General features: G+C 70.1%; 39 protein-coding genes and 1 riboswitch (2 of these 40 only partly in view). Of the genes, 19 read left to right on the forward strand and 20 right to left on the reverse strand.

Annotated features, from left to right (window positions below; all coding sequences use genetic code 11):
* From OZ403_RS04950 to thrA, 5 genes are all read right to left on the reverse strand, one after another.
* Positions 1–495, reverse strand: the 5' portion of a protein-coding gene (locus OZ403_RS04950; protein WP_268783602.1) for a methionine ABC transporter permease. 177 nt of this gene lie to the left of the window's left edge; only the first 495 of its 672 coding nucleotides appear in the window; it begins with the start codon at positions 493–495; its stop codon lies beyond the left edge, outside the window.
* A complete protein-coding gene (locus tag OZ403_RS04955; protein WP_268783603.1) occupies positions 488–1,480 on the reverse strand; it encodes a methionine ABC transporter ATP-binding protein in 993 nt (330 codons plus the stop codon). The genes OZ403_RS04950 and OZ403_RS04955 overlap by 8 nt, the downstream gene beginning before the upstream one ends.
* A gap of 340 nt (positions 1,481–1,820) precedes the next feature.
* Positions 1,821–2,951: a trans-sulfuration enzyme family protein gene (locus OZ403_RS04960; RefSeq protein ID WP_268783604.1), complete on the reverse strand. Its 1,131-nt coding sequence runs from the start codon at positions 2,949–2,951 to the stop codon at positions 1,821–1,823.
* Positions 2,890–3,990 carry a PLP-dependent transferase gene (locus OZ403_RS04965; RefSeq protein ID WP_140797331.1) on the reverse strand — a complete coding sequence of 367 codons (1,101 nt, stop codon included), beginning with the start codon at positions 3,988–3,990 and terminating at the stop codon, positions 2,890–2,892. Before OZ403_RS04965 ends, OZ403_RS04960 begins: the two co-directional genes overlap by 62 nt.
* A 25-nt stretch (positions 3,991–4,015) precedes the next feature.
* Positions 4,016–6,511, reverse strand: coding sequence for a bifunctional aspartate kinase/homoserine dehydrogenase I (gene thrA, locus OZ403_RS04970; protein ID WP_268783605.1), 2,496 nt, complete (start codon positions 6,509–6,511; stop codon positions 4,016–4,018).
* Positions 6,512–6,810: 299 nt separating this feature from the next.
* Positions 6,811–6,933: riboswitch (SAM-I-IV-variant riboswitch) on the reverse strand.
* 181 nt (positions 6,934–7,114) lie between these two features.
* Here thrA and OZ403_RS04975 point away from each other — a divergent pair.
* The 4 genes from OZ403_RS04975 to OZ403_RS04990 all read left to right on the forward strand — a co-directional run bounded on the left by OZ403_RS04975 (position 7,115) and on the right by OZ403_RS04990 (position 10,926).
* The gene (locus OZ403_RS04975) at positions 7,115–7,711 is read left to right on the forward strand and encodes an RNA polymerase sigma factor (RefSeq protein ID WP_140787773.1); all 597 of its coding nucleotides are present in this window, start codon (positions 7,115–7,117) and stop codon (positions 7,709–7,711) included.
* Positions 7,712–7,878: 167 nt separating this feature from the next.
* Entirely contained in the window at positions 7,879–8,802 is a 924-nt protein-coding gene (locus OZ403_RS04980) for a GIY-YIG nuclease family protein (RefSeq protein WP_174259986.1), read from the forward strand.
* Between the two features lie 144 nt (positions 8,803–8,946).
* A complete protein-coding gene (locus OZ403_RS04985; RefSeq protein WP_237078054.1) occupies positions 8,947–9,774 on the forward strand; it encodes an MbnP family copper-binding protein in 828 nt (275 codons plus the stop codon).
* A 12-nt stretch (positions 9,775–9,786) separates the two neighbouring features.
* The gene (locus tag OZ403_RS04990; protein WP_268783606.1) at positions 9,787–10,926 is read left to right on the forward strand and encodes an MbnH family di-heme enzyme; all 1,140 of its coding nucleotides are present in this window, start codon (positions 9,787–9,789) and stop codon (positions 10,924–10,926) included.
* 12 nt (positions 10,927–10,938) lie between these two features.
* Here OZ403_RS04990 and OZ403_RS04995 read toward each other — a convergent pair whose 3' ends face one another.
* The 3 genes from OZ403_RS04995 to OZ403_RS05005 all read right to left on the reverse strand — a co-directional run bounded on the left by OZ403_RS04995 (position 10,939) and on the right by OZ403_RS05005 (position 14,600).
* Positions 10,939–11,889, reverse strand: a complete 951-nt coding sequence (locus tag OZ403_RS04995) for a cytochrome-c peroxidase (protein WP_268783607.1) — start codon at positions 11,887–11,889, stop codon at positions 10,939–10,941.
* A 122-nt stretch (positions 11,890–12,011) separates the two neighbouring features.
* Complete coding sequence (locus tag OZ403_RS05000; protein ID WP_268783608.1) at positions 12,012–13,103, reverse strand: MbnP family protein; 1,092 nt, start codon at positions 13,101–13,103, stop codon at positions 12,012–12,014.
* A 99-nt stretch (positions 13,104–13,202) separates the two neighbouring features.
* Positions 13,203–14,600, reverse strand: a complete 1,398-nt coding sequence (locus OZ403_RS05005) for a chloride channel protein (protein WP_268783609.1) — start codon at positions 14,598–14,600, stop codon at positions 13,203–13,205.
* A 132-nt stretch (positions 14,601–14,732) separates the two neighbouring features.
* Here OZ403_RS05005 and OZ403_RS05010 point away from each other — a divergent pair, with 132 nt between their 5' ends.
* The 4 genes from OZ403_RS05010 to OZ403_RS05025 all read left to right on the forward strand — a co-directional run bounded on the left by OZ403_RS05010 (position 14,733) and on the right by OZ403_RS05025 (position 19,977).
* A complete protein-coding gene (locus tag OZ403_RS05010) occupies positions 14,733–17,210 on the forward strand; it encodes a heavy metal translocating P-type ATPase (RefSeq protein ID WP_268783610.1) in 2,478 nt (825 codons plus the stop codon).
* 140 nt (positions 17,211–17,350) lie between these two features.
* Positions 17,351–17,764 carry a four-helix bundle copper-binding protein gene (locus OZ403_RS05015; RefSeq protein WP_140787784.1) on the forward strand — a complete coding sequence of 138 codons (414 nt, stop codon included), beginning with the start codon at positions 17,351–17,353 and terminating at the stop codon, positions 17,762–17,764.
* An 88-nt stretch (positions 17,765–17,852) separates the two neighbouring features.
* On the forward strand, positions 17,853–18,944 hold the full coding sequence (locus tag OZ403_RS05020; protein ID WP_140787786.1) for an aromatic ring-hydroxylating oxygenase subunit alpha: 1,092 nt from the start codon (positions 17,853–17,855) through the stop codon (positions 18,942–18,944).
* A 151-nt stretch (positions 18,945–19,095) separates the two neighbouring features.
* The gene (locus OZ403_RS05025) at positions 19,096–19,977 is read left to right on the forward strand and encodes a hypothetical protein (RefSeq protein WP_140787787.1); all 882 of its coding nucleotides are present in this window, start codon (positions 19,096–19,098) and stop codon (positions 19,975–19,977) included.
* A gap of 60 nt (positions 19,978–20,037) precedes the next feature.
* On the opposite strand, the gene OZ403_RS05030 is transcribed toward OZ403_RS05025, so the two are convergent.
* The 10 genes from OZ403_RS05030 to OZ403_RS05075 form a co-directional block, all read right to left on the reverse strand.
* Positions 20,038–23,187 carry an efflux RND transporter permease subunit gene (locus OZ403_RS05030; RefSeq protein ID WP_268783611.1) on the reverse strand — a complete coding sequence of 1,050 codons (3,150 nt, stop codon included), beginning with the start codon at positions 23,185–23,187 and terminating at the stop codon, positions 20,038–20,040.
* Positions 23,177–24,376 carry an efflux RND transporter periplasmic adaptor subunit gene (locus OZ403_RS05035; RefSeq protein WP_268783612.1) on the reverse strand — a complete coding sequence of 400 codons (1,200 nt, stop codon included), beginning with the start codon at positions 24,374–24,376 and terminating at the stop codon, positions 23,177–23,179. The genes OZ403_RS05030 and OZ403_RS05035 overlap by 11 nt, the downstream gene beginning before the upstream one ends.
* Positions 24,373–25,635: a TolC family protein gene (locus tag OZ403_RS05040; protein ID WP_140787793.1), complete on the reverse strand. Its 1,263-nt coding sequence runs from the start codon at positions 25,633–25,635 to the stop codon at positions 24,373–24,375. The genes OZ403_RS05035 and OZ403_RS05040 overlap by 4 nt, the downstream gene beginning before the upstream one ends.
* Positions 25,636–25,744: 109 nt before the next feature.
* Positions 25,745–26,059, reverse strand: a complete 315-nt coding sequence (locus OZ403_RS05045; RefSeq protein WP_140787795.1) for a hypothetical protein — start codon at positions 26,057–26,059, stop codon at positions 25,745–25,747.
* 89 nt (positions 26,060–26,148) lie between these two features.
* Entirely contained in the window at positions 26,149–26,994 is an 846-nt protein-coding gene (locus OZ403_RS05050; protein WP_140787797.1) for a peptidoglycan recognition protein family protein, read from the reverse strand.
* A gap of 120 nt (positions 26,995–27,114) precedes the next feature.
* On the reverse strand, positions 27,115–30,315 hold the full coding sequence (locus OZ403_RS05055; protein WP_140797343.1) for an efflux RND transporter permease subunit: 3,201 nt from the start codon (positions 30,313–30,315) through the stop codon (positions 27,115–27,117).
* Entirely contained in the window at positions 30,302–32,035 is a 1,734-nt protein-coding gene (locus tag OZ403_RS05060) for an efflux RND transporter periplasmic adaptor subunit (RefSeq protein WP_268783613.1), read from the reverse strand. The genes OZ403_RS05055 and OZ403_RS05060 overlap by 14 nt, the downstream gene beginning before the upstream one ends.
* Positions 32,032–33,402: a TolC family protein gene (locus tag OZ403_RS05065; protein ID WP_140797344.1), complete on the reverse strand. Its 1,371-nt coding sequence runs from the start codon at positions 33,400–33,402 to the stop codon at positions 32,032–32,034. Before OZ403_RS05065 ends, OZ403_RS05060 begins: the two co-directional genes overlap by 4 nt.
* Positions 33,403–33,529: 127 nt before the next feature.
* Positions 33,530–33,937, reverse strand: a complete 408-nt coding sequence (locus OZ403_RS05070; RefSeq protein WP_268783614.1) for a hypothetical protein — start codon at positions 33,935–33,937, stop codon at positions 33,530–33,532.
* A gap of 78 nt (positions 33,938–34,015) precedes the next feature.
* Positions 34,016–34,981, reverse strand: coding sequence for a PLP-dependent cysteine synthase family protein (locus tag OZ403_RS05075; protein ID WP_140787805.1), 966 nt, complete (start codon positions 34,979–34,981; stop codon positions 34,016–34,018).
* Positions 34,982–35,152: 171 nt separating this feature from the next.
* On the opposite strand from OZ403_RS05075, the gene OZ403_RS05080 reads away from it, so the two are divergent.
* The 3 genes from OZ403_RS05080 (at position 35,153) to OZ403_RS05090 (ending at position 38,473) form a co-directional block, all read left to right on the forward strand.
* Entirely contained in the window at positions 35,153–36,613 is a 1,461-nt protein-coding gene (locus tag OZ403_RS05080; protein ID WP_140853135.1) for a sensor histidine kinase, read from the forward strand.
* Between the two features lie 66 nt (positions 36,614–36,679).
* A complete protein-coding gene (locus OZ403_RS05085; protein ID WP_268783615.1) occupies positions 36,680–37,279 on the forward strand; it encodes a DUF2378 family protein in 600 nt (199 codons plus the stop codon).
* A gap of 138 nt (positions 37,280–37,417) precedes the next feature.
* Entirely contained in the window at positions 37,418–38,473 is a 1,056-nt protein-coding gene (locus OZ403_RS05090) for an ABC transporter ATP-binding protein (RefSeq protein WP_140787811.1), read from the forward strand.
* Positions 38,474–38,497: 24 nt separating this feature from the next.
* Here the strand turns inward: OZ403_RS05090 and OZ403_RS05095 are convergent, their stop codons facing one another.
* Positions 38,498–39,670: an FAD-dependent monooxygenase gene (locus OZ403_RS05095; RefSeq protein ID WP_140797347.1), complete on the reverse strand. Its 1,173-nt coding sequence runs from the start codon at positions 39,668–39,670 to the stop codon at positions 38,498–38,500.
* Positions 39,671–40,071: 401 nt separating this feature from the next.
* On the opposite strand from OZ403_RS05095, the gene OZ403_RS05100 reads away from it, so the two are divergent.
* From OZ403_RS05100 to OZ403_RS05110, 3 genes are all read left to right on the forward strand, one after another.
* Positions 40,072–44,412, forward strand: a complete 4,341-nt coding sequence (locus OZ403_RS05100; protein WP_268783616.1) for a DEAD/DEAH box helicase — start codon at positions 40,072–40,074, stop codon at positions 44,410–44,412.
* 70 nt (positions 44,413–44,482) lie between these two features.
* Positions 44,483–47,047 carry a S8 family peptidase gene (locus OZ403_RS05105; RefSeq protein ID WP_268783617.1) on the forward strand — a complete coding sequence of 855 codons (2,565 nt, stop codon included), beginning with the start codon at positions 44,483–44,485 and terminating at the stop codon, positions 47,045–47,047.
* A gap of 117 nt (positions 47,048–47,164) precedes the next feature.
* Positions 47,165–47,764, forward strand: coding sequence for a biliverdin-producing heme oxygenase (locus tag OZ403_RS05110; protein WP_268783618.1), 600 nt, complete (start codon positions 47,165–47,167; stop codon positions 47,762–47,764).
* 70 nt (positions 47,765–47,834) lie between these two features.
* On the opposite strand, the gene OZ403_RS05115 is transcribed toward OZ403_RS05110, so the two are convergent.
* Positions 47,835–48,398, reverse strand: coding sequence for a DUF420 domain-containing protein (locus OZ403_RS05115; protein ID WP_140787821.1), 564 nt, complete (start codon positions 48,396–48,398; stop codon positions 47,835–47,837).
* A gap of 172 nt (positions 48,399–48,570) precedes the next feature.
* On the opposite strand from OZ403_RS05115, the gene OZ403_RS05120 reads away from it, so the two are divergent.
* The 5 genes in view from OZ403_RS05120 to OZ403_RS05140 are tightly spaced (at most 32 nt apart) and all read left to right on the forward strand, a layout consistent with a single transcriptional unit that may run on beyond the window.
* Positions 48,571–50,595 carry a DUF1585 domain-containing protein gene (locus tag OZ403_RS05120; RefSeq protein WP_140797354.1) on the forward strand — a complete coding sequence of 675 codons (2,025 nt, stop codon included), beginning with the start codon at positions 48,571–48,573 and terminating at the stop codon, positions 50,593–50,595.
* Positions 50,595–51,254 (forward strand): hypothetical protein, encoded by a 660-nt coding sequence (locus OZ403_RS05125; protein ID WP_140787825.1) that lies wholly within the window; start codon positions 50,595–50,597, stop codon positions 51,252–51,254. The genes OZ403_RS05120 and OZ403_RS05125 overlap by 1 nt, the downstream gene beginning before the upstream one ends.
* A gap of 17 nt (positions 51,255–51,271) precedes the next feature.
* Positions 51,272–52,690: a DUF1501 domain-containing protein gene (locus OZ403_RS05130; protein WP_140787827.1), complete on the forward strand. Its 1,419-nt coding sequence runs from the start codon at positions 51,272–51,274 to the stop codon at positions 52,688–52,690.
* Positions 52,691–52,704: 14 nt separating this feature from the next.
* Positions 52,705–54,234 (forward strand): hypothetical protein, encoded by a 1,530-nt coding sequence (locus tag OZ403_RS05135; RefSeq protein ID WP_268783619.1) that lies wholly within the window; start codon positions 52,705–52,707, stop codon positions 54,232–54,234.
* Positions 54,235–54,266: 32 nt separating this feature from the next.
* A protein-coding gene (locus tag OZ403_RS05140) for an FG-GAP-like repeat-containing protein (protein ID WP_268783620.1) crosses the window boundary here: on the forward strand, positions 54,267–57,671 show its 5' portion. It continues 333 nt past the right edge of the window; only the first 3,405 of its 3,738 coding nucleotides appear in the window; it begins with the start codon at positions 54,267–54,269; its stop codon lies beyond the right edge, outside the window.

A 57,671-nucleotide genomic window follows, 5' to 3' on the forward strand; every position in this document is an offset into this window, starting at 1 on the left:
GCCCGCCATGGCGCTGTAGCCCAGCAGGCTGATGATGACGAGCGCGGTGCCGCGCACCAGGGACGGCAGCGCCTCCGGGATGAGGACCTGGAAGACGATGCGGCGGTGGGTGGAGCCCATGGCGATGGCGGCCTCCACCAGCCCGGCATCCACTTCCCGGAGGCTCTGCTCGACGACGCGGCCCATGAAGGGAATGGCCGCCACCACCAGGGGAACAATGGCGGCGGTGGTGCCAATGGTGGTGCCCACCAGCAGGCGGGTGAGCGGGACGATGGCCACCATGAGGATGATGAACGGGACGGAGCGGCCCACGTTGACGAGGGTGCCCAGCACCCGGTTCAGCACCGGACGCTCCCACAGTCCACCGCGGTCCGTGACGACCAGCAGCACGCCCAAGGGCAGGCCCGCGAGGAGGACGAGCGCCGCGGCCACGGACGTCATGTAGAGCGTCTCACCGGTGGCCACGCCCAGCAGGCGCGGAAGCTGGCTATCCATGTGCGGCCTCCTCGGGCGTCAGTCCCTGCTCACGCAGGTAGGCGAGTGCCTGGCTCACGGCGTCAGCGGAACCCTGGAGGTCGACGAGGAGCCTGCCCACGCGGGTGTTGCCCACGCGCTCCATGGCGCCTTCCACCAGCAGGGCGTCCACGTCGAACTGGCGCGCCAGGGTGCCCAGGAGGGGCCGCCGGGCGTGCTCGCCCGCGAGCGTCAGCGCCACGCGGCGGCCCGAGGGCGCGTCCGTCGGTGGGGCGAAGGCTGGGAAGCACAGTTGATGCAGCCGGGTGCTGGGATGGGCGAGCAGCTCCGTCACCTTGCCCTGCTCCACGAGCCGTCCCCGCTCCAGCACCGACGCCGAGTCGCAGATGGCCTTCACCACGTCCATCTGGTGGGTGATGAGGAGCAGCGTCACGCCGAGCTTCTGGTTGATGTCACGCAGCAGCCCCAGCACCGAGCGCGTCGTCTCCGGGTCCAGCGCGGAGGTGGCCTCGTCGGACAGCAGGACGCGAGGCCGGGGCGCCAGCGCCCGCGCGATGCCCACCCGCTGCTTCTGTCCGCCGGAGAGCTGCGAGGGGTAGGCCTGCGCCTTGTCGGACAGTCCCACGAGCGACAGCAGCTCCTCCACGCGCTCGCGGATGGCCTCGCGTGGGGCGCCCGCCACTTCCAGTGGGTACGCGACATTCGCCGCCACCGTCTTCGAGCCGAAGAGGTTGAAGTGCTGGAAGATCATCCCGATGCCCTGGCGTGCCTTGCGCAGTGCCTCCGGACTGAGGGCCAGCAAGTCCTGTCCGTCGACGTAGACGGAGCCTTCGGTGGGGCGCTCCAGGAGGTTGGCGCAGCGGATGAGCGTGGATTTGCCGGCGCCGCTCTGTCCCAGCACGCCGTGGATTTCACCGGCCTCCACCCGGAGCGACACGTTCCTCAGCGCCGCGACCTCCCGCCCGCCGGCCGTGTAGACCTTGCTGACTCCGCGAAACGCAATCACGGCGTGGCGCTCCGGTTGGGCGTGGCTCGCGCGGGCCCAGGGGGCCGCTGCTCATTCGTGTCCGGGGTGCCGCGCATGGACTGCTCCTGGGGACTGCGGAGGTGGGACGGGGGCTCGCGCGAGGTGCGCGAAGGACGGCCCGTGCCTGGACGAAGCAGGCAACGGGCCGGGCCGGGAGGAACGTCGGTTCGTTTCGTGAGGGAGGCTCAGCGCGCGCGAACGGACGGACCCGTGGGGGCATGACAACACATGCCTCCGCGACAGAATCCGAACATGGCGCAACCAGCGAGCATCGGTGCAGACAGGTAATGGAGCCGACGCGGCATGTCAACCTGGCGGCCTACGCCGCCACGCGGCCTGCCTGCGTGAATGCCCGCCCGAAGTCCTCTTGCAGGTCCTCCAGGTCCTCCAATCCCACCGAGAAGCGGATGAGTCCGTCGGTGATGCCCCGGCGCTCCCGCTCGGCGGCGGGGACGGAGGCGTGGGAGTGTCGAGCCGGAACGGTGATGATGCTCTCCACCGCGCCCAGCGACACGCCCAGCAAGGGCAGCTGGAGCGATTCCACGAAGGGCGCCGCCAGCGTGTCCTGGGCCAGCCGGAACGACACCACCGCGCCCGTGCCTGGATAGAAGACCCGCCGCACCTCCGGCCGCTCGGTGAGCCACTTCGCCAGGGCTCCCGCCGTGCGCACCTGCCGCTCCAGGCGGACCTGCAGCGTCTTGATGCCCCGCTGGAGGAGGAAGCAGTCCTGGGGGCCCAGCACCGCGCCCACCGCGTTCTGGAGGAAGCCGAGCTCCTGCGCGAGCGCGGGCGTCTTCACCACCACCGCCCCGGCGACGACGTCACTGTGGCCGCCGAGGTACTTGGTGGCGGAGTGGATGACGATGTCCGCGCCCTCGGTCAGCGGACGCGAGAGGGCCGGGGACAGGAACGTGTTGTCCACGATGAGCAGCGCCCCATGCGCCTGGGCCACCCGCGCCATCGCGGGAATGTCGGTGCGCTTGAGGAAGGGGTTGCTCACGCTCTCCACCAGCAGCGCCCGCGTGTTGGGGCGGAGGGCGGCGCGCACGGCGTCCGGGTCGCTGGTGTCCACGAAGGTGGCCTGCAGGCCGAAGCGGCTGAAGACGCGTGTGAGCACCCGGTAGGTGCCGCCGTAACAGTCGTCCGTCACGACGACGTGGTCCCCCGCGCTGAAGAGCATCAGCACGCTGGACACGGCGGCCATGCCAGAGCCGAAGGCAAAGGCCGCGTGGCCTTCGTCCAGCGCCGCGAGCACGCCCTCCAGGGCCTTGCGCGTGGGGTTGCCGGAGCGCGCGTAGTCGAACTCGCCGGGCGTCTCCAGGCCCGGCTGGTCGAACATGGACACCTGGTAGATGGGGACCGCGGCGGCGCCCGTGGTGGGGTCCTGCTCATGCCCCGTGTGCAGCAAACGGGTCGCGAAGCGCGTGGGCCAGGTCGGCGATGATGTCATGGGAGTCCTCGATTCCTACGGAGAGCCGGAGCAGCCGGTCGGAGATGCCCAGCGCCTCCCGGCGCTCGGCGGGGATGTCAGCGTGGGTCTGCGTGGTGGGGTAGGTGATGAGCGTCTCCACGCCGCCGAGCGACTCGGCGAAGAGACACAGCTGCACGGACGCGAGCACCTGGGGCACCAGGGCCGCGTGGGCGACGGTGAAGGACAGCATCCCGCCCACGCCGGGATAGAAGACGCGCTCCACGCCCGGGTGGGCGCGCAGCCACGCGGCCACTTCCCGCGCGTTGGCCTGGTGCCGCTCCATGCGCAGGGCCAGCGTCTTCAGGCCGCGAATCACCAGGTACGCGTCCTGCGGACCGAGAATCGCGCCGATGCCGTTCTGGAGGTACGCGAGCCGCTCGCCCAGCGCCGCGTCCTTGACCACCAGCGCGCCCGCGACGACGTCGTTGTGTCCGGCCAGGTACTTCGTCGCGCTGTGCACGACGATGTCCGCGCCCAGCTCCAGCGGGCGCTGCAACCACGGCGTGAGGAAGGTGTTGTCGACGATGAGCAGCACCCCGGCCTTGCGGGCAATGGCCGCCAGTTCGGAGATGTCGGCGGTGCGCATCATCGGGTTGGTGGGCGTCTCCACGACGATGGCGCGGGTGTTGGGGCGCAGCGCGTCCCGCACGGCGCCAGGCCGGGAGGTGTCCACGAAGGTGCAGGGGACGTGGAGGATGCGGTCCACCAGCCGGTAGGTGCCGCCGTAGAGGTCCTCGGTGAGGAGGACGTGGTCCTCCGGGCCGAAGAGCTGGAGGGCGCAGTGCAGCGCCGCCATGCCGGAGCTGAAGGCCAGGCCCCGGCTGCCGCCCTCCAGTTGCGCCAGCGCATCCTCCAGCGCGGAGCGGGTGGGGTTGCGTGTGCGCGAGTAGTCGTAGCCGGTGGACTGCCCGAGCGCGGGGTGCTGGAAGGTGGCGGATTGGTAGATGGGGACGGCGACCGCGCCGGTGGTGGGGTCGCGGCGCACGCCGGCGTGGACGAGAGCGGTGGCGAGTTTCATGAGGTGGGCCCTTTCGGTGGCGCGCTCAGCGGCCGCGCAGCGTCTGGGAGATGCGGAGGATGTCCGCCAGCACGCCGGACGCGGTGACGGCGCCGCCCGCGCCCGCGCCCCGGACGGTGAGCGGGAAGTCGCTGTGGCGGGTGGTGGTGAAGGAGACGAAGGACTCGGAGCCGCGGAGGTCCGCCGCGGGGTGGCCCGCTTCGACGCCTACGGGGCCCACGCGGATGACGGGGCTGCCCGTGCCCGCCTTCGATGGGTCGATGCGTGCCAGGTAGCGCAGCACGGTGCCGGCGTGGCGGCAGCGGGCCACACGCTCCGCGTAGGCCGCGTCCTGCGTGGCGAGCACCTGGAAGAACGAGTCCACGCTGGCGCACTCATCCGTGGCGACGAAGGGCTCCAGCGCCACGTCCGACAGGGAGAGCGGCAGGCCCAGCTCCCGAGCGAGGATGAGCGCCTTGCGCGCGACGTCCGTGCCGCTCAGGTCCTCGCGAGGGTCCGGCTCCGTGAAGCCGCGCTCCCGGGCGGTGCGGACGGCCCGGGACAGGGGCACGCCGGCCGTCAGCTCGTTGCAGATGAAGCCCAGGCTGCCGGACAGGGACGCGGTGATGAGGCGAACGGTGTCACCGGTGCGCACCAGGTTCGCCAGCGTGTCGATGACGGGCAGGCTGGACGCCACCGTCGTCTCGTAGTGGTACGCGACGTGGTTGCGGCGCGCCGTGTCCACCAGCGCTTCGCGGGCCTCCCACGGCAGCGCCAGCGGCTTCTTGTTGGCCGCCACCACGTGGATGCCGCGCTGGAAGGCCTCCGTGTAGAGCGCCTCCAGCCCGCCCGCGGCGGTGCAGTCGACCAGGATGGGGACGGGCAGCCGCCGGAGTGCGTCCAACACGGGGACCAGGGTGCGCGCCTGGGGCGCCTCGGGCGTCACGCCTTCGAGCCTCGCCTCCACGCCGTCGAGCGCGAGCCCCGCGGCGTCGAAGAGCGCGCGCTTGCTGTCCGCCAGCCCCACGACGCGCAGCGCGATGCCGTGCCTGTCCCGGAGCAGCGCCTGCTGGGCGTGCAGCTGGGCCAGCAGTTGTCCGCCCACCGTGCCTCGGCCGAGGACGAAGAGGCTCACCTGCTGATGGGCCAGGTTGAAGGCCGCGTGCGTGGTGCGCGCGGCGATGGCGGTGTCCGCCGCGTCGACGACGCACGAAAGGGAGCGGGAGCTGGCACCCTGGGCGCTGGCGCGCACGTTGACGCCCACCGCGCCCAGCGCGCTGAAGAAGCGCCCGGCCACGTTGACGCCGTGGCCCATGGCCTCCGCCACCAGCGTCAGCAGCGTCACCGGCTGGCGGACCTCCAGCGGTTCCACTTCGCGGCGTGACAGCTCCAGCGCCAGCTCGGCGGCGAGCACGGACCGCGCGTGCTCCGCGTCGGGGCGAGGCACGACGACGGCCAGTGACTGGCCATTGGCGGACTGCGCGGTCATCCACACCGTGACGCGCGCTTCTCTCAGCGCGGCCAGCACGCGCTCCCCCAGTTGGAACTGGTCGGACAGCTTGCGCACCTCGATGCCGAGCAGCGCCAGGTCCTCGCGCGTCGCGATGCAGGCGGGACGTTGGCCGTCGCGCGAACCGATGGCGTCGATGAGCGTGCCCGGGTGCTCCGGCTCCATGGTGTTGCGGATGCGCAGGGAGATTCCGGACTCGATGAGCGGAATCATCGTGCGCGGGTGCAGCATGCGGGCGCCCACCGCCGCCAGCTCCAGGCCCTCGCCGTGGGTGAGGTGCGCCACGGGGTAGGCGTCCGTGACCAGCTCCGGGTCGGCGGTGTGCAGGCCGAGCACGTCCGTCCACACCGTGACTTCCGACGCGCCCAGGCCCTGCGCCACCAGCGCGGCGGTGTAGTCGGAGCCGTTGCGGCCCAGCGTGGTGGTGCGTCCATCCGGCGTGGCGGCGATGAATCCGGGGAGCACGGGCACCTCAACGCCCCACGTCTCCCGGGCGGCTTGGAGTCGCTCCCGCGTCCGAACCAGGTCCACCCGCGCCGCGCCGAAGCGGTCATCCGTCACCAGGAGCTGCCGCGCGTCACGGAAGGTGGCGGACGTGCCATGGGCCGTGAGCAGCTCCGCCAGCAGCGTGGCGGACACCAGCTCACCGAATGACAGCACCCGGTCTCTCGTGGGGGCGGAGCACTCTCGCGTGAGTGAGATGCCTTGGAGCAGCTGACTCAGCGGCGCGAAGAGCCCGTCGACACGCTCGGCCAGCGCGGTGGCTTGTCCGGGCGCCAGCGCCGCGGCGTTGGCCTTCGCGAGGTCGGCGATGCGCGTGGCCACCGCGAGCGCGCCTTCCAGGTCACCCTCGGTGGCGAGGCGGGCCGCGTCCAGCAGCCAGTCCGTGGTGTCGCCCATCGCGGAGACGACCACTGCCAGCGGGCCTTGCCGCGCGTGCGTGCCAATCAGTTCCACCACCTGGCGGAGCCGCGTGGGCGAGCCCACGGACGTGCCACCGAACTTCATCACCTGCAGGGACGTGCTGCTCATCGAAGAACCTCGAGGGGCCGGCGGGCCCTGCTGCGAAAGGGAAGGGCAGACGCGGCGCTCTGTGCCGGACACACGCCGGCCAGACGCGGCGCGCGAGCGCCCACGGAGGGAAGAAAGAAGGGGAGGAAGTCGGAGCCCTGGCGGACTAGTGCGTGCCGCCGGGCCAGCGCATTCGATGCGTGACGCGCGCGCGGCGAAGCACGGGCAACACGGGCGCGGCGGTCAACGGTGCGGGTGCGGAGCAGGTGGATGGAACCACGGAGGTCCTCTCTCACCGAAGCGGGAGGGAGCCCTCCGGCCTCGGACGCTTGGATTGCTCGGGGAGCCCCTGCTCCTCGAACCGCATCGTTTGGACACCTTGGAGGTCCGACTCCAGGTTGTCGGGCCACCGCGCGAGGCGGCGGCCGCTCTTGATGCTGCGGACGAAATAAGCGTGGACCCCGGTGTCTGTCAATGCCTCGTGTGGTTTCACTTCCGTCACGGCATCTTCCATTCACGTCAGGATTTGGCGGGAATGCCCGGTGCCCGGGGAGGATGCCGGCGTCAAGGCGTTGAAAACATGGGGCCGGAATGTGCAGATGACGGGTGGGAAAGGAGTGCGGCGTGACGGAGACCGGACAGCTGAGTGACGAGGTGGTGCGTGCGCTGGTGGACAACCACCGCCAGTTCCTCGCCTTCCTGGAGCGGCGCGTGGGCAGCCGCGCCATCGCGGAGGAAATCCTCCAGGCCGCGTTCGTGAGGACGCTGGAGAAGGGCGGCGCGCTGAAGGAGGGCGAGGGCGCGGTGGCGTGGTTCTACCGGCTGCTGCGCAACGCGCTGGTGGACCACTACCGGCGCCAGGCGGCGGAGGGGCGCGCGCTGGAGCGCGAGGCACAGGAGGCGGAGGGGGCCACGGTGGACACGGAGCTGAAGCAAGCCGTCTGCGCGTGCGTGGGTGAGCTGGTGCCCACGCTCAAGCCTGAGTACGCCGACATCCTGCGGCAGGTAGACTTGGAGGAGCGCGGTGTCCCGGACGTGGCGCGCGAGGCGGGCATCACCGCGAACAACGCGGGCGTGCGGCTCCACCGGGCCCGCCAGGCGCTGAAGAAGCAGTTGGAGCGAAGCTGCGGCAGCTGCGCCGCGCACGGATGCCTGGACTGCTCTTGCAAGCCGTCCCACCGGGCAGGCGGGGCCTTGGTGTCTGGCTCGACGGACGTCTGAAAGCGCTTGCACCGGGACGGTCCGCCTCGTTAACTCCCACCCAGGTGCCGAGGGGCGCCTGCCCGAAAAGACGACGTCACCCTCGCTTCTCTCCGCCGTTCGACAGTTCCAGATGAGTTCCTTCCACGGCCCACGAACGGGTGAGGGCCGACGCCAAGGGACTTTTCATGCGAACCGTCGTCTCCCTCCACGAATGCAAGGTCCGCGCGTCGCTCCTGCTCAAGGAGCTGGCCTCGACGGATGCGTCGCGCGCGGCCCGGGCAGCGGAGCGGCTGCGCGTCCTGCCCGGCTTCGCGGGACTGCCCTTGGGCGAGGTGCTCGCGCGGAAGGATTCGGTACAACGCAAGCATGCGCTGGCCGTCATCGCGCGTGAGCAGGGGCACGCCACCTGGGTCGACCTGAAGCAGGTGCGTGAGCTCGACTTCGAGCACCTGCTCGCCCACGTGGGCGGCGCCCACCTCAACCGCTGGTTCTCTTCCTATGCGGAGGCCGCTGACTCCCTGCGGGCGCAGGGCGGCTTCCTCTTTCCGTTCCGCGAGCAGTTCTTCGTCTGCGAGGCCAGCCTCGTCGAGGCGCTCGGTGTCGACCCCGCGGACGCAGACTGGTCGTGCACGGGCCGCGACTGGATGGCGCCAAGGGACGGGGCCGCGCAGGCCCGGCTCGCCCAGCGGTTCGTCCGGCATTCGCCTTCCCACGCTTCAACTTCTCCAGACACGAGGTCTCCCATGTCCGCTGACTCCCGCCGCTCCGAACTGAAGCGTTCCTACCGGGAAGCACCGCCGCCCATGGGCGTGTACGCCGTGCGCTGCCTCGCCAATGGCAAGGTGCTGGTGGGCGCGAGCGCCAACGTCCAGGGCATGCTCAATCGCATCCGCTTCGAGCTGTCCACGGGCATGGATCGCCTGCCCACGCTGCTGGAGGACTGGAAGCGCTACGGGGCGGAGCGGTTCACCTTCGAGGTGCTCGACGTGCTGAAGCCTTCCGACGAGCCCGTGGTGGCGCCGGAGGAGGAGCTGAAGGTGCTGGAGGCGCTCTGGTTGGACCGGCTCAAGCCTTACGGCGACGCGGGCTACAACGTGCAAGGCGGCTGAGGGTGGTCGCCTGCTGCCCTCCATGGGGCAAGTACTGCGGCCTGTGGCAACTTGCCACGTTCTCCACCCGTCGGGATTGCGTTACGCGGAGACTCCATTCCAAGGGAGTCCGCCATGGTGTTCGCTCATCGTCGTGCCGTCCGTATGCTTCCCTTCGCGCTGCTGGGCGTCCTGGGCTGTGGCGATGACATGGAAGTCGCCATCCCCTTCGAGGCCCGGGTGGGCAGCGAGCCCTTCGCATGTGGCCGCACCTACACCGGGGTGGGGACGACGGGGACGACGTACGAGCCCATGGACCTGCGCGTGTACCTGCACGACGTCCGGCTCGTCACGGCTGAGGGCACCGAGGTGCCGCTGAAGCTCGAGCAGGACGCGCGGTGGCAGGTTGAAGGCACGGCGCTGCTCGACTTCGCGGACAAGACGGGCCTGTGCACCAACGGCACCCAGGCGACGAACCTGCGAATCACCGGCACGGCGCCCGAGGGCAACTACACCGGCCTGCGCTTCAAGCTGGGCGTGCCGGAGACGCAGAACCACCTCGATGTGTCTACGGCGCCCTCGCCGCTGAACGACACGAGCCTCTACTGGGGCTGGCGCTCGGGCTATCTCTTCACGCGCATCGAGGGCCGGACGACGGGACTTCCCGGAGGGCACGTCATGCACCTGGGGAGCACGGACTGTGCACCGCCGCCGGAGGGCCAGACGAACGGCACCGCGGGATGTACGTTCGGCAACCGTCCGGAGGTGGCCCTGGACTCGTTCGACCTGGCGTCTGGCAAGGTGGTGCTGGATTTGGGGGCGCTCTTCTCGGGCTCGAACCTGGATGAGAACGCGGCGGTGCCCAACACCTCCGTGGGGTGCATGTCGCAGCAGACGGACCCGGACTGCGCGCCCGTGTTCAGCCGGATGGGGCTGACGCACCGGAGCCAGGAGGGGGCACCGGGGCCGCAGGCGTTCATCAAGGCGGAGTAGGAGGGGGACGTCATGGTGTGGCGCGTGGGAAGACGAGCAGGGGTGCTGGCGGTGCTGGCCTGGCTGGGCGCGGGCTGTGGCGGCACGGACGGCGAGGCGGAGAGCTACGTGTGGAAGCTGCCCATGGGGTTTCCCACGCCGCGAGTGCCCGCGGACAATCCGATGACGGAGGAGAAGGTGCAGCTGGGCCGGAGGCTCTTCTTCGACGTGCGTCTGTCACGGAACGAGACGCAGTCCTGCGCGTCCTGCCATGACCCGGCGCGAGCCTTCACCGAGCCCTTGGTGACGTCGCAGGGCAGCACGGGCGAGACGCACCGCCGCAACGCCCAGGGGCTGGCCAACGTCGCCTATGCCACGAGTCTCACCTGGGCGAATCCCTCGCTTACGACGTTGGAGGCGCAGGCGTTGGTGCCCTTGTTCGGCAAGGAGCCGGTGGAGTTGGGCTTCGGTGACAGGGAAGAGGAGTTGCTCGGCCGGCTGCGCGCGGTCCCGGAACTGGCGGCGGAGTTCCAGCGCGCGTTTCCGGAGGCCGTGGAGCCCGTGTCCGTGGCCACGCTGACGCGGGCGCTGGCGTCGTTCCAGCGCAGCCTCATCTCCGGTAACTCCGCATATGACCGCTATGTGTATGGCAATGAAGTGGAGGCCATGACGCGGCAGCAGAAGCGGGGCATGGAGTTGTTCTTCTCGGAGCGGCTGGAGTGTGACCACTGCCACACCGGCTTCAACTTCCAGGACGCCACGGTGCACGAGGCGACGTCCGAGCCCATCCTGCCCTTCCACAACACGGGCCTCTACAACGAGAACGGCCAGGGCGCGTACCCTGCCGAGGACCCGGGCCTCATCGAGCTGACGGGCCGTCCCGAGGACATGGGCCGTTTCCGCGCGCCGTCCCTGCGCAACGTGGCCGTCACCGGGCCATACATGCATGACGGCAGTCTGGCCACGCTGTCGGACGTGCTGGACCACTACGCCGCGGGAGGACACGCGCGGCTGGTGAGCGGCGGCGAGACCAGTCCGCTGCAGAGTGGCTTCGTGAGAGGCTTCACGCTGACCGAGCAGGAGAAGGAAGACGTCTTGGCGTTCCTCGAGTCGCTCACCGACACGGAGTTCCTGACGGACCCGCGCTTCTCGGACCCGTCCACCGTGCCGTGAGGACCGCTGTGCTCACGGCGGAGGCGCCAGCTCGCTCGCGGTGAGGAACGGTTCATCTGTCAGGGCGTGGAGGAAGGCGAGGATGGCGTCTTTCTCCGCGTCATCCAGCGACAGCCCGGGAGATGGACCTTCGCGCTGGAAGGCGGCGTCGAGCGTGGTGGAGGCCACCATGCCGCCGCGGTAGTGCTCCAGGACGTCTTCCAGGGTCGCGAGCCGTCCGTCGTGCATGTACGGCGCGGTGACGGGCACGTTGCGCAGGGTGGGCGTCTTGAATCGCCCCGCGTCCTCGGCGCGCTGCGTGACGCGCCCCCTGCCTCGCGACTCCGCCTCGCCTTCGCCAAAGGCCGCGTCCGAGTCCAATCCATTGTTGTGGTAGGCGTTGTCGGTGAAGAGCTCCGTGGCGTGGCACGTGGCGCAGTGCCGCTGGACGAGCGCCATCCCGTGTTGCTCTCGAGGGCTCAGTCGCGCTCCTGGCTCACCCCGGCGCCATCTGTCATAGCGGGAGTCCGCGGAGACGAGCGTCCGTTGGAACTGGGCCAGGGCGCGCAGCAGGTTGCTCAGGGTGAGGCTGTCAGGGCCGAAGGCGTTCTCGAAGCGCTGGGCGAACTCCGGCTCCGAGGACAGCCGCGCCATCATGGACGATAGCTGGCTGTTACCCATCTCGTCCGGGTGCGTGAGCGGCGCCAGGGACAGGGACTCGAGGTTCTTCGAGCCGCCGTCCCAGAAGAGTCCTTCCATCCAGGCCAGGTTGATGAGGGCGGGGACGTGTCGCACCAGGGGGCGTCCGCTGACGCCACGCCGGGTGAGGGCCGCGTCGTCCGCGAAGGCTCGTGCCTGTTCATGGCAGGTGGCGCAGGACACCTGGCCATTGGAGGACAGCCGAGGTGAGTGGAACAGCCAGCGTCCCAGGGCGATGCCCTCGGGCGTGAGAGGATTGTCCGGAGGCGAGGGAATGGACGTCATGCCCACGGGGAGATGCTGTGGGAATGGGCCCTCCGCGTCTGGCGAGGAGGGCCCTTCTCCACACGCGCCCAGCAGGAGCCAGGCCAAGGACGCCGCAGCCATGCTCCGAGGCGCGGCGGGGCTCATCGGTCGGCGTTCTCCACCGACACCAGGGAGAACATGTTGGCGAAACCGTCCGACAGCGTGGCGCTCTCGGTGCTTTGTGTGGCGCCGATGCTGGGCGTGGTACGAGGGCTGAGCGACGTGAACAGGGTCTCCACATTGGCTTGCAGGTTCACCGCCAGGTGCTTCTGGGAATTGACGGTGACAGTGGTGGGGAACGGCAACTCCACCGTGCGGTAGTTGGCGTTGGTACCGGTGTCCCAGGTGAAGTCGCCCTGCGTGCCCTGGGCCGTCACGTAGGTGCCGTGCGTCTTGGTGAAGATGTAGCTGGTGAACCACATCCAGCTTACGGATGCCATGTTCTGGAGGACGTGCAGTTCGCCCGCCTGGCGGCTCAGGTCGTCGTTGTAGGTGGGGTCCACGCCGATGCTGAACCGGATGCCCGAGTAGGTGCCCGCGGGGACCGCTCGGGCCTGGACGCGCTCGCGGCGGTTGGCGGGAAGTGTCACGGGGGTTGAGGTGCCGTCCAACTCCTGCGCGTTGATGACCTCCATGAGGTGGTAGCTGTCGGTGAGCGCCCTCGTGGTGCCGTCCTGCTTGAGCAGCGTCACATTGGAGAGCCAGTAGCGAATCTGGGAGAAGGTGACGGTGCCTCCGCCCGCGGTGGCGTACGTCTGGCCCAGGGCGAATGGCGCGGTGCCGAAGACGAAGGCCGCGTTCAGCTCCAGGCTGCCGTCCATGGCGGCCAGCTGGGTTCGCAGCGCCGCGAGTTCCGCGCGCACCTGGGTGAGCTGTTGATAGACGCCCTCCCAGTCCTGCGATGCCAGCAGTTCCCGTGCCTCTTCGAGTTGCTGGGTGATGTCGGCCAGCTCCGCCTGAGCTGCTTCCGCGTCCAACTGCTGCCGCGCGACCTGGGCTTCGAGCCGGGTGACCTCTTCCTCGAGCTCCGAGACCTGCTGCTCGAGCTGGCGGCGTTGATCCTCCGAGGCCTGGAGTTGCTCGTCGGTCGCGCCGTCATCACCACAGGCGGGCAGTGCCAGGAGTGCCATGGCGGCCAGGGCCAGCATCCGGCCCAAAGCGGGGAGTGAAGAGAGGGAAGCGTGCTTTTTCATGGCACGGCACTGTGCCGAGTGCACTGCCGGGCGGAGCTGTGGCGTTTTGTCGCGCGGCAATATGTCACCAGGGACCGTGCGTCCCTGCCGTGTCCCCGCTCAATCGCTCGCGACGGGCTCCGCCGCCACGGCCTGCACGCGGCGCTGCTCGTTGTAGACAGACAACCGCAGCGTCAGCACGTACGTGACGCAGCAGGCGAGGACGGCGGGCGGGCCATACGCGGAGCCGAACACCTCCAGCACCAGGGCAATGGCCGCCAGGGGCACGCCGACCACCGCGACCAGCGCGGAGGCAATGCCCACCACCACGAACACCGTCACGTCCGCCGGCCCCGTGCCCGTCACCGACGCGAGCATCTGCGCCGTGGCCGCGCCCGACACGCCGCCCAGCACCATGCTGGGGATGAGCATGCCCGCTGAGCCACCGGACTGCACCGTGAAGCCCGTGGTGAGCAGCTTCCCACCCACGATGAGCAGCAGGTACCACCACAGCGACAGCGGCCCCGGCGTATCCGCCAGCAGCTGGGCGATGGTGTACTCGCCCATGCCCAGCACGTGCCGGAAGTCCATGCCCGCGCCGTAGTAGAGCCCTCCGGCCACCAGGACGGTGCACAGCGCCCCCATGGCGCCGCGCAATACCGGGCTGACGCGCTCCACCACCTGGCGCGTGTGTTTCATGGTCAGGCCGAACAGCAGCGCGATGGGTGCGGACACCGCCACGGCCACCAGCGCGGTGAGTCCGTACTCCCCCAGCGTGTACGTGTGCGGGTGCGGCGGCGCCACGAAGATGGGCTTGAAGCCGAGGAGGCGGTTGTTGAGCGCGTACGCGATGATTCCCGCCAGCAGGCAGTACGCCAGCTTCCGGTAGACAATGCGGTTGCCGTAGACGACCTCGAGCGCGAAGAGCGCGGCGGCGAACGGCGCGTTGAGCAGCGTTCCCACCGCCGCGGCGATGCCCGCCAGCTGGCAGGTGCGCAGCGTGTGCTCGGAGCGGGCACGGGTGAGGCGGGCCACGCCCGCGCCCAGGGACTCGCCCACCAGCACGACCGGACCCTCCAGCCCGCCCGACGCGCCGGTGCCCAGCGTGAGCAACGTGGCCACCGCCTTGCGCAGGGCGAGCCGGATGGCGGGCCGTGAGTAGCGAGGGCGCGGGTCGTCCGCCGGGTCCTCGTAGGTGATGTGGTAGTTGAAGAGCGCGACGTTCACCCCATCCGAGGCCACGTCGCTCCAGCCGGGCCGGCGGTTGAGCAGTCCTCGCAGCAGTCCGCCCAGCAGCAGCACGCCCGCGAGCACCAGCGGCGCCCACCAGAGGCTCCGTCCCGACGCGAACGCCAGCAACGTGTCACTGGTGGCATGGACGCCATACCGCAGCGCCGAGCACACCCCCCAGATGAGCACCGTGCCCAGTACCACCCGGCCCACCGTGCGCAGCACCGTGTCCCACGAGTCGTGAAGAGCACTCTGCTCCTCGTCCAGGGGCTCTCGACGGCCAGCCATGGAGCGAGAGGGTATGTGCTTGGAGGTCAAGATGAATGTCCGTGGCCGGAGGAGAGATTACCTCTAGGGAAACACCCAGAAAGAGCCGGCCGGGTGCTTCGTTGGCCTGGGCGAAAGGAGCCTCGAAGCGCCATGCCCCAACACCATTCGCACGCGCCGCATTCCCGCACGCCCCCTCCCTCTCCGGCCGGGGAGGCGCCCGCCATCGACCCCGTTTGCGGCATGAAGGTGGACCCGAACGCCCCGAAGGGCGGTCACCTGGAGCACGCCGGGCTGACCTACGCCTTCTGCAATCCCCGGTGCCGGGAGCGATTTCGCGCGGACCCGGAGCGCTACCTCTCGCCCGCGGAGACCGCGCCGGAACCGACGCCGGCGCCGGGCACCCTGTACGTCTGCCCCATGGACCCGGAGGTCCGCCAATCGCATCCCGGCGCCTGCCCCAAGTGCGGCATGGCGCTGGAGCCCGAGACGCTTCCCGTCCAGGAGTCCCGCGTGGAGTACGTGTGCCCCATGCACCCGGAGGTGGTGAAGAACGGCCCGGGGAGCTGCCCCAAGTGCGGCATGGCGCTGGAGCCGCGCACGGTGCTGGCGGAGGAGCCGCCGGACCCGGAGCTGCAATCCATGCGGCTGCGCTTCCGCGTGGGCCTGGCGCTCACGGTGCCGCTGCTCGTGCTGGCCATGTCGGACATGATTCCCGGGCAGCCGGTGCAACACGCGGTGTCCGCGGGCGTGCTGGCCTGGGCGCAGCTCGTGCTGGCCACGCCCGTGGTGCTCTGGGTGGGCTGGCCCTTCTTCCAGCGCGGCTGGGCGTCGGTGCGAAACCGGCACCTCAACATGTTCACCCTCATCGCCCTGGGGACGGGCGCGGCGTATCTGTTCAGCGTCTTCACCACGCTGCTGCCGCAGGCCCTGCCACAGGGACTGCGCACGGGGCACGGCGGCTCCGCGCCCCTCTATTTCGAAGCCGCCGCCGTCATCGTCACCCTGGTCGCGCTGGGACAGGTGTTGGAGCTGCGCGCCCGGCACGCGACCTCCGGTGCACTGCGGGCGCTGCTGAGCCTCGCGCCGCCGGTGGCGCGGCGAATGGGAGAGGACGGTCACGAGGAGGATGTGCCGCTCGCGAGCGTCCAGTCTGGGGACACGCTGCGCGTGCGCCCCGGAGAGAAGGTGCCCGTGGACGGCGTGGTGCTCCAGGGGACCAGCGCGGTGGATGAGTCCATGGTGACGGGCGAGTCGCTGCCCGTGGAGAAGGCCCCGGGCGCGCAGGTGACGGGCGGAACGGTGAATGGCACGGGCTCACTGGTGATGCGCGCCGAGCGCGTGGGCCAGGACACGTTGCTCTCCCGCATCGTCCAGCGCGTGAGTGAAGCGCAACGCACCCGCGCGCCGATTCAGCGGCTCGCCGACAAGGTGGCGGCCGTCTTCGTGCCGGTGGTCATCGCGGTGGCGGTGGTGACGGCGGGCGTGTGGGCCATCTGGGGACCCGAGCCTCGGTTGGCGCACGCGGTGGTCAACGCGGTGGCGGTGCTCATCATCGCCTGCCCCTGTGCGCTGGGGCTGGCCACGCCCATGTCCGTCATGGTGGGCACCGGGCGCGGCGCCCAGGCGGGCGTCCTCATCCGCGACGCGGCGGCGCTGGAGCGGCTGGAGGCGGTGGACACGCTGGTGGTGGACAAGACGGGCACGCTCACCGAGGGCAAGCCGCGCCTCGTGACGGTGGTGCCCGCGCCGGGCTTCGAGGAGGCGCGGCTGCTGCGGCTGGCCGCGAGCCTGGAGCGTGGCAGTGAGCACCCGTTGGCCGCGGCCATCGTCGCGGGCGCGAAGGAGCGTGGCGTGACGCTGGCGCCCGTGGAGGACTTCCGCTCGCTCACGGGCAAGGGCGTCGTGGGCAAGGTGGAGGGCGCCGACGTGGCCCTGGGCAACGCGGCCCTGACGGAGGCGCTCCAGGTGGATGGTGGGGACCTGACCTCCCGGGCCGAGGCGCTGCGAGCAGAGGGGCAGACGGTGGTGCTGGTGGCGGTGGAGGGGAAGGCCGCGGGGTTGCTCGGTGTCGAGGACCCGGTGAAGTCCTCCACGCCGGAGGCCCTGGCGTTGCTGCGCGAGGAAGGGCTTCGGGTGGTGATGCTCACGGGCGACAGCCAGACGACGGCGGACGCGGTGGCGCGGAGGCTGGGCATCACCGAGGTCATCGCCGGGGTGTTGCCGGAGGCGAAGGGCGACGCCGTCCGGAAGCTCCAGCAGGAGGGGCGGGTGGTTGCCATGGCGGGAGACGGCGTCAACGATGCGCCCGCGCTGGCGCAGGCGGACGTGGGCATCGCCATGGGCACCGGGACGGACATCGCGATGGAGAGCGCAGCCGTCACACTGGTGAAGGGGGACCTTCGGGCCATCGCTCGGGCACGCCGCCTGAGCCAGGGCACGCTGCGCAACATCCGGCAGAACCTCTTCTTCGCCTTCATCTACAACGCCGTGGGTGTGCCGGTGGCGGCGGGCGTGCTGTACCCCGTCTTCGGTCTGCTCCTCAGTCCCATCTTCGCCAGTGCCGCGATGAGCCTCTCGTCGGTGTCCGTCATCGGCAATGCGCTCCGGCTGCGGAAGCTGAAGCTGTAGGCCCGGTTGTGTGGGAGGCCGCCTGTACCGGGCCTCCTCCCTTGGGCCGGGGGCGGGCGGCCCGCCGAGGCCCACCGGAGCGGCGCTGGGATGCCCACCCTTGAGCTCGAACGCACCGCACCCTGGGAGAGGTGGACACCATGGCCTCAGTCGAAGTGATGAACGCCGACAGCGAGATGCGCCAGTGCATCGAGGATTGCCTGGCCTGTCACCGCGTCTGCCTGGAGACACTGACGTATTGTCTGGGAAAGGGCGGCAAGCATGCGGAGGCCAGACACCTGCGCTTGCTGATGGACTGCGCGGAAATCTGCCAGACGAGCGCGAACTTCATGCTGCGGGACTCGGAGCTGCATAGCCGCACCTGCTTCGCCTGCTCGGAAGTCTGCGGGCGCTGCGCGGAGTCCTGCGCGCAAATGGGCGAGGACGTGGTGATGAAGGCCTGCGCGGACATGTGCACCCAGTGTTCGGACTCGTGCTGGAGGATGGGCGGCGGTGTCATGTCGCAGACGCCCAACCCGGAGGCCGCCCAGCGCGCCGCCGACCTTCCCGCGTGAGAGGTCCGCCCGGAAGAGACCAGACAAGCCGGAACGGCCCTGTCGCGGAGCCCTTCACTCGCCGTCGAGGCCGATTAGAGTGCGCTCCATGAGCTCTCGCGAGGAGGGGCGCACCTCCGGTACGCCCGCTGGACATATCTCCGTCGTCCATCTGCCCAACGCCTGGTTCATCCTCTGTGCTTCGAGTGAGCTGGGAGACAAGCCCCTGGCGCGCACGCTCCAGGGTTCGCCCCTGGTGCTCTTCCGAGGTGAGGGCGGCAAGCCCGCGGCCCTGGTGGACCGCTGCCCGCACCGCAACGTGCCGTTGTCGCTGGGCCGGGTGCAGGAAGGCCAGCTCCAGTGCGGCTACCACGGCTGGCGTTTCGACGGCGCGGGGCAGTGCCGCGCCATCCCTGGTTTCCTGGGCGAGCCCGGCGCGCGTGCTCGCTGTGCCACGGCGCATGCCACGCGCGAGCAGGATGGCTTCGTCTGGGTCTACTCCACGCCGGGCGTCGAGCCCACCACGGAGCCCTACCGCTTCCCGCTGCTGGAGGCGCGCGAATACACCACCGTGCGCCGCACGCTGCGGGCCCCCGGTTCGCTGCACTCCACGCTGGAGAACACGTTGGACGTGCCCCACACCGCGTACCTCCATGGCGGGCTGTTCCGCACCGAGGAGAAGCGGAACGAAATCGACGTGGTGGTGCGCCGGAGCGCGGACAAGGTGGAGGCCGAGTACATCGGCGAGCCGCGTCCCAGCGGGCTCGTGGGCCGGCTGCTCGCGCCGGGTGGCGGGGTGGTGCAGCACTTCGATCGCTTCCTGATGCCCTCCATCGCCCAGGTGGAGTACCGCATCGGTGACACCAGCCACATCATGGTGACCTCCGCGATGACGCCCGTGTCGGACTGGGACACGCTGGTGTACGCGGTGGTGACGTTCCGTCTGCCATTGCCCCGCTGGTTGGTGCGCGCGGCGCTCCCGCTCATCATGCCCGTGGCGCTCCACATCTTCGGGCAGGACGCGCGCATCCTCCGGCAGCAGACGGAGACCATCCGCCGCTTCGGCACGGAGGCCTATGCCTCCACGGAAATCGACGTGCTCGGTCCCGGCATCCTCCGCCTGCTGCGCGCCGCCGAGCGCGAGAAGCCCGGCGCCGTGGGGGACACGGTGCATGAAACACGACTGAAGATGCGGACCTGAGAGCCATTGCGACGCGGCGTGTCGTGAGACACGGTGGAGACACTGGGTCTCACGATACCTGGGGCCGTTCCATGTGTCTGAATGGAGCCCTGGGCTGAAACACTCGCACGCTGTTAGCGTGGCGCCCCCTCGCAATCCCCCCGGAGTCCCCATGCGGTTTCCCGTTCGCGCGGCGCTGGCAGGCGCGGCGCTGCTGTTCGCGCCCCAGGCGTTGGCCACCAACTACACCCTGTGGATTCACGGGAAGAACTCCGGAGGCACGAAGCCGGGCAACTACGCCGACTTCTCCGCCTGGGGGCCCGCGTCCACGGCTGCGGGGGTGAACAAGAAGGCCGTCAACTGGGACGGGCGGCAGCGCATTGGCGGGCAGAATGAGCGCATCCGGGATGCGCTCGACTGCTACTGCACCGGAGACAACTGGTGCTACATCGCAGTGCACAGCGCGGGGAACCTCCAGATTGGTTACGCGCTGGCGTTGTATGGCGGCTCGGCGCGCTACAAGAAGAACGCGACACCGAATGCCAGCGGTGTGTGTGGCAACACGGATGGGAAGACGCAGACGGGCTGGAACATCAAGTGGGTGAACGTGGCGTCGGGTGCCGCTGGTGGTAGCGAGCTGGCGGACATGGGCGAGTGGGCCGTGGATGACCCCATCGTCAGCGACCTCAAGACGACCACCGCGCGCGCCATGTACAACCACAACACCACGCGTGGCATCCGGTTCAACATGTACGCGGGCGCCAAGGGGAAGGTGTACTCGGGGCTCCTCCCGGGCCAGGACGACGACGCGGTGTCCTATCACTCCACGGGCGGCGTGTCGGGCAGCGCGGGCGGGGCCTACTGCAACCCGTCCGACTGGTTCTGCAATGACCTGACCACCGGCGCGAACGCGTGCGAGGGCGGCCAGGCCAAGTGGACCAACCACTTCGTGGCGTTCCGCGATGACGCCGAGTCCCACGGCCACGGCGCCAACGGAAAGTGGGAAGGCATTGTCGGCAAGGTGCGCGCCGACATGGTCACCAACGCGAAGTAGGCGCAGGTTCGCCGCCGCCCTGCGAGGACAGGGCGGCGGCTCTCCAGGCGGTGCGTCGTCTCAGTGCTCCCCTGGCGTCTGGGTCCGAGCAGCCTTCCGGGCGGCCAGCCGCTGCGTCACTCGCACCTGCCACCCGTGCACGAAGGCATAGAAGGTGGGCAGCACCAGCAGGGTGAACAGCGTGGAGGTGACGAGCCCGCCCACCATGACGACGGCCAGGGGGCGCTCCACTTCCGTGCCGTGCAGTGGCAGCACCAGCAGCGGCAGCAGGCCCAGGATGGCGGTGCCCGCCGTCATCAGCTTGGGGCGGACGCGGCCGATGCTCGCCTCTCGAATCGCCTCATTGAAGGGCTTGCCGTGCTGCATGAGCAGCTTCGTCTGCGCCACCAGCACCAGGCCATTCTGGACGGCAATGCCAAACAGGCCGATGAGGCCCACCAGGCTGGACACGTTCCACGTCTCCCCGGCGATGAGCAGCGCGAGGATGCCGCCGACGAAGGCGTCCGGCAGGGTGGCGATGATGACCAGCGACTCCGCCAGCGAGCCCAGCGCCAGGTACAGCAGGATGAACACCGCGAGCAGGGCCACCGCGATGGCGACCGTCATCGCCTGCGCGGCGCGCTGCTGGCTCTCCACTTTCCCGCCCACGTCCAGGAAGTAGCCGGTGGGCAGCTTCAGCTCCGCCGCCAGCCGCTCGCGCACCTCGGCCGCCGTGCTGCCCAAGTCCCTGCCCGCGACACTGGCCTCCACGGCGATGCGCCGGCTGCCCGCCTCGCGGCGGATGCTGCCCGCGCCGAAGGTCTCCTCGATGGTGGCCAGCTGGCTCAACGGGATGCGCGTGCCGTCATGCCCGTCCACCAGCAGACCCCGGATGGCGGTGGCGTCTCCCCGGCGGTGGTCCGCCAGCCGCAGCAGCAAGTCATAGCGGCGCTGGCCCTTCCACACCTGGGCGAACTCCTGGCCCACCATCCCCACCTTCACGGCGTGGATGACGTCTCCGGGGGTCAGGCCCACGCGCGCCACCGCGGCGCGATTCACGGTGATGCGCAGCTGGGGCAAGCCGGTCAACTTCTCCGCTCGCAAGTCCTCCACTCCCTCCACCTTCGACATGATGGCCTGCGCCCGCTCCGCCAGTCCGGCCAGCGTCTCCAGCTCCGGCCCGAAGATGCGCACGGAGAGGTCCGCCGGGCTGCCGCCGAGCCCTTCATCGATGCGCATGCCCAGCGGCGTGGTGAACAGCGTCGACACGCCAGGGACCTGTCCCACCGCCTCACGCATCGCGGCCTCCAGGTCCTCCATCGAACGTCCCCGCTCCGGCTTGAGGATGACGAGCACGTCCGACAGCGTGTGCGGCATCGGGTCTTCCGTGCGTTCGGCACGGCCCGTGCGGCGCACCACGTCCTCCACCTCCGGGAACTTCAACAGCGCGTCCTCCACCAGGTGGTTGAGCCGGTCCACCTCCTCCAGCGAGGCCTCCGGCGGCAGCACCGTCTGGAGCAGCAGCGCGCCTTCATCCAGCTTCGGCATGAAGTCGCTGCCCACCACGAAGGCCAGCGAGAGGGCGGGTACGGTGATGGCCAAAGCTACCAGCCGCACGAGCCCCGCGTGGCGCATGCACGCCTCCAGCATGGGCGCGTAGACGTGTTTGATTTTGCGGATGACCCACACGTCCTCGGGCTGTCCTTCGCGGGGCGTGCGCAGGAAGAGCCCGGACGCCACCGGCACCAGCGTGAGGGCCAGTCCCAGCGACGCCGTCAGGCAGGCCACCACGGCCGCGGCGAGCGGCTGGTACATGCGCCCCTCGATGCCCGTCATGGCGAACAGGGGGATGAACACGGACACGACGATGAGCGTGGCGAAGGCGATGGGCCGGGCCATCTCCATGGACGCCGCCAGCGCCACTTCGCGTCGAGAGCGCTGACCCTTCGCTTCACGCAGACCGTGGACGATGTTCTCCGTGACGATGATGGCCGCGTCCACCAGCAGGCCCACGGCGATGGCCAGTCCGCCCAGTGTCATCGTGTTGATGCCGATGCCGGCGAACTTCAGCAGCACGCCCGCCAGCGCCAGGGACAGGGGCAGGGTGAGCGTGACGATGAGCGCCGCGCGCCAGTCTCCCAGGAGTAGGAAGAGCACGAGCACCACCAGCACCGCGCCCAGCAGGATGGCCCGGCTGACGCCGCCCAGCGCGGAGTCCACCAGCACCGACTGGTCATACACGATGCGAAGCTGCACGCCGGGCGGCAGGCCCTGTTTCAACTCCTGGATGGCGACGCGGATGCCCGCCGTCACCCGCTGTGTGTCCGCGCCGAACTGCTTGATGACACGGCAGCTCACGACCTCGCCCTTCAGCCGGTGGGCGATGCCCCGGCGCACGGCGGGGGCCTCGCGGATGTCGGCCACGTCGCCCAGCAGCACGGGCGTGCTGTCGCGCACGGCGACCACGGTGTCGCGCAGGTCCTCCACGGACTCCGCGCGCCCCACCGCGCGCACCGTCCACTCCATGGGGCCCTGCACCACGAAGCCGCCCGAGGCGTTCAGGTTCGCGCCTTCCAGCGCGTGCTCCACCTGGTTCAGGGTGATGCCACGCGCCACCATCTGGTCCGGGTCGAGCTGCACCTGGAACTGGCGCAGGTAGCCACCCAGGCGCTCCACACCGGCGACACCGGGCACGGCGAGCAGCCGGTTCTTCACCTCGAACTCGGCCAAATCCCTCAGCGTCATCAGCTCCGCCGCGCCGGGCTCCGCTTCCAGGGTGAACTCGAACACCTCATTGAGTCGCCCGGTGAGGCTGGAGACCAGCGGCACGTCCGTGCCGGGGGGGAGCTCGCTCTGCGCCTGGGCCACGCGCTCGACGACGTACTGCCGGCTGCGGAAGTAGTCGGCGTCTGGCTCGAACTCCACCGTGAGCTGGGTGACGCCCAGCTGCGAGGTGGAGCGGATGCGGCGTACCTCGGGCAGGCCCGCGAGCGCCACCTCCATGGGGATGGCCACGGCCGTCTCCAGCTCCTGCGCGCCCATCGCCGGGTTCTGCACGATGACGTTGAATATGGGGGCGGACAGGTCCGGGAACACGTCGCGCGTCAGTCCCTGGAGCGCCACCGCGCCGAAGGCGGAGAGCGCCAGGGCCAGCATCACGGTGAGACCAGGCCGGGCGAAGGAGGACCGCAGGATGCGGTTCATCCAGGAGTCGGGGGCCTCAGTGCGCATGGCCGTCACTCCCTCCGCCGCTCAACTTCTCCGCCTCCGCCTTGAGCAGGAACGCGCCTTCCACCACCACCTGCTCGCCGGGTTTCAGTCCGGTGAGGACCTCCACGTCGCCGCCCAGCGTGCGGCCCCGGCCCACCTCGCGCCGCTCGAAGACGCCGCGCGCGTCCGTGGGCAGGAAGGCCACCCAGCCACCTTCCAGCCGCTGGAGCGCCGCCGCGGGCACGGCGGTGATGGGCGCTCCCGGGTCCCCCAATGGGATGTAGGCCGACGCGGACATGCCGGGCCGAAGTTGGCCGTCGGCGTTGTCCAGCTCCAGCCTCACGGGGATGGTGCGTGAAGTCGCATCCACGCGCTGCCCCACGTGGCCCACCTTCGCCATGAACTCCTGGCCCGGAAAGGCCGCGAAGGTGATGCGGGCCTGCGTGCCACGCTGGATGCGCACGGCGTCACGCTCGAAGGCGTGCACCACCAGCCACAGCGAGGACACGTCACCAATGCAGAACAGCGGCAGGTTGGGGTCCGCCATCTGCCCCATCCGCGCGGTGCGTTCGACGACGGTGCCGGACAGGGGGGCGCGCAGGACGAAGCCCGGAGGGACGTTGCCACCGCGCAGCTCTTCTTCGCTCACGCCCAGGGCCACCAGCTCCGCGCGCGCGGCGGCGACCGAGGCCTCGGCGGCGGCGGCCCCTGCCTCGGCGGCTTGTACGTCCTTGCGCGCGATGATGCGCTCGTCAGCGAGCGTGCGCTTGCGCTCGGCGGCCTGACGCGCGGCCTGGGCCTGGGCCTGGGCCGCTTGCAGCGACGCGCGCGCCTTGCCCAGCTCGGGGCTGCGCAGGTCCGCGAGCTTTTCGCCCTGCTTCACCTCCTGACCGGTGGTGACGAAGACGGCGCTTACGCGGGCGGCGATGGGGGAGGCCACCTCCGCGTAGGCGTCCTCGCTGAAGGTGAGCTCTCCCAGGACGGTGACATTCTCACCGCCCGGTCGCACGCCCACGGGCGCGGTGGTGATGCGCAAGTCTCTCAACATCTCCGACGCGATGCGGACGTGGGGCACGCCATGGTCGTCGTGGTGGGCACCTGCCTGGGCGGGGGGCTCGTCATGTCCGTGCTCTTGCTCGTCGTGCGGCGTCTCGCGCTTGCAGGCGGTGAGCAGGAGGAGGGCGGCCACTGCGGCGTGGAGGGGCTTCATGGAAGGGCTCCGGTCTCCACGGCCAGTTGGACGCGGGCGAGGGCTGCCTGGAGGAGGCTGTCGAGGTAGGCGGCACGCGCTTCCAGCGTGTCGCGGCGAACGAGGAGGAATTCGGCGAGGCCCATCTCTCCGGCTTCGTAGGAGCGGCGAGCGAGACTTTCGTTGTCACTGAGCAGCGGCAGTGCGTCGGCTTCCAGCAGCGTCACGGCTTCCAGCCGCTTGCGGTGCTGCACGCGCGCGGCCTCCACCTGGACGTCCACTTCCAACCGGGCCGCGGCCAGCAGGGATTGGAGCCGGCGCACGCGGGCCTCGCCCGTTACCCGGGCGTTGTCTCCCCGGTCGAAGAGCGGCAGCGGCACGCTGAGGGCGCCGAGGTAGGCGATTTCATCAATCTCCCGCTGGTACAGAAACCCCGCGGTGATGTCCGGCCAGACGCTCGCCCGGCCCATGCGGCGGTCGGCATCCGCCTGGGCGAGTTCCGCTTCCAACGCGGTGATATCGGGCCGCGCCGCCACGGTGTTTGTCTTCGCCTCCGTGTCAGGCTGGAGCGCGAGCACTCGCAGCTCACCGCGGATGGCGAACGGATGCGTGAGCGGAAGGCCCAACATCGCGCGCAACTGGTGGAGTTGGACGGCCTCGTCCCCCTCCGCGGTGGCCACCTCCGCGCGCATGCGGGCCAGGGACACGCGCGCCACGTTGACGTCCACCACGGGCACATCACCGGCCTCGAAGCGCCGCTGGGCGGAGTTCGCCGTCTCCCGGGCGGCGGCCTCGGCTTCTCGCGCGAGGCTCAGCCGCTCCCGCGCATGCAGCGCCTGGAGGAAGCGCGCGGCGACGTCGCCCAGCACCCGGCGCTCGGCGTCGCGCTGGCGGGCCGTCTCCATCTCCAGACCGGCGCGCGCGGACTCCCGGCGGGCGCCGCGCTTTCCACCCAGCTCGAAGGACTGGCTGATGCCCACGCTCAAGTCCACCCCACGCACGGCGGGGTGTCCCGGCGAGCCAGGGTCACTGCGCGGGCCCGCCTGGAGCTCGAAGGTGGGGTTGTCATTCAGCAGCGACGCGGCGGCCGCCACGGGGCCCTGGGCCTCGGCGGCGCGGCCCGCGGCCTCCAGCAGCGCGGGTGCGCGCTGGCGGGCCAGGGCCAGGGTTTCTTCAAGAGACAGCGCGGCGTCGGCGGAGCCCGGCTGGGCCGCGGCGACACGCGGAAATAGGAGTGTGGCGGCGAGCCCGAAGGCTGCCACCGTGAGTGGATGGGGCACGGCGATGACCTCGCGAAAGGGAGGCGTGCGTCAGGTGGAGCGTGCCCCGCGATGACACACGGGCACACCTGTCCTGGCGGACGCGAGCGAACGAGACGGCGGACGCGACCTACGCGAGGGGTGCTATCGGGACGTGGAGGATGTCACCCCCGTCGGCCGACAACGGTTCGGCCTTCTCGTAGGCGACGCGCAAGGGCCGCGACACGAGCAGCACGAAGGAAGGCGGCGGGGCATGCGCGGCCACGGAGCGCACATGGCTACAGCAGGTGCAGTCGATGCAGTCCGGGGCGCACTGCCCCTGGTCATCATCGTCCGGGCAGCTCTGCGTGCAGACCTCGCCCACCGCGCCAGTGAGGGTGGGCATCAAGCCCCCCAGGCCCGGGGCGAACAGGAACAGGCAGACGATGAGCCAGATTCGGAGCACGCAGGCGGCCTTCTACCACGTTTCCAAACGCAATGCGTGCGAGGGGCTCACACTCAGCGAGCCTCCTCGCACGCAGGGGAAGAAGACTGTCAGGAGATGCCCTTGCGCAGCCGGTTCCAATCGAAGTTGGGCGCCGGGTCGTTCTTGCGGCCCTTGGGCACCGCCACGTCGGCGTGGCCCACGATGTTCTTCATCGGAATGTTGTGCTGCTGCTTCAGGTAGCCGGTGAGCTGGGTGAGCGACTTGTACTGCGCCTCGGTGAAGGGCGTCTTGCCGCTGCCGTCGTTCACGATTTCGATGCCGATGGAGCGGTTGTTGATGTCGGAGGGCACGCCGTGCAGCTCGCCCTTGCCCGCGTGCCAGGCGCGCTTGTCGTCACCGACCAGCTGATAGATCTTCCCGTCGCGGTCCACCATGTAGTGCGCGGACACCTTGCTCTGCGGATTGCGCATCCATGACAGGTCGCCCGCGCCGTTGTTGGTCGCGGTGTGGTGCATGACGATGGTGTCGATCTTCGTCCCGCCGCGCGAGTTCTGGTTCGGCGAGGGCGCGTTGATGACCGCGGGCTTGGTGAACTTGCCGCCCGGGGTGGTGGGCGTGGTGGGGCCACTGGTGCCCAGCGCCTTCTTCAGCGCCGCGTGCGTGAGGTCACCGTAGAAGCCGGTGGCGGGCAGCTTGTTGTCCGCCTGGAACTTCTTCACCGCCGTTTCCGTCTGCGGACCGAAGGAGCCGGGACCGGTGGTCACCTGGGCCTTCGTCATGTAGCCCACCTTCACGAGCGCATCCTGCAGTTGCTTCACCTTGGGCCCGGAGTCGCCCTTGCGCAGGCCCGCGGGCGGCGCGGAGACCGTGGCGGCCGCGGCGGCGGCGGTGCGGGGGGCCTGCGCCTGAGTGGCGCGGAACACGGAGGAGAGCGAGGGCAGGCGAAGGCTCATGAGGGCTTCCAGGGGGTAGAGGCTGCGTGAATCTGCCCGGATTATCGGCGCCCAGTCCCCGGGAGTTGCGTAGCTCCCGGGGCGAACTTGAGTGGCTGGATTCAGCTGGATTGCACTTTTTCAGGCTGTCTGAGTTTCGGCGGGCAGGGGTGGCTCTCCTGTGCCTTCCTCTGGCTGTTCCTGGGGAAGGTGGCGCCGCTTCCAGAGGGCGAAGATGGCCGGATACACGGTCAGCTCGAGTAAAAACGACGTCACAAGGCCGCCCACGAGGGGCGCGGCGATGCGCTTCATCACGTCCGCGCCCGTGCCGGTGCTCCACAGCACGGGGAGCAGGCCAATCATGTCCGTCATCACCGTCATCAACTTGGGACGGATACGACGCGCCGCGCCATCAACGATGGTCTCCGTCAGGTCGGCCATGGAGCGCAGCCGTCCCTCCTGGTCCGCCTTCTTATGGGCCAGGGTGAGGTAGAGCAGCATCACCACGCCCGTCTCCGCGTCCAGCCCGGCCAGGGCGATGAGCCCCACCCACACGGCGATGCTCATGTTGTAGTCGAGCAGGTACAGCAGCCACACCGCGCCAATCAGGCTGAAGGGCACCGCCAGCAGGACGATGCCCATCTCCACCACGGACTTCGTGCTGAAGTACAGCAGAAGGCACACCAGCAGCAGGGTGACGGGAATCACCACCTTGAGCTTCTCGGTGGCGCGCTCGAAGTACTTGAACTGGCCGCTCCACTCCACGCGCACGCCAGTGGGTGTCTTCACCTCGCGCGCCACCGCCGCCTTCGCGTCCTTCACGTAGTCCGCGATGGGCCGCGCGGTGTCCACGAAGACGTAGGTGACGAGCTTGCCGCCCTCGCTGCGAATCATCGGCGGGCCCTGCACGAAGCGAACGTCCGCCACCTGGGCCAGCGGCACCTGCGCGCCGGCCGGGGTGGGGACCAGCACCTCCTTCAACAGCTCGGGGCTGTCGCGGTACTCACGCGCGTAGCGCACGTTGATGGGGTAGCGCTCGCGGCCCTCCACCGTCTGGGAGACGTTCTCTCCGCCGATGGCGCCCATCACCACCTCGTTGATGTCCTTCACGCCCAGGCCCAGGCGCGCGGCCTCTTCCCGCTTCACCCCGATGTCCACGTAGAAGCCGCCGGTGGAGCGGTCCGCGAACGCGCTGCGCGTGCCGGGCACCTGGGCCACGGCCTTTTCAATGGCCACCGCCGCCTGCTCCAGCGTGTCCAGGTTGTCGCCAAACACCTGGATGCCCAGCGGACTTCGGATGCCGGTGGCCAGCATCTCCGTGCGCGTCTGGATGGGCATCCAGAAGATGTTGGGCATGCCCGGGTACTGGAGCGTCTCGTCCATCTCCGCCAGCAGGGCTTCCCAGGTGAGGCCCTTGCGCCACTCGGACTTCGGCTTGAGCACCACCGTCGTCTCGAACATGGACAGGGGCGCCGGGTCCGTGGCCGTCTCCGCGCGGCCCGCCTTGCCGAAGACGCTGACCACCTCTGGAATGCGCTTCAGCTCCCCGTCCATGGACTGGAGGATGCGCGTGGCCTCGGTGATGGACATGCCCGGCGGCGAGGTGGGCATGTAGAGGATGGCGCCTTCGTTGAGCGGCGGCATGAACTCATGACCCAGCCGCATGAAGGCCGGAATCGTCATCGCCATGGCCACCACGGACAGCGCCACCACCACCTTGGCGTGCCGCACCACGAAGCGCACCACCGGCATGTAGAGAGCCACCAGCCAGCGGTTGAGGGGGTTCTCGTCCTCCCGGCGGATGCGTCCGCGGATGAAGAGCACCGCCAGCGCGGGCGTGAGCGTCACCGCCAGCACCGCGGCGAAGCCCATGGAGTACGTCTTCGTGTACGCCAGCGGCTTGAAGAGCCGGCCTTCGGTGGCCTCCAGCGTGAAGACGGGGAGGAAGGCGACGGTGAGCACCAGCAGCGTGCCGAAGATGGAGGGCCCCACCTCCTGCATCGCGGAGATGATGACCTCGCGCCGCTCGCCGGGGCGGCCTTCCGCCTCCCACGCCTCCAGCTTCTTGTGGATGTTCTCCACGATGATGATGGAGGCATCCACCATGGCGCCAATGGCGACGATGATGCCGCCCAGGCTCATGATGTTGGCGGTGAGCCCCTGGTAGTACATGGGGATGAAGGCGAGCAGCACCGCCAGGGGCAGCGTGAAGATGGTGACCAGCGCGCTGCGCGCGTGCATCAGGAAGAGGAAGATGATGAGGCTGACCACCAGCATCTCCTCCACCAGCGCCCGGCTGAGCGTGCTGATGGACTCCTCGATGAGCCCCGAGCGGTCATAGGTGACGACCAGCTCCACGCCCTCCGGCAGGCCCGCGCGCACCTCCTCCAGGCGCTCCTTCACCGCCTCGATGACGGTGAGCGCGTTCTCCCCGTAGCGCATGACGACGATGCCGCCGGCCACCTCGCCCTTGCCGTCCAGCTCCGCGACACCCCGGCGGATGTCCGGCCCCAGGCTCACCGTGGCCACGTTGCGCACCAGCACGGGCGTGCCGTCCTCGCTCACCTTCAGCGGGATGTTCTCGATGTCCTGCGTGGAGCGGATGTAGCCACGCCCTCGGATGATGTGTTCGTGGCCCGCGATTTCCATCACCCGGCCGCCCACGTCCTCGTTGGACTCGCGGACCGCGCGTGTCACCTCGCCCAGCGTCACGCCGTAGGCGCGCAGTTGGTTGGGGTCCACCTGCACCTGGTACTGCTTGACGATGCCGCCCACGCTGGCGACTTCCGCCACGCCGGGCACGCTGGACAGCGCGTAGCGCACGTTCCAGTCCTGGAGGCTGCGCAGGTCCGCCAGGGAGTGCTTGCCGCTCTCGTCCACGAGCGCGTACTGGAACACCCAGCCCACGCCGGTGGCGTCCGGACCCAGCATGGGCGTCACACCCGCGGGCAGGCGTCCGCGCGCCGTCTCCATGTATTCGAGCACGCGGCTGCGCGCCCAGTACATGTCCGTGCCGTCCTCGAAGATGACGTAGATGAAGGACATGCCGAACATGGACTGGCCACGTACGGCCTTCACCTTCGGCGCCGACAGCAGGGAGGAGGAGATGGGGTAGGTGATCTGGTCCTCGACCAGATCCGGCCCACGTCCCATCCATTCGGTGAAGACGATGACCTGCGTGTCGGACAGGTCGGGGATGGCGTCCAGCTTGGTGTTGCGAACCGCGTGGACGGCCCACGCCGCCAGGGCGCCCACCAGCAGGATGGTGAGGAACGGGTTGCGGGCGCACGCGCCGATGATTCGGCCGATGAAGCCCTGTTCACCGTGCTCAGTGGGCTGCATGGCTGCCTCCGAAGGAGTCCGTGGCGGAGCGGATGCGGCTCTCCGCCGCGATGAGGAAGTTGCCGCTGGTGACGACGACGTCGCCGGGCGACAGGCCCTCCAGCACCTCGTAGGTGCCCTCTCCCCTGATGCCGAGCTTCACCTCCTGGGGCCGCAGCCGTCCCTCGCCCAGGTCCACGAACACCAGCCGCCGCGGGCCGGTGTAGATGACGGCCGAGTCGGGAATCTGGAGTCGCGCGCCGCCCTGCAGGACGAAGCGGACGTCCGCGTACATGTCCGGCTTCAGCTCCAGCTCCGGGTTGGGCAGCTCGATGCGGATGCGCCCCGTGCGCGTGGCGCCTTGCAAGGACGGGTACACGTAGCCGACGTGGCCCGCGTACTTCTTCCCAGGCAGGTAGGGCAGGGTGACTTCCACCGGCTGGCCCGGCTTCACGCGCGCCAGGTCCTGCTCGTACACGTCCGCCTCCACCCACACCTTCGCCAGCGGGGCGATGCGGAACAGGCGCTCGCCGGCCTTCACCGCCGCGCCCTCCACCACGTTCTTCTCCATCACGTAGCCGCTGGCGGGCGCCAGGAAGGGCATGTTCTCCACCGGCTGGCCTCGCTGGGCGACGCGCTCGATTTGCGCCGCGGACAGGCCCCACAGCTCCAGCCGCTTGCGCGCCGCGCCCACGAGTGACGCGTTGGCCGCGCTCTGGCTCTGACGCGCCAGCAGGTACTCCTGCTGCGCGGCGTAGAGCTCCGGGCTGTAGAGGGTGAAGAGGACGTCGCCCTTCTTCACCGGCTCGCCCGTGGCGTTGACGCGCAGCTCGTGGATGTAGCCGTCCAGCTTGAGGGTGACGTCCACCAGCGACTTCTCGTCGAAGGTGACGCGGCCGAGCGCGCGCAGGGACAGGTCCATGGGGGCCTGCGCCACCTTCGCCGTCTTCACGCCGATGCGCTGCCGCCGCAGGTCGTCCACCCGGATGATGCCGCTCTCCAGCTCGGCGCGGCTGACGGGTGTCAGGTCCATGCCGCAGATGGGGCACGCGCCCGGGCCGTGCTGCTTCACGGACGGGTGCATGGGGCAGGTGTAGTGCGCGATATCGCCCTCGCCGTGAGCACCCGCGGGAGCGGCCGAGCGCCACTCGCTGGTGGTGCCACACGCCAGCATGCGCCGGCCCATGTACGGGTTCTCCAGCTTGGGCTCGCGCTGGAGCCACTGATTCACCCCGTCCACCATGGGGCATTCGAAGACGTGCCAGTCTTCCTGGAGCCGCGGATCGGCGAACGCCAGGGCGATGAGCGCCTCACTCACGCGCGCGAAGTGCTGGCGCGCTGCCTCGGCGTCCTTCGCCGCAGCGAGGTGCGAGGCGCCGTCCGCGCCCTGCTGGAGCCATGCCTTCAGCGGCGTGCCGTCACCCTGTGTGGCCTCGGCGGCCTGCTGGAGCGCGGCCTTCAGCTCTCCAGCCCTGGCCGCGAGTCCTTCCACGGCGTCCTGCGCGAGCAGGGCCCGTGCGCCTTCGTAGGCCTCGAAGGCCGCGCGCGTGTACTCCAGGGCGGCGTCGGGCAGGGGTGTGCCCGCGCGACCGTGGGCGTCATGCGTGGCGGGCGCGGTGCCGGTGTGAGACGTGGTGCCGAAGAACCAGCCCGCGAGGGGCCTCCAGGTCACGGCGACGAGTACGGCGAGCGTCAGCACGCCCAGCCAGGGGGCGATGCGGCGGCGGTTCGGGGGGCTCATCGCGTCTCTCCGTTCCGGGGCAGACCCGGGGTGTGGCCCATGGCCTTGTCCAACTCCGCCCGGCGGCGCTGCACGTCCGCCAGGGCCGTCTGTTCACGCAGCTCCACGCGGCGCAGGCCGCGCTCCGCCTCGATGAGGACCTGGAAGCTGTTCTTGCCGCTCTCGAAGCCCGCGCGGGCGGCGGACACCTGGTCCTTCGCCGCGGGGACGAGCCGCTCCTGGAAGAGCGCCACCACCCGCCGCGTCTCCTCGGCACGCGAGCGCGCCTGCTCCACCTCGACGCGGATGTCGGAGATGAGCTGCTCTTCCTCCCGGCGCAGGCGCTTCAGGCCGGACTCGGCCTCCCGCACAGCGGCCTTCCGCTTGCCGAAGTCGAGCGGGATGTTGATGGTGACGCCCGCCATGAACTGGTGGGGCGTGTCCATCCACATGGAGTTGTACTCACCCATCACCATGACATCCGGGTAGTAGTCGCGCTTCGCGAGCCGGACGGCGGCCTCGCCTCCACCGAGCCGGGCCCGCAGGCCCTCCAGCTCCGGGCGCAGGCGCAGCGCTTCGTCTTGCAGCTGTTCGGCGGGCACGGACTCCGCGGCATGCGCGGGCATGGCCTCCGGCAGTGGCGGCAGCGGTGCCTGGGGGGCGCGGTGCAGCAGGCCGTTGAGCTGGGCGCGAAGCCGCTCGCGCTCGGCTTCGAACATCACCTGTTCGCGCAGCACCTCGCTCAGCTCCACCTCCGCCTGGAGCGGATCCTGCTGCGAGGCGCGGCCGGTGACGTATTGGGCCTCCGCGCTCTTCTTGAGCTGCCCGAGCAGCCGCAGGTGCTCCGCCGTGACGTCGAGCGAGCGCTCCACGACGAACAAGTCATCGAAGAGCGTGGAGGCCATGAGGGCCAGGCGCAGACGCAGGGCCTCGCGGTCCTCGCGCATCGCTTGCGCTTCCGCCAGCGCCATCTCCCCTCGCAGGCCGCGCTTGCCGGGGAAGGGGAGCTGCTGGCTCAGCCCCACGACCTGTCCGAAGGGCACGCTGCCAGTGATGCTCAGCGGCGCGACTTCATAGGTCAGCATCGGGTCTTCGAGCGCCGTCTCACGCGGGTAGCGTTCGAGACTGGCGCGCCACGCCTCACGCGCTGCTTCCAGCGAGGGGTTGCGCGCGAGCACCTGCCGCACCAGCTCCGCGCGCTCCAGCACGGGGGCGCTCGTGAAGGGCTCAGGTGCCTGTGCCTCCGGTGCCTGCCGGGCAACGGCTTCGAGTTGGGATTGATACCGCTGCTCATTGGCTCCGGCCGCGCCGGGGCCCAGCCACACGGCGACGCCGGTGGCGAGCACGGCCCGCGTGGCGGACCGCCTCCAGGTTCCATGGGGTGACATGACTTCCTGCTCCAGATGACGGGATACGAGCCTGTCGCCGGGAGAAGGACGTCACCGGCGGCGGGCGGAATCCGGCCGGTGGACACACGTCCACCTGCCAGGCCTCAGCGCTTGCGGGCCGGACGTCTCAAATGAGGTAGGAGCAGTGCTGCAGGTACAGCGGTGGCGCGGTGGAGTGATGCACGCCCCGGATGCGCACCCACGACGTGGGCAGGGCCTCGGGTGCTGGCGGCACCACGGGGACAGCCTGGGGAAGCACCGCCAGGGGTGTCAGCGCCCACGCATGGCGTGAGCTCGCGGTGACGGGCTCCGGCGCCGGGAGCTGCACGGCGAGTTCGCCGCAGCAGTCGTAGTGGTTGCCACGGATGCCCGCTTCCTGCGCGACGGGCGCGGCCTTTTTCCGCTTCGACTGGGGGCAGACACACGTCAGGTCCAGCTTCACCGTGCCCTGGCAGAAATGGAACAGCCCCTCGACCGCCCCCGCGATGGGAGGCAGCCCCAGGACCACCAGTAATGTCAGGACTCGGACGAGCATGAACGTGGGCTTGCCCAGCAGATAGCGCGGCGGGACGGCGCGTGCAACTCCGCACGCGCCACGTCATTCCCTTTCAACTCATGCCGCGCCGCGTGCTGGCACGGGCTTGGGCTGGATGAGCTCGGTGGAGAAGTAGCGCTCCATGCGGTCGGGGAACACCGTCACCACCTGCGCCTCCGGGCCCAGTCGCTTCGCGGCTTCCACCGCGGCGACGTAGTTGAGGCCGGACGACGGTCCCACCGGGAAGCCGCGGCGGATGAGCGCCCTGGCGGTGCTCATGGCGACGTCGTCCGACACGTCGATTTCAACGCGGCCCGGCATGTCCGCCTCGCGGTACAGCCGGGACATGCCATCCACCACGCCCGGGACGCGGGGGCTGAAGCTGCAACATTCGATGTCGCAGCCCAGGCCGGCGATGGGGCGCGCCACGAAGGCCGTCACCGGACAGCCTGCTTCCGCGAAGGCCTGGTACAGGCCCACCACGGTGCCGCCCGTGCCTACGCCGCTGACCACGCCGTGCACCAGCCCGCCTGGGATTTGCGACAGAATCTCCTGGCCCGTCCACACCCGGTGGGCCTCGGCGTTGTCCAGGTTCTCGAACTGACGCGGCGCGAAGGCCTTGCGCTCACGCGCCAGCTCCTCCGCCTTCACGATGGCGCCGTGCACGCCGGCTTCGCGCGGCACCAGCACCACGTCACCACCATAGGCGCGGATGGTGAGGATGCGCTCCCCGGTGACGCCCTCCGGCATCACCGCGGTGAAGCGCAGGCCCATCTGGGCGCAGGCCAGCGCCAGGGCGATGCTCGTGGAGCCGCTGGACGCCTCGATGACCTCGCCGCCGGGGACCAGCTCCCCCTGGCGCCACGCCTTCTCCAGCATGTAGCGCGCGATGCGGTCCTTGGTGGAGCCGCTGGGGTTGAGGAACTCCAGCTTGCACCAGATGGTGGGGCCCTCCTCGTGGAGACGTACGGGGACGAGCGGAGTGGGACCCACGGCCTGGAGGAAGCGGCCGTCCGCGGGAAGAGGGCGACAGGGAGGGCGCATGCGGCCTTCCCTATCGCGAAACGGCTCGGTCGGCACGGGTCATGAACTTTTCGCTGGGTTCCTGGACAGTCGCTTGTCTGCCTGCTCCGACAGCGCTCCTGTTGGCATCCGTAACATCTGGCGTTCAGGCGGAGGCGCGGCTACGAAAGAGCCTGGCCCGCACACCTCCGTATGCCTCCCACTTCCGCGCTCATCCTCAACGTCAACGACGACGCGGCCAGCCGCTATGTCACCTCCCGCGTGCTGGGGCTGGCGGGCTTCCGCGTCGTGGACGCCGCTTCCGGGATGGAGGCGCTTGCCCTGGTGAACGAGGAGACGGACCTCGTCATCCTGGACGTGCGGCTGCCGGACATCAGCGGCCTGGAGGTGTGCCGGAGGTTGAAGGAGGCGCCTCGCACACAGGGTGTCCTGGTGCTCCACCTGTCCGCACAGGCCGTGGGGCCGGGCGATCGGGCGCATGGCTTGGAGCACGGCGCGGACGGCTACCTGGTGGCGCCGGTGGACCCCGAGGAACTGGTGGCCCAGGTCCACGCGCTGCTCCGGCTGCGCCAGGCCGAGCGCGAGGTGAAGGAGCTGTCCCGCGAGGTGGTGCACCAGCGCCAGCTCCTGGAGTTGGCCATCTCCTGCGCGGCGGACCCCATCGCGCTCTACGACGAGACCGGGCGCGTCCTGTCGGCCAATCAGTCCCTGTATGTCTCACGCGGCAGCCACGCCGTGCATGCACCGGGCAGGACACTGGATGAGATGCAGGCCGCGGACGGGGCGCTGACGCCGTACCTCGAACAGGTGCGGATGGCCTTGCGCACGGGGCACGTGCAGCGAGGCACCATCGCCTTGGAGTCGGACCGCGGCCCGCGGTACTTCGACTACGTGCTGTCGCCCGCGCTGGGGGCCAGCGGCGAGGTGCTGGCGGTGATGTCCTCTCTACGGGATGTCACGGAGTCGCGCAGCGCGGAGGAGTTCCGCGAGCAGTTCATCGGCATGTTGGGACATGACCTGCGCAACCCGCTCAACGCGTTGTCCATGTCCGCGCAGCAGCTGCGGCGCAAGGGCGGGTTGGACGAGCGCCAGGGCATGCTCACCGAGCGCATCCTCACCAGCGCCGAGCGCATGGACCGGATGATTCGCCAGCTGCTGGACTTCGCGCGCTCGCGGTTGGGCGGCGGCATTCCGGTGGTGCGCTCGTCGTGCGACGTGTTCGAGGTGGTGCGCCGCACCGTGGACGAGCTGCGCGCCAGCCATCCTGGCCGGGTGGTGCAGTTGGAGTCCAAGGGCGATGGCCTGGGGAAGTGGGACTCCGACCGACTGGAGCAGGCCGTGGGCAACCTGGTGGCCAACGCGCTGAAGTACAGTCCGGCGGAGAGCACCGTGTGGGTGGGCGCCGAGGGCTCCGAGCGCGAAGTGGTGCTGCGCATCCACAACCGCGGCACGCCCATCCCCCCGGAGGACCTGCCCCATGTCTTCGGCGCCTGGCGCCGGGGCCGGCGCGCCGCCAGTGACGCGGGCGCGCCCAGCGGCCTGGGGCTGGGCCTCTACATCACCCGGCAGATTGTCCGGGCGCATGACGGGGACGCGCAGGTGGCCTCCAGTGCGACGGAGGGCACGACCTTCCTCATTCGCCTGCCGCGATGATGATTAGCTGACGATTGGGGCACCTCACGACTCCCCGCTTGGGGTTGCCGCTACCACCTTCCGTGCATGGCGTCAGACAAGCTCATTTTCGCTCAGTCCGTGGAAGCGCTCTTCGTGCGGGCGCTCGGGCCGTATCTCACCCGGGATGGACGCCAGCGCCTGAAGGCGGTGGGGCTCGACTTGTCGGAACCGCTGCGCCCCCAGTACACATTGGAGCAGTGGCGCGCCTTCCTGCGCGTGGCGGCGCAGGATGTCTTCCCGGCCCTGCCTCCGCACGAGGCCAGCTTCGAGTTGGGCGCGCGCTTCCTCCAGGGCTTCCGGCAGACGTCGGTGGGCCGGGCCAGCTTGTCGCTCGTCACCCAGTTGGGGCCGCGGCGCACGCTGGAGCGGGTGCCGTACAACGTCCGCGCCGGCAACAACTTCAATGAGGTCCGCGTGGAGGAGTCCACGCAGGACAGCGCCACGCTGTGGATGAAGGACGTCACGGCGGACACGCCGGACTTCGCCGCGGGCTTCCTGGCGGAGACGCTGCGGTCGGCGGGCGCGGGGCATGTGGAGGTGAAGCCCATCGCCTTCGACGGCACGGCGGCCACCTTCCGCGTCACCTGGTCGAAGGCCTCCAGCCGTGCGCCCGTGGCCGGTGCCGGCCCCCGCAGCGTTCATTGAGGCGGGAGCGTCGCCATGACGGACTCAGGGCTGGCCGCGCTGGAGCACCTGTTCAGGGTGCACTGACGCTGGCCACCTGTCGTGCGCTGTCGCACGATGCCGACCGGACGCGCTCCCTGTCCGGAAGGAAGTCACTGCATGGCCAGGTTGCTCGTCGAGGACGTCCACGTCCGGCTCGGCACGAATGACATCCTGAAGGGCATCACCGCCGACTTCCGGGACGGCGAGGTGGTGGCGCTGCTGGGCCGCTCCGGCAGCGGCAAGTCCACGCTGCTGCGCTCCGTCGCTGGTTTGGAGACGCCGGCGCGCGGGCGCATCCACATTGGTGAGCGCACGGTGTTCGACGCGGCGGCGAAGGTGAACCTGCCGCCAGAGCGGCGTGACCTGGGGCTGGTGTTCCAGTCCTACGCGCTGTGGCCGCACAAGACGGTGTTCGACAACGTGGCCTACGGCCTGCGGCTGCGCAAGCAGTCCCGCGAGCAGGTGGACCGGGCCGTGCGCGAGGTGCTCCAGGGCGTGGGCCTGGAGGGCTACGGCGACCGCTTCCCCAGCCAGCTCTCCGGCGGGCAGCAGCAGCGCGTGGCATTGGCGCGGGCGCTCGTCTACGGGCCGCCGCTGGTGCTGCTAGACGAGCCGCTGTCCAACCTGGACGCGAAGCTGCGGGAGGAGGCGCGCGTGTGGATTCGCGCGCTCATCAAGCGGCTGGGGCTCACCGCGCTCTTCGTCACCCATGACCAGGTGGAGGCCATGGCCATCGCGGACCGCATCATGCTGCTGGACGGCGGGCGGATGGTGCAGGACGGGACGCCGGAGCAGCTCTACACGGAGCCGAGGAGTCTGTTCGCCGCCGACTTCATGGGGGTGAACAACACGCTGTCAGGGCGCGTGGTGGAGCGCCGCGGCGGCGAGGCGCGGCTCCAGGTGGGAAGCCAGTCATTGTGGGGGCAGCGGCGTGGGGACGGCTCCGGTGGCGACACGGCCACGGGCGTCATCCGCGTGGAGGAGCTCCAGTTGGCATCCGGCCCCGGGGAGAACCGGCTCCCGGCCGCGCTGGCGAGCTCCATCTACGTGGGCGGGCGCTGGGAGCACCAGTTCCATGCCGCAGGGCAGACACTGCGCGCCTCGACGCGCCAGGTGTTGGCTCCGGGGGCCTACACGCTCGCGTTCCCCAAGGAGCGCCTCTGGATTTTCTGAGAGGCGCAGGGGCAGCGCGGTGCCTCATGGCGCGAGCCCGGTGGGCGCTGGCGCGGAGCGCTGCTCCGCGGCGGGCGTCAGGGCGGGGAAGGCGGTGTGCCGGTTCTTCCAGAAGGGCGCGTCGGGCCACCGTTGCTCCTCGCGGTAGGTGCTGCTTCGTCTGTGCAGGTGTTCGTTGAAGCGCAGATGAAGCGTTTGCTCGTAGGCGCAGAGCGCATCCACTTCACCGCGCAGGTATTGCTCCAGGGCTTCGGCGGCGAGGAGCGCGGAGTCCAGCGCGCTGAAGATACCCTGGGCGGACAGCGGGTCATGGGTGCAGGCCGCATCGCCTACGGCGAGCCAGCGCTCACCGTGCATCTGGTCGAGTTCGCCGACGAGCACGGGCGCCGCGACGAGAGGCTCTCCGGCGAAGTCGCAGGCCGCCAGCCTCGCCTGGGTGACGGGGGCTTGTTCGAGCAGGGCCGCCCACGGCTCCGGCGTCGCCCAGCGCAGTCCGTGCAAGGAATCTCCATCACCCACCAGGGTGACGGCGACACAGTCCGAGGGCAGTCGCGCGGAGTGCCACCAGCCTTCCGGACATGATTCCACCAAGGCATCCGTGGGGAATGATTCCCCTGGCCGGAGCTGGAACGCGCCATGAACGGTGAAGCAGCGGTCGCGGATGCGGCGCCGCGCGCCCTGGGTCATGGCGAAGGTGGCTTTCCATCCGGTCGCATCCACGACGAAGCGCGCCCGCAGCGTGAGCGCGCCCGTCTTGCGTTGGGAGAGGTGCAGCCGATAGCCCTCCTTCGCGATGGACTCGACGTCCAGCAGGGTCGTCAGGCGAAGGACGCGGACGCCTTGCCGGGCTGCCTCCAGGCTGAGCCGTTCGTCGAAGCGTGCCCGGTCCAGGTGCCAGGCGGAGCCCCAGGGCGACATCTGCGTGTCCTGGACTCTGGGCTCCGCGCGGCTCCAGCACGAGGACGTCCCGCGCGAGGCCAGGTGTCCATCGCGCAGGAAGCTGCTCCAGACACCGAGCCGGGACAGGGGAATGCGGAGGTCGGGTGACAAGGTCTCGCCCGAGCGGTGCGTGTCGTAATCAGTGCGCTCGAGCATGACGATGGACAGGAAGGGCGCCAGGTCTCGCAAGGCCACGGCCATGGCCGCGCCCGCTGGGCCGCCTCCGATGATGGCGACGTCGTAGGAAGCTTCGCTCATGGCGCGCCCCTCCGCGCGGCGGCGGGCGTCCCGTCGCGGCAGGGCTCAGGGCGCCTGGTTTCGACGGGGGCCCGGGGAATCTGGTGGGTGGGGCTCAAGTTTTCGCTCCTCATGTTCCGAGGTGCGATGTGCAAGGCACATTCCTCCTGGCGGCGATGCGCGGTGCATCCGCGCGTGTGCTCCGTGTCATGGACTTCCGCTGTGTGCGGTGGCCTGTGCCGGGCGGTGGATGACGCGTCACGCTGCTCCCGTGACGCGTCAGCGTCATGCCCGCACGCAAGGGTTGCGTCCCGCTGGGCCCTCGCCTGGTGGGGGAACACCCGCAGTGGGGGCCTACTCACGACGTTCCGTCGCGTTGACGCCGGGCTGTACCTGTGTTCAGGCTAGTTCTGGAGGTGCCCATGGCCCCGCAGATCAGCCTCGACTTCGCCGCCGAGTGCGCGGCGCATCCAGCGCTGGCGCCGTTCCATCCGGTGGTGCGCCGCTGGTTCGCCGAGCGGCTGGGCGAGCCCAGCCGTCCCCAGGTAGAGGGCTGGCCGCTCATCCATGCGGGCCAGGACGTGCTCATCGCCGCGCCCACGGGCAGTGGCAAGACGCTGACGGCGTTCCTCGCCGCGCTGGACGCGCTCTTCCGGCTGGCGCTGGAAGGCACGCTGCCGGACTGCACGCAGGTGCTCTACGTGTCGCCGCTCAAGGCGCTGGGCAACGACGTGCAGAAGAACCTGCTCCAGCCGCTGGAGGAGCTGCTCGCCCGGGCCCGCGCGGAGGGCTTCCGTCCGCAGGAGCTGCGCGTCCAGGTGCGCAGCGGAGACACCCCGGCTTCCGAGCGCGCCCAGATGGTGCGCCGTCCGCCGCACATCCTCATCACCACGCCGGAGTCCTTCTACCTCTACCTCACGGCGGAGAAGGCGCGCGCCACGCTGCGCGCGGTGCGCACCGTCATCGTGGACGAAATCCACGCCCTGGCGCGCGACAAGCGGGGCAGCCACTTCGCGCTGTCGCTGGAGCGGCTCAAGGCGCTCACGGACGTGCGGCCCCAGCTCATCGGCCTGTCGGCGACGCAGAAGCCGCTGGACGCCATCGCCGGGTTCCTCACCGGCGCCTCCCACCGGGACTGCAAGCGGGTGGAGGTGGGCCACCTGCGCCCGTGGGATTTGACGCTGGAGATTCCAGACGCGGAGCTGTCGTCGCTGGCCAGCCACGAGATGTGGGGGCAGGTCTACGACCGGCTGGTGGCGCTGACGGGGGCGCACCGCACGACGCTCGTCTTCGTCAACACGCGGAAGATGGCGGAGCGCGTGGCGCACGACCTGGGCGAACGCCTGGGCGAGGGTACCGTGGCGGCGCACCACGGCAGCATGTCGCGCGAAATCCGTCTGGCCGCGGAGGAGAAGCTGAAGTCCGGGCAGCTGCGGGCCATGGTGGCCACCGCGTCGCTGGAGCTGGGCATCGACGTGGGCAACGTGGACCTGGTGGTGCAACTGGGCAGCACGCGCGCCATCTCCGTGTTGCTCCAGCGCGTGGGCCGCGCGGGCCACCACAAGGCGGGCATCTCCAAGGGCATCCTCTTCGCGATGACGCGCGATGAGTTGATGGAGTGCACCGCGCTCCTCAACGCCGTGCGTGAGGGAGACCTGGACGCGGTGCGGATTCCGGAGAAGCCGCTGGACGTGCTGGCGCAGCAGATTGTCGCCGCGTGCGCCTGCGAGGAGTGGGACGAACGCGCGCTCTTCAGCCTCTTCCAGCGTGCATACTCGTACCGCAACCTCACCTGGGAGGAGTACCAGGGCGTGCTGGAGTTGCTGTCCGAAGGCGTGGCGGCGCGACGGGGCCGCGCGGGCATCCACCTCCACAGGGACCGGGTGAACCAGCGCCTCAAGGGCCGGCGCGGCGTGCGCATCACCGCGCTCACCAATGGCGGCGCCATCCCGGACACCTTCACCTTCAACGTCACCGCCGAGCCGGAGGGCAAGGTGGTGGGCACGCTGGACGAGGACTTCGCGGTGGAGTCCTCGCCCGGGGACATCTTCCTCTTGGGCAGCACTGCGTGGCGCATCCAACGCGTGTCGGGCAGCACGGTGCAGGTGGAGGACGCGCGCGGCGCGCCGCCCAACGTGCCCTTCTGGCGCGGCGAGGCGCCGGGCCGCACGGACGAGCTGTCGCTCCAGGTGGGCCGCCTGCGCGAGGAACTCACGTCGCGCGAGGATGCGCCGACGTTCCTCCAGAAGGAGCTGCGCATGCCGCCGCCCGCGGTGGACGCGCTGATGGGCTACCTGCGCACGGGGCAGAAGATGCTCGACGCGGTGCCCAGCCACACCACGGTGGTGGCCGAGCGCTTCTTCGACGAGGCGGGCGGCATGCAGCTCATCATCCACGCGCCCTTCGGCAGCCGCATCAACCGCGCGTGGGGCCTGGCGCTGCGCAAGCGCTTCTGCCGCTCGTTCGACTTCGAACTCCAGGCGGCGGCGACGGAGGACGGCATCCTCCTGTCGCTGGGTGAGCAGCACTCCTTTCCGCTGGCGGAGATTTTCGACTTCCTCCACCCGGACCACGTGGAGGAGGTGCTGGTGCAGGCGGTGCTCCAGGCGCCGATTTTCGGCACGCGCTTCCGGTGGGTGGCCACGCGGTCGCTCGCGCTGCACCGGATGATGGGGGGCAAGCGCGTGGCGCCCAACCTCCAGCGCGCCCGCAGCGAGGACCTGCTGGCGTCGGTGTTCCCGGAGCAGGTGGGCTGCCAGGACAACCACGGCGGCGGCGACCTGGAACTGCCGGACCATCCGCTGGTGAAGCAGACCATGGATGACTGCCTGCGCGAGGCCATGGACGTGGACGGCCTGCGCGAGGTGCTGCGCGGCATGCGGGATGGCCGCATCCGCCTGCTGGCGCGCGACGTGCCGGAGCCCAGCCTCTTCGCGCACGCGATGATTCACAGCCAGCCCTACACCTTCCTGGATGACGCGCCCGCCGAGGAGCGCCGCGTGCGCAACGTGGCCCTGCGCCGCGCCATGCCCGCCGAGGACGTGACGGCCTTCGGCGCGCTGGACGCGGCGGCGATTGCCACGGTGGTGGCGGACGCCGCCCCGCCCATGCGCGACGAGGACGAGCTGCACGACGCGCTGTTGCAGCTGATTCTGCTGCCCGCCGCGGAGGTGCCGCGCGGCATGGCGACGCCCCTGTTCGAGCAGGGCCGGGTGGCGTGGATGGACCTGCCCGCGGGCCGCTTCCTGGTGTCGGCGGAGCGGGGCAGCGCGCTGCGGGTGCTCTTCCCGGACGCGCCCATGCAGCCGCCGCTGCCGGTGCTGGCGCATGACCGGCCCGTGGAGCGGGACGCCGCCGTGCTCCAGGTGGTGCGCGGACGCATGGAGATGCTGGGGCCCACCACGGTGGCGGAGCTGTCCCGGCTCGTCGTGTTGGACGAGGACTCCGTCAACGCGGCCATGCACCAACTGGAGGCCCAGGGCAACGTGCTGCGAGGCCGCTTCCGTCCGCAGGAGGTCCCGCTGTCGGATGGAGCCAGCCCGCCGCTGGAGTGGTGTGACCGGCGCCTGCTCCAGCGCATCCACCGGCTGACGGTGGGGCGGCTGCGCAAGGAAATCGAGCCGCTGAGCGCGCAGGACTTCATGCGCTTCCTCTTCCGATGGCACCACCTGGAGGAACTGGACGCGCTGCGGGGCTCCACGGGGCTGCTCAAGGCGGTGCGGCTGCTGCAGGGCTATGAGGCGCCTGCGTCCGCGTGGGAGCGCTTCCTGCTGCCCGCGCGCATGCGCGGCTACACGCCGGACCTGCTGGAGCGGGCCTGCTACGCCGGTGAGGTGACCTGGGGCCGCCTGACGACGAAGGAGGCGAAGCCCACGCCGGGGCCTCGCCGGGGCGCGCCGGTGACGCCGCCGGAGCCCGCGCCCACGCGCTCGCGAGCGTCGCCCACGCGCAACGCGTCGTTGACCTTCACCCTTCGCGAGGACCTGGAGTGGATGCTCACCGCGGCGCGGCCTCACGCGGTGCTGTCGGACGGGGACGTGTGGACGCCGCCGGACTTGAGCGCGGCCGCCAAGGACGTGGTCGCGGTGCTGGAGCGGCGCGGCGCCTGCTTCTTCCAGGACCTGGTGTCGCGCGCGCGGCGACTGCCCGCCGAAATCGAGGACGCGTTGTGGGAGTTGGTGGCGCGCGGGCTGGTGACGGCGGACGCGGTGCAGAACCTGCGCGTGCTCCAGAGCCCGGCGCACCGCAAGCGGCAGAAGCTGCTCCAACGCGGAGGCCCTGGCCGCTGGAGCCTGCTGGCGCCCGCGGAGCCGAAGTCGCAAGACGAGGTGCTGGACTCGCTGGCGCGCCTCTTCCTCCAGCGTTACGGCATTGTCTGGCGCGACCTGGTGATGCGCGAGGCGCTGGCGCCCACGTGGCGCGAGCTGCTCTTCGTGTACCGCCGCATGGAAGCGCGCGGCGAGGTGCGCGGTGGTCGTTTCGTATCGGGCTTCGTGGGCGAGCAGTTCGCCCTGCCAGAGGCGGTGGACATGGCGCGTTCGGTGCGCCGTCAGCCCCCGTCCGGCGTGCGGGTGCAACTGTCCGGTGTCGACCCGCTCAACCTCACGGGCGTGGTGACGCCCGGGCCGCGGGTGCCGGCGATGCCGGGCAACGTGGTGACGTACGTGGACGGCGTGCCGCGAGATGTCGGCGCACTGGACGATACGGCCGACGGCAGCGTTGGAGAGGACACGGAAGACGGCGGCGAGGTGATGGCGAGCTGAGTGGCGAGGCCCCGCCGGACAGCGAATGCTAGGGTGCCGCCCCTTTCGTTTCTTTCGAGGGGTTGCCCGAATGCGTCGCCTGTTGTTGATGGGACTGTTGCTGCTCTCCGCCACCTCCTGTTCAGGCGACGACGAAGACCCGGGGAAGCAGCCCTCCCGGACCGGGCGCATCCAGGGGACGCTGACGCCTTTCCGGAGCAGCGAGCGGTCCGCTGGCGACAGTGCCTCCCAGACGGTGCGCTCGCCGTTTCGCGCGGGTGAGCTGGAGAAGCTGAAGGAGACGCTGCGGGGGATGCACGCGGGGCGCTCGCGCGAGCCGCGGGTGGCGCCGAAGGCCGTGCCGGGGCTTCCCATCGTCCCGTCGCAGTCGGGCGCCGCGCCGCTCGAGCGGGCCTCCCGCGAGGACCCCTCGATTCCCGGAGACGTCATCCTCCGCTTCGAGGAAGCGGGCCTGTCACCGGAGCGCGTGCTGGCGGCGGTACAGCGCCCGGGCTTCCGCGCGGTGCACAAGGGCTATGCCAGTGAGTACTTGCACCTGGTGGGCTACGAGCCGCTGGATGGCAAGGCGGTGACGGCCGCGAAGACGCAGGAGTGGGCGGCGCAGCTCGCCCGGGTGCCGGGCGTGACGTACGCGGTGCGCAATGAGCGGATGCGGGCGACGGCGGCGCCGAACGACCGGGGCTACAGCCTCCAGTGGCACTACCCCACGCTCAATCTGCCGGCCGCGTGGGACCTGGTGCCGGACGCGTCCAGCGTGGTGGTGGCCGTCCTCGACAGCGGCATCGTTCCGCACCCGGACCTCACCAACGTGCTGCCGGGTTACGACATGATTTCGGACCCGGAGAACGCGGGTGACGGCGACGGCCGGGACAGCGACCCGCGGGACGAAGGCGGGGACACGCCCAGCGGCGGCTCGTCGTGGCACGGCTCGCACGTGGCGGGCACCATCTCCGCGGACACGAACAACCAGGTGGGCGTCGCGGGCGTGGCCTGGAACGCCCGGCTGCTTCCCGTGCGAGTGCTGGGGAAGAAGGGCGGGAGCAGCTTCGACATCGCCGCGGCCATCACCTGGGCCACGGGCGGCACCGTGCCGGGCGTGCCGGACAATCCCAATCCCGCGAAGGTGGTGAACATGAGCCTGGGTGGCAGCGCGCCACCGCAGGCCCTGTACCAGGGCGCCATCGACGAGGCCTTGGGACGCGGGGCCATCCTCGTCGTCGCCGCGGGCAACGAGGACGTGGATGCGCGCAACAGCACGCCGTGCAACCAGCAGAACGTCATCTGCGTGGGCTCCACCAGTCTGGCGGGGCAGCGCAGCAGCTTCTCCAACTACGGCGTGGACGTGGACGTGGTGGCGTCTGGCGGGGAGATGCGCGAGGACCTGAACGGCGACGGCTATCCGGACGGTGTGCTGTCCACGGTGCTGGATGAGAACGGGCAGCCGGCCTATGCCTTCTCGCAGGGCACCAGCATGGCGGCGCCCCACGTCGCGGGCGTGGTGGCGCTGATGGCGGCGTTGCGACCGGACCTGACGGCCGCGCTGGCGGAGAGCATCTTGAAGGAAACCGCCACGCCGCTCACCAACGCGCAGTGCCCGGAAGGCTGCGGCGCGGGGCTCGTCAACGCGCGCGCGGCGCTGGCTCGCATCGCCAACGTGGACCCCGGCAAGTTGGACCCTCAGCTCAACGTGACGACGTCCACGCTGTTCTTCCGGGGCAGTGGCACGCAGCAGCTCACCCTCAGCAACGTGGGCGGCAACCAGGGTGGCGATTTGACGGTGTCGGCCAGCGTCAGTGGGCCCAATGCCTCGGCGGTGTCATTCCCGCAGGGCAGCACGGTGCGGGTGCCCGCCTTCGGCTCGGCCTCGCTGAGTGTGGCCGTGGATGCATCCGGGCTGGCCGGAGGGGACACCGTGGTGACGCTGAGCCTGGTGGGCTCGGGGACGGCGGGCTCGGCGACGGTGGCGGTGAAGATTGGCGTGGCGGGCGCCGCCAATGACCTGGACGCACTGATTGCGTTCGTGTGGCAGGACGCGCGAGGGGAGTGGCAGGCCTCGGAGGACGCCATTGCCGTCGCGCGCGCCTCGGCGGACTACGCGTACAGCATCTCCCTGGCGCCGCGGACGTACTTCGCGCTGGCGACCATCGACGACGACCAGGATGGCAACTTCTTCGAGGACGGCGAGCGCACCGGCTACTGGCGCAACGTGGACTCCTTCGAGCCGCTGGAACTGGAGGCGGGCGACCGCATCGAGAATGTGAGCTTCGACCTGATTCCCCTGGCGCCCATCGATGATGACCCGGCACTGGTGGTGGGCAGTGCGTGCGGCTCCAACGTGGACTGTCCCGGGGGCGTGTGCGTGACGGACTATCCGGGCGGGTACTGCTCCATGGATTGCACCCGCTCCGCGTGTCCGGCGGGTTCGCGGTGCTCCATCGTGGATTCCTCCTCGGGCCTCAAGGCATGTCTGGCGACCTGCACGCTGCAGGTGGGAACGGGGCAGGGGGACTGCCGCTCCGGGTACGTCTGCTACAGCGACGGCACGGGTTCGGGGGTCTGCCAGCCCAACTGCCGCACCTCTGGCCTGACGTGTGGGCTGGGACGGACGTGCATGGCCAGCGGCTTCTGCAGCTGAGGAAGGCTCGAGAGCCCGTGTCCAGAGCGCCCGAGGGGTAGAGAGGTGGACACTTGGCCACAGTTCCCAATTCCCACCGGGCAGTGACAGCGGCATCGTGCAAGCACCTTGTCCTTGATGCAGCGACTGAAGAGTGAGACGCGCCCGCACCACGAGCGCACCGAGGCCCAGGTGCGTTTGATGGATGCGGACCTGACGCCCACGGCGTACCGACGTCACCTGGAAGCGCTTCACGGCTTCTACGTTCCGCTGGAGAGCCGGCTCGCCGGGCTGGGCCTTGAAGCGGTTCCAGGCCTGTCCGTTCACGCGCGTTGGAAGGCTCCTCTCCTGAAGGAGGACCTTCGCGCGCTTGGCCACGACGACGCCTCGCTCGAACAGTTGCCACACTGCGCGGGGTTGCCCTCGCTGGCGGGGGTGCCCGAGGCCCTGGGCTGCCTCTACGTGCTGGAAGGCTCCACGCTGGGCGGCCAGCTCATCCTCCGGCACCTGCGTCGCCACTTCGACGGCGTGCCTCTGGGCGACTTCTCCTTCTTCCGCGCGTACGGAGATGAGGTCGGGCCCCGGTGGCGTGCCTTCGGTGACGCCGTCAACCAGGCCGCCGTTGCCGCGACGGAAGACTCCTTCGATGCCCGCGTGGTGACAGGCGCGCAGGACACCTTCGACGCCTTCGCTGACTGGCTGCGACAGGGACAGGCACCTGCCTCCGTCTCCGCCTGACATCGACTGGGCGCGGTGCCCTCCGGAGCCCCTCCACCTGACTGCTTCGTCGACGCCCTGATTCAGCGCGTCACAGGACGGCGGGCACGCTGCCACGCAGCATGAAGTACACGACGACGCCCGTCACCGACACGTAGACCCAGATGGGCGCCAGCCACCGCGTCACCTTGCGGTGCCGCACGAAGTCCTTGCGCCACGTGAAGTAGAAGGCCACCAGCGCCATGGGCACCACGGGCATGGACAGCAGCACGTGGCTGGCCAGGATGCACAGGTACAGCCCGCGCCAGTCCCCCACATAACGCGTGTCGCCATGCACGAAGTGGTAGGACAGGTAGCAGACCAGGAAGAGCGCGGACGCGGTGAAGGCCGACACCATCAGATACTGGTGGGCCTGCCGCGCGCCCCGTTTGATCGCCACCCACCCGCCGATGAGCAGCGCCGCGGCCGTGGCGTTGAGGCCCGCATTCACTGCCGGGAGGAAGCGCAGGTTCACCCCGTCCACCGGGCCGCCGCCGCGCACCAGCAGAATCCACCCGATGAACGCCAACGCCAGCGCGGACACCACGGCGGTGAAGATGAAGAAGGCCCGGTCACTCACCCGGGGCTGCAGCGCGGCAGGGGCGGCGTTCGACATGGGGCCCTATTTCTCGCGCGGCGGGCTTCGTTGCAACCCCTGCTAACTGGTTGACACTATTAGGGAATCCACGTGGGATGGAAAGTTTCATTAGGCATTACTGGAACTTGAAACGGTAATTCCTGCATACTGAGAGTGGTCCCCCCCCGACCCCCCCTTCCGGAGGTCCCCCGTGCTCCGTGTGCGCTACCTTGCCTGCCTGGCTGGTGCCGCCTTGCTGCTGGCCCAGCCAGCCTCCGCTCAAGAGGAGGCTGTCTGTTCACCAGTTGTCGCGAAGGTGCCCCTGGAACGGCATCTCCGGCAGCTGTCGCTGGACTTGCTCGGCCGCCCTCCCACCTACGAGGAGTACCAGGCTGCCCAGGCCAAGGGCTCCATCGACGTGGAAGACATCCGCGCGATGATGACGAAGGACGAGTTCAACGCGCGCATCCGCAACTACCACCGCTCGTTGCTGCGCTCGAACCTCTCCGGAAGCCTCAACAACAACCAGAACTCGCGGGTGACGGGTAACGGCATCACCGCCGCTTATGGCGTGGCGGGCAATCCCGCCGCGACGCTGCGCGGCGCGAATAGCGCGACGTGTAACTCAGACATCGCGCAGGACCAGTGCCTCACGGCGGAGCAGCCGGATGCGCACGCGGCGCCGCTCACCGAGCGTCCCCGGACGAAGTGCCACGACGACGAAGGCGTGCCGCTGGCCGTCAGCTACGACTACGACACGAACTACTACGCGTGTACGCCGCTCGCGCCGACCACGCCGGATGGCACGGCGAAGTGCTCGGACCTGCTGAGCACCAGCCACCCGAAGCACGAGTACCTCTTCTTCTGCGATCAGCGCGGCTCGGGCAGCAGCGCGGGGGCCTTCATCTGCGAGCCGGACCCGGAGAAGGCCACGACCCGGGCGCTGACGGTGAAGGAGATGGATGGCGCCAAGATCAAGGCGTTCAAGCACCCGAACCCGGACTCCAAGCCGGCGCTCACCGAGCTGAGGCGCTGCACGCTGGACCTGGAGCTGCGCAGCGGACTCAAGGGCAACTACGGGGTTCAGCGCGGCTGCGTCCTGCGCGAGGGCTTCGTGAACAAGGCCGCGCCCTACTGGGCCACTGACAAGACGCCGGAGAGCGTCAAGGTGTGCGCCATCGACGCGCAGGAGCGGACCCACAACCCCTGGAACATGGCGTCCTGTGAGACGTCCCGCTTCTCCACCGACCGCAGCTGCGGCTGCGGCGTGGGCATGCGCCGCTGCGAGACGCCCGCCATCACCGCGCAGGACATCCGGGACGTGCACAGCCTGCGCGTGGCCGCCTTCAACGACGAGCCGCTGCGCATCGCCGAGTCGGTGGTGCAGCGCGACGAGCCCTACTTCAACATCCTCACCACGCGCCGCTCGTTCATGAACGGCACCCTGTCTGAGTACTTCCGCAACCAGCAGGGCGTGGGCGTCTTCAACGTGACGACGCCTGCCGCGCAGGGCGCCGTGCCGGCGGTGCCTTACAACGACACGGAGGCGTGGGCGGAGTACACGCGTGACGAGGGGCACGCGGGCGTGCTCACCACGCCGTCCTACCTCTACCGCTTCCCCACGCACCGCGCGCGGGTGAACCACTTCTACGAAGCCTTCCTCTGCAAGACGTTCGCGCCGCCGCCGGGGGCTTCGTCGCCCGCGCCGGAGGACGCGTGCAACCGCGAGAACAACCTGGCGGTGCGCTGCGGCTGCAACTACTGCCACGCCACCATCGAGCCCACCGGCGCGCACTGGGGCCGCTACGCGGAGCGCTCCGCGCAGTTCCTCGCGCCCGACCAGTTCCCTCGCTACGACCCGAAGTGCCGCGACTGCGCCCTCAACGGGGACACCAACTGCGGCGGCGAGTGCAGCCAGTACATCATGCAGGCCTACGACGGTGACGGCGCCAGCAGCCTGGGCATGCTCAAGACGTACCTGTACCGCACGGCGGACGAGGAGCAGAACATCGAGGCCGGTCCCGCGCTGCTGGTGCAGAAGATGCTCCAGTCGGGTGACCTGGAGCGCTGCACGGTGCGGCGCATCTGGACCGAGTTCCTCGGCCGCCCGATGACGGCGGAGGAGCAGCGCATGTACCTGGTGCCCTTCGCGCAGGACTTCGCGCGCAACGGCCACCGCCTCAAGGCGCTCATCGAGCGAGTGGTGACGTCCGACGCCTACCGGAGGATTGACTGATGCGCCGCTTCGTCTTGACCGCCGCGCTGCTCGCGCTGGCCACCGGTTGCACGAAGGATGACACGCAGCCCGCGGACGGCATCATCGAGCCCATCCCCAACCCGCATCAGCCCGGGGACTTCACGCCCCTGCCGGACCCCGAGGCCCAGGGCGGCAGCGTGGGCCGCGCCCCGCGCCGGCTCACCGTGGCCCAACTGGACGCCGCCATCGTCGGGGCGGTGGGGCAGCGCTGGAGCGAGCTGGACTCGCGCGCCACGTCCATGGGGCGCGCGGACTACGCCCTGGTGGTGAGCGAGAACACCGAGCCCAACCTGGTGTTCGCCAAGTTCCTGGAGGACGGCGCGCGCAAGGTGTGCATCAGCCAGGCGTCCGCGGAGATGCGCATGACGGACGCGTCGGCCCGCACCATGGGCCGGCTGCTGCCGGAGAAGTGGGATGACCTGACGAAGCTGACGGACGCGGAGGTGCGCGCGCAGCTCGTCTACATGTCCACCCGCTTCTGGGGCGCGCCGCTGTCGGGCGAAGAGCTCACGAAGTGGACGTCCTTCTTCACCCAGGCCGCGACCCGGGTGCAGACCCTCGCCTCTTCCAAGCGCCATGAGACGTTGGCCGTGGTGTGTATCGCCATGCTGACGGACCCGCGCTTCATCACCTACTGACGCTCGGAGTGACCGCGATGAAGAAGAACCGCCACGACGAGAATTGCGCTCACGGGCGCCGCACCTTCCTCAAGGCCACTGCTGGCTTCATGGGTTCCACCCTGCTGGGTGGGCTGCCCTTCCGCGCCTTCGCCCAGGCGGCGGAGGTGGCGCCGGCGGACCGCTGCTTCGTGTTCGTCTACTTCAACGGTGGATGGGACCAGCTGCTGGCCTTCGACCCGCGGGACCCGACCGAGTTCACCGCGGACCGTGCCTCGGAGACGAAAATCCTCCCGGGCTACGACCAGATAAACGACTCCCGCTTCGAGTCCCGGCCGCTCATCCCCGCGGAGCTTCCGGGCGTGGGCCGGTCGAACATCGACTTCGGGCCCGCGGTGGGCACCGAACTGGCCAAGCACTACGACTTGATGACCGTGGTGCGCGGCATCAACATGAACACGCTGGGCCACGAGGTGGGCTACCGCTACTTCCTCACCGGGAAGATGCCCATCGGCAGCGCGGCGCGTGGCTCCTCCACGGCGACTGAAATCGTGGGGCAGATGAAGCCGCGCGTGCCCATTGCCTCCATTTCCTACAACGTGGAGTCGTACAACGACCGGTACGGCGGCTATGCCAACGCGCTGCGCGTCAGCCGCCGGGACGACCTGATCCTGACGCTGAAGGGCAGCACGGACATGCTGGACAGCGAAATCGAGAAGCAGTTGCTCGACTTCCGCGGCCAGCCCGTCAACTGCGAGCAGGCGGCCTATGGCGCGCGTGGGTTGGGCACCACCTATTCGAACAGCCAGGAGCAGATGCGGCTCATCCAGTCCCAGGGACTGGACAAGTCGTTCGATTTCCTCGCCGCGGCCAATCTGCCGCACGGCCCGGAGATGGCGGCCATCCGCGGGCGCTACCAGTTGAACAACATCAACGACGTGAATGGCGAGCGCGGCCGCGCCGCCACGGTGGCGACCGCGCTGAAGAAGGGCATCGCCCAGTGCGTCACCATCAACCTCACGGGCGGCCTGGACACCCACTTTGGCAGCCAGCTCACGCAGGCCAACAATCAGCGGCGCGGCTTCGACGCCCTGGCCATGTTGGTACAGGACCTGCGTGACAGCGACCATCCCGCGGGTGGCAAGTTCATGGACCACACCACCATCATGGTGTTCTCCGAGTTCTCCCGAACGCCACTCATCAACAGCTCCGGTGGACGTGACCACCACCTGAGCAACTCCGCGCTGCTGATGGGGGCCGGCATCAAGCACAACTTCGTGTTCGGCCGCAGCGGTGACATTGGCATGGCGCCGGGCACCTTCGACCTGCGCAACGGCGCGTCGGACCCGAACGGCGAGAACATCCTCCCCGAGCACGTCATCGCCACGGTGCTGGCGTCCGCGGGGCTGGACTACAGCATCACCCGCGTCGAACCGCTGCGTCCCATTCTCGCCTGAGCCGTCCATTTCGAATGCGCATCCATCCGAGGGCTTCCGCCTCCGCCGTCCTCTCGCTGCTCTCGCTCGTGGTCCTGGGGGCATGCGGGGAGGACAGTTCGCTTCCGCTCGACAAGCCCGAGCCGGCGCCCTTCCAGCCGGTCCAGGTCCCGGCCATCACCGCCCTGGCACCCGTCTCAGCCTTCGCGGACCAGGCGGGCGGGGGTGTCTTCGCCACCGCCTCGCGCGAGCTCGTCCGGCTGCGGCTGGACGGCACGTACGGGGCGCTGGAGCCGCACCCGGACAATGAGGTGGCGGCGGGCGGCACCCTCGGCGTCTTCCGGCTGGGGCCTCACAGCGCCCTGGTGGAGACGCAGAACGGGCTCTTCATGGCGGAGTCGGGGTGGCTCATCGCGCCGCCCTGGCGGGACGCGCTGGGGCAGGGCGTCATCGCCACCGCGCAGTCCGCGGACGGCGCGGTGTGGCTGGCGCACACGCGCGGCCTGTTCCGCCTGCAGGAAGGCACGCTGGCGGAGCTGAAGGTGGACGGCGCGTCGGTGAAGGCCATCACCTCGCTGGCGGCGGCGCCCTCACCGGAGAACCTGCCCGGCGTGTGGTTCCTGCACGACGGCGGGCTGAGCGTCGCGGTGGCCCTCAGCACCACCCACTACCGGGTGCACACCACGAGCGCGCCCCTGGCCGAAGGCGAGTCGCTGCAAGCGCTGGCCGGAATCGGGCCCGCGGTGGGCACCTCTGGTGAGCTGTGGGCGCTCACCAACCAGGGCCTGCTGCGCCGGGGCAGGGACGGCTGGCGCCGCGTGGAGCTGCCGCAGCAGCCGCAGAAGTTGATCGCCTCGGGCCGCTTCCTGTGGGCGAAGACGGGCGGCTCGTTGCTCCAGTACGACGCGGACGCGAACGTCTGGCGCGCGGCCACGGACGTCGGCGCCGGGGACTTCCATTTCCTCGCCGCGGATGAAAGCGGCAGTGTGTGGGTGCAGCAGGGCGGGGTGTCCGCCGCGCTGAGCCACGTGCTGGTGCCGCGCCTCCGGGGGCTCTACCAGGGCATGCAGTTGGTGAACGACGGCCTGGTGGTGCGCGCGGTGATGCCGCCGGGCGGAGCGCCCGAGCGCGTCGTCTACAAGCTGGGCAACTCGGAGATTCCCACGGAGGGGCCGGACTACAGCCTGGGCGGCCTGGAGGCCGACGGGACGCACCGCGCCTACTCCTTCGCGTCGCTGGAGGCCGGCCGCTACGTCCTGTCGGTGGTGGCGCGCTACTCGGATGGTTCGGAGGCGCAGCGCTCGGTGCCGTTCGACTACGCGCCCCTGGCGTCGGGTCCGCTGAGCTGGGACAAGGACATCCGCCCCATCCACGAGGCGCGGTGCCGCAACTGCCACAACAACGCCAGCGCGGCGCGCTCGCTCGACAGCTATGAGCTGTGGCGGGCCAACGCGCCCATCATCACCGCCGCTGTGAGAGACCAGCGGATGCCCGCCGACGGTCCCATGGACCCCGAGCTCATCTCCCGCATCCAGCGCTGGGCCTCCTCTGGCGCCAGGCCCTGAAGCAACGCGCAGTCTCCCCCGAGGTACCTGACATGACCCGACTGACCCGCGCGGCCCCCCTCCTCGCGCTCCTCGCCGCGGCCTGCTCGGATGAGCCCGCGCCCGCGCGCGTGGCGCAGCCTCACCAGACGGACCAGTGCACGGGGCTGGCCGCGCTGACGCTCACCGCGCAGCCCGCGCGCGTGCGTGTGTCGAGCCCCGTGGCCCTGGTGGCCACCGGTGGCAGCGGCCATTACACCTACCTGCTGGAGCCGGGAGGCTCCTCGGGTGCGCTGGTGGGCAGCCGCTTCCTGGCGGGGCGCACGCCGGGCACGGACACGCTGGTGGTGGAGGACGCGCGCTGTCCGGGCGTGAGCGCCACCACGCAGGTCAACGTGGCGGCGACGTTCAACGTCGCGCCTGTCCGCGCGGAGCTGAGGCCGGGCACCTCCTTCCAGGTGGCGACGGACGGCGTGCTGGGCTCGGCCATGTACCTGCTGTCGGCCGACGGCTCCGGCGCCACGCTGTCACCTGGTGGCCTCTACACGGCCGGCACGCGTGAGGGCCTGGACGTCATCACCGTGCGCGACACCCAGTCGGGGGACGAGGCGGTGCTCCAGTACGAGGTCCGCACCAATGCCCGGCTGACCGGAGCGCCGGCCTTCCTCGCCGTGCCCTCGGGTTCGTCCGTGCCGCTGGCCACGCGCGGTGGCAGTGACCGGGTGAACTGGACGAAGGAGTCCGGCCCCGGGACGCTGGCGGGCGGCCGGCTGAACGTCGAGCCCGGCGCCATCGGCGTGGCGGTGCTCAACGCGGCAGACCCCTTCACCGGGGACACGGCGCGGGTGTCGGTGCGCGTGCTGGACGAGCTGACGCGGCCGGGACTGCCGCACGGCCGTCTGTCCGACGTGGCCACCCTGGTGACGGCGGACTTCGACGGTGACGGCCACCTGGACCTGGCGGTGGGGCAGCGCGAGAGCGACCTGGACCAGCCGTCGGGCGGCGCCGTGTTCATCTTCAAGGGCGGCAGCGGCGGCCTGCCGGCGGAGCCCACGTGGGTGCTCACCGGCACCACGGAGACGGCGCAGTTCGGTGACGCGCTGGCTGCGGGCGACCTGGATGGGGACGGGCGCGCGGAGCTGCTGGTGTCCTCGCCGGGCGCGGACGTGGCCGTCACCAACGCCGGCGCGGTGTACCTCTACACCTTCCGAAGTGGGGCGCCGGCGCCGCTGCGTCAGCAGCTCACCGGCCTGCTCCGCAACGCGGCGTTCGGCTCGGGCATGGCCATCGCGGACTTCGAGGGCGACGGCGACCTGGACGTGGTGGTGGGCTCACCGCTGGGCGACCTGGCCCCCACCAACGCCATCCGCAACCGCGGCACGGTGGACATCTACGCGTCGACGCGGAGCTCGCCGGTGCCGGACCTGCCGACGGTGCGGCTGGGCGGCTGGGATTTGACGCAGGACGGCGCCCTGGTGTCGCGCAGCAACACCGAGTTGGGCCGCGCGCTGGTGACGGGCGACCTCAACGGGGACGGCCTGGTGGACCTGGCGGCGCTGAGCCGGGTGTCCCGGTACAACGCGTCCGGAGCGGTGTCGGGCGCGCAGATGGCCATCTCCGTCTTCCTGGCACGCGCGGAAGGCGCGCGCTTCCGGGCCTCGCCGGACGTGTACGTGCTGCCGGCCAACACGGCGGACAGCAACGAGGGCACGTGGCGGCTGGGCGTCATCCCCGCCGAGGGCACGCGGCCGCCGCTGCTGCTGGCGGTGGCGGACCGGGCGGACTCGCCGGACCTGCGCTCGAGCGGAGGACTGCAGTCCGGCAGTGATTCGGGCGGTGCGCTGCTGTTCGATTTGACGGGCTACTCCGCCACGGGCGAGCCCGCCAACCGGCCGCCCCAGGTGGCGCGCGAGGCGGCCTTCGCCCGCATCTACGGCGAGGCCAGCGGCATCAACGCGGGTCGGAGCTGGGCGGTGATGGACGTCGATGGCGAGCCGGGCCTGGAGCTCCTCCTGGGCGCGCCCTATTCATCCGCGCCTTCGGGCGTGGGGACCGGCACGCTGCGCTGGAGCGGCAAGATTCTTGTCTATCCCCTGTCCACGCTCACGCAGGGCAGCGTCCTCAACCGGCCGCTGACGGTCATCAACGGGACGGCGGTGTCGGACACGCTGGGCTCGGGCCTGGCGACCTGGGGCCCCGCGGCGAACCCGTCACTGGTGGCCTTCGCGGGCCGGTCCTCGTCGGAGCAGGGGGCCTTCACCGGCAGCGTGGAGCTGTACCACCGACAGGGCGCGTCGGTGACGGAGTGGACGCGCACCAGCGTCCGGGTGCCGGCGAAGCCGAGCGTGGAGCGCTTCGGTGAGGCGGTGGCGATTGCTCAAGGCCCGCAGGGCCGTCCGCTGGTGCTCACGGGAGCGCCGGGCTGGTCCGGCCCTGGCACCAGCAATGACGGCAACGCCCTGGCCATTGGCCGTGCCTACGTGCACGACGTGACGGCGCCCACGCAGGCCACCGTGGTGGAGGAGGGCCTGCCCTCGCCGCACCAGGCGGGCCGCAACGTGGGCGTGGACGTGGCCTTCTCCGACTTCAACGGCGACGGGCGTCCCGACCTGGTGGTGGGCGCGTCCAACTTCTACGTGCCGGGCACGGGCACCACGGCCTCGAACAACGAGCTCAACAACACGTACACGTCGGTGCCCGCCGCGTGTGTCACCAGTGGCACCCAGTCGGTGGGCGGCGCGCTGGTCTCGCTGGGGCAGGCGGATGGGAGCTTCAAGCCGGCATACCGGCTGTTCGCGACGAACGTCATCGCGGACTGCACGTTGGAGCCGGAGGCCCTCTGCCGGCGCACCGGTATCGGGCGCGGCGTGGTGGGCGGGTTCGATTTGAACGGCGATGGCCGTGGGGACGTGGGCCTGCTGCGCAACGACGGCATGGAGGTGTTCCTGGGCCGCGCGCCCGAGGACGCGTCGCTGGCGAAGCTGAGCATGGTGTGTGAGTCCGTCTACACGATGCCGTCCATGGACATTCAAACGTCCGCGCCGACGTCGCTGGGAGACCTCAACGGCGACGGCTGTGACGAGCTGGCCTGGCGCTACGCGGAAGGGGCGCGGTCAGGCGTGGCCATCCTGCTGGGCTTCGACGCGGGCGGCACGCGCTGCGGCGGGCGCAGGACGGCCACCGTGTGGCGCATCGCCGGTGACAGCGAGGTGCAGCTCACCAACATGGGCCTGGGCCTGAGCATGACGCGAGCGGGCCGGTTCCTGGGCGACACGCGCGACTTCGTGGCCATCAGCGCCACCAGCGTGCCCTTCAACGGCGTGACGCAGCCGGTGGTGCTGCTCTTCGACAAGACGGTGCTGGTGAACAAGATGCAGGCGCTCCAGTCCGCGGGCTCTCCGCTGGTGGTGGGCGCGCTGGGCGACGGACTCAACCCCGTTGTCCTGGTCCACCGCCAC

It is taken from the genome of Myxococcus sp. NMCA1, assembly GCF_026810205.1.
In the GTDB taxonomy this organism is placed as follows: Bacteria; Myxococcota; Myxococcia; order Myxococcales; family Myxococcaceae; genus Myxococcus; species Myxococcus xanthus_A.

Excerpts from the sequence above, each read along its gene's own strand:
- OZ403_RS04960 (WP_268783604.1), bottom strand. The coding sequence starts at position 2,951 with ATGACATCATCGCCGACCTGGCCCACGCGCTTCGCGACCCGTTTGCTG.
- OZ403_RS04965 (WP_140797331.1), bottom strand. The coding sequence starts at position 3,990 with ATGAAACTCGCCACCGCTCTCGTCCACGCCGGCGTGCGCCGCGACCCC.
- thrA (WP_268783605.1), bottom strand. The coding sequence starts at position 6,511 with ATGAGCAGCACGTCCCTGCAGGTGATGAAGTTCGGTGGCACGTCCGTG.
- OZ403_RS04980 (WP_174259986.1), top strand. The coding sequence starts at position 7,879 with ATGCGAACCGTCGTCTCCCTCCACGAATGCAAGGTCCGCGCGTCGCTC.
- OZ403_RS04985 (WP_237078054.1), top strand. The coding sequence starts at position 8,947 with ATGCTTCCCTTCGCGCTGCTGGGCGTCCTGGGCTGTGGCGATGACATG.
- OZ403_RS04990 (WP_268783606.1), top strand. The coding sequence starts at position 9,787 with ATGGTGTGGCGCGTGGGAAGACGAGCAGGGGTGCTGGCGGTGCTGGCC.
- OZ403_RS04995 (WP_268783607.1), bottom strand. The coding sequence starts at position 11,889 with ATGACGTCCATTCCCTCGCCTCCGGACAATCCTCTCACGCCCGAGGGC.
- OZ403_RS05000 (WP_268783608.1), bottom strand. The coding sequence starts at position 13,103 with ATGAAAAAGCACGCTTCCCTCTCTTCACTCCCCGCTTTGGGCCGGATG.
- OZ403_RS05005 (WP_268783609.1), bottom strand. The coding sequence starts at position 14,600 with ATGGCTGGCCGTCGAGAGCCCCTGGACGAGGAGCAGAGTGCTCTTCAC.
- OZ403_RS05010 (WP_268783610.1), top strand. The coding sequence starts at position 14,733 with ATGCCCCAACACCATTCGCACGCGCCGCATTCCCGCACGCCCCCTCCC.
- OZ403_RS05015 (WP_140787784.1), top strand. The coding sequence starts at position 17,351 with ATGGCCTCAGTCGAAGTGATGAACGCCGACAGCGAGATGCGCCAGTGC.
- OZ403_RS05020 (WP_140787786.1), top strand. The coding sequence starts at position 17,853 with ATGAGCTCTCGCGAGGAGGGGCGCACCTCCGGTACGCCCGCTGGACAT.
- OZ403_RS05025 (WP_140787787.1), top strand. The coding sequence starts at position 19,096 with ATGCGGTTTCCCGTTCGCGCGGCGCTGGCAGGCGCGGCGCTGCTGTTC.
- OZ403_RS05030 (WP_268783611.1), bottom strand. The coding sequence starts at position 23,187 with ATGCGCACTGAGGCCCCCGACTCCTGGATGAACCGCATCCTGCGGTCC.
- OZ403_RS05035 (WP_268783612.1), bottom strand. The coding sequence starts at position 24,376 with ATGAAGCCCCTCCACGCCGCAGTGGCCGCCCTCCTCCTGCTCACCGCC.
- OZ403_RS05050 (WP_140787797.1), bottom strand. The coding sequence starts at position 26,994 with ATGAGCCTTCGCCTGCCCTCGCTCTCCTCCGTGTTCCGCGCCACTCAG.
- OZ403_RS05055 (WP_140797343.1), bottom strand. The coding sequence starts at position 30,315 with ATGCAGCCCACTGAGCACGGTGAACAGGGCTTCATCGGCCGAATCATC.
- OZ403_RS05060 (WP_268783613.1), bottom strand. The coding sequence starts at position 32,035 with ATGAGCCCCCCGAACCGCCGCCGCATCGCCCCCTGGCTGGGCGTGCTG.
- OZ403_RS05065 (WP_140797344.1), bottom strand. The coding sequence starts at position 33,402 with ATGTCACCCCATGGAACCTGGAGGCGGTCCGCCACGCGGGCCGTGCTC.
- OZ403_RS05070 (WP_268783614.1), bottom strand. The coding sequence starts at position 33,937 with ATGCTCGTCCGAGTCCTGACATTACTGGTGGTCCTGGGGCTGCCTCCC.
- OZ403_RS05075 (WP_140787805.1), bottom strand. The coding sequence starts at position 34,981 with ATGCGCCCTCCCTGTCGCCCTCTTCCCGCGGACGGCCGCTTCCTCCAG.
- OZ403_RS05080 (WP_140853135.1), top strand. The coding sequence starts at position 35,153 with ATGCCTCCCACTTCCGCGCTCATCCTCAACGTCAACGACGACGCGGCC.
- OZ403_RS05085 (WP_268783615.1), top strand. The coding sequence starts at position 36,680 with ATGGCGTCAGACAAGCTCATTTTCGCTCAGTCCGTGGAAGCGCTCTTC.
- OZ403_RS05090 (WP_140787811.1), top strand. The coding sequence starts at position 37,418 with ATGGCCAGGTTGCTCGTCGAGGACGTCCACGTCCGGCTCGGCACGAAT.
- OZ403_RS05095 (WP_140797347.1), bottom strand. The coding sequence starts at position 39,670 with ATGAGCGAAGCTTCCTACGACGTCGCCATCATCGGAGGCGGCCCAGCG.
- OZ403_RS05100 (WP_268783616.1), top strand. The coding sequence starts at position 40,072 with ATGGCCCCGCAGATCAGCCTCGACTTCGCCGCCGAGTGCGCGGCGCAT.
- OZ403_RS05105 (WP_268783617.1), top strand. The coding sequence starts at position 44,483 with ATGCGTCGCCTGTTGTTGATGGGACTGTTGCTGCTCTCCGCCACCTCC.
- OZ403_RS05110 (WP_268783618.1), top strand. The coding sequence starts at position 47,165 with ATGCAGCGACTGAAGAGTGAGACGCGCCCGCACCACGAGCGCACCGAG.
- OZ403_RS05115 (WP_140787821.1), bottom strand. The coding sequence starts at position 48,398 with ATGTCGAACGCCGCCCCTGCCGCGCTGCAGCCCCGGGTGAGTGACCGG.
- OZ403_RS05125 (WP_140787825.1), top strand. The coding sequence starts at position 50,595 with ATGCGCCGCTTCGTCTTGACCGCCGCGCTGCTCGCGCTGGCCACCGGT.
- OZ403_RS05130 (WP_140787827.1), top strand. The coding sequence starts at position 51,272 with ATGAAGAAGAACCGCCACGACGAGAATTGCGCTCACGGGCGCCGCACC.
- OZ403_RS05135 (WP_268783619.1), top strand. The coding sequence starts at position 52,705 with ATGCGCATCCATCCGAGGGCTTCCGCCTCCGCCGTCCTCTCGCTGCTC.